Source organism: Sphingopyxis sp. SCN 67-31, from assembly GCF_001725095.1.
Genome location: NZ_MEFH01000070.1, coordinates 1 through 41,669 on the forward strand (window position 1 = coordinate 1; position 41,669 = coordinate 41,669).

At 67.8% G+C, this 41,669-nt stretch carries 45 protein-coding genes; 21 read left to right on the forward strand and 24 right to left on the reverse strand.

Annotated elements, in window-relative coordinates; genetic code table 11:
- Nucleotides 1-36: 36 nt before the first annotated feature.
- The 7 genes from rplD to rpsL form a co-directional block, all read right to left on the reverse strand.
- Nucleotides 37-663 carry a 50S ribosomal protein L4 gene (gene rplD, locus ABS88_RS14670; RefSeq protein ID WP_067108779.1) on the reverse strand — a complete coding sequence of 209 codons (627 nt, stop codon included), beginning with the start codon at nucleotides 661-663 and terminating at the stop codon, nucleotides 37-39.
- 2 nt (nucleotides 664-665) lie between these two features.
- A complete protein-coding gene (gene rplC / locus ABS88_RS14675) occupies nucleotides 666-1,424 on the reverse strand; it encodes a 50S ribosomal protein L3 (protein WP_067108780.1) in 759 nt (252 codons plus the stop codon).
- Between the two features lie 304 nt (nucleotides 1,425-1,728).
- Nucleotides 1,729-2,040: a 30S ribosomal protein S10 gene (gene rpsJ / locus ABS88_RS14680; RefSeq protein WP_011543089.1), complete on the reverse strand. Its 312-nt coding sequence runs from the start codon at nucleotides 2,038-2,040 to the stop codon at nucleotides 1,729-1,731.
- 167 nt (nucleotides 2,041-2,207) lie between these two features.
- Nucleotides 2,208-3,398 carry an elongation factor Tu gene (tuf, locus tag ABS88_RS14685; protein ID WP_067108781.1) on the reverse strand — a complete coding sequence of 397 codons (1,191 nt, stop codon included), beginning with the start codon at nucleotides 3,396-3,398 and terminating at the stop codon, nucleotides 2,208-2,210.
- 122 nt (nucleotides 3,399-3,520) lie between these two features.
- Complete coding sequence (fusA, locus tag ABS88_RS14690; protein WP_076073399.1) at nucleotides 3,521-5,593, reverse strand: elongation factor G; 2,073 nt, start codon at nucleotides 5,591-5,593, stop codon at nucleotides 3,521-3,523.
- Nucleotides 5,594-5,686: 93 nt separating this feature from the next.
- Nucleotides 5,687-6,157, reverse strand: a complete 471-nt coding sequence (rpsG, locus tag ABS88_RS14695) for a 30S ribosomal protein S7 (RefSeq protein ID WP_067108789.1) — start codon at nucleotides 6,155-6,157, stop codon at nucleotides 5,687-5,689.
- Between the two features lie 160 nt (nucleotides 6,158-6,317).
- Entirely contained in the window at nucleotides 6,318-6,689 is a 372-nt protein-coding gene (rpsL, locus tag ABS88_RS14700; RefSeq protein ID WP_067108793.1) for a 30S ribosomal protein S12, read from the reverse strand.
- Between the two features lie 328 nt (nucleotides 6,690-7,017).
- Between rpsL and ABS88_RS14705 the strand changes: the two genes are divergently transcribed.
- From ABS88_RS14705 to ABS88_RS14720, 4 genes are all read left to right on the forward strand, one after another.
- Complete coding sequence (locus ABS88_RS14705; RefSeq protein ID WP_286750044.1) at nucleotides 7,018-7,533, forward strand: DNA-deoxyinosine glycosylase; 516 nt, start codon at nucleotides 7,018-7,020, stop codon at nucleotides 7,531-7,533.
- Between the two features lie 10 nt (nucleotides 7,534-7,543).
- Entirely contained in the window at nucleotides 7,544-8,233 is a 690-nt protein-coding gene (locus tag ABS88_RS14710; RefSeq protein ID WP_076073397.1) for a pyrimidine 5'-nucleotidase, read from the forward strand.
- Nucleotides 8,230-9,072: a 2,3,4,5-tetrahydropyridine-2,6-dicarboxylate N-succinyltransferase gene (gene dapD, locus ABS88_RS14715; protein ID WP_076073396.1), complete on the forward strand. Its 843-nt coding sequence runs from the start codon at nucleotides 8,230-8,232 to the stop codon at nucleotides 9,070-9,072. The genes ABS88_RS14710 and dapD overlap by 4 nt, the downstream gene beginning before the upstream one ends.
- A 134-nt stretch (nucleotides 9,073-9,206) precedes the next feature.
- Entirely contained in the window at nucleotides 9,207-11,300 is a 2,094-nt protein-coding gene (locus ABS88_RS14720) for a TonB-dependent receptor (RefSeq protein WP_104960205.1), read from the forward strand.
- A gap of 28 nt (nucleotides 11,301-11,328) precedes the next feature.
- Here the strand turns inward: ABS88_RS14720 and gpmA are convergent, their stop codons facing one another.
- Complete coding sequence (gene gpmA, locus ABS88_RS14725; RefSeq protein WP_076073394.1) at nucleotides 11,329-12,015, reverse strand: 2,3-diphosphoglycerate-dependent phosphoglycerate mutase; 687 nt, start codon at nucleotides 12,013-12,015, stop codon at nucleotides 11,329-11,331.
- 191 nt (nucleotides 12,016-12,206) lie between these two features.
- Here gpmA and ABS88_RS14730 point away from each other — a divergent pair, with 191 nt between their 5' ends.
- Nucleotides 12,207-12,668, forward strand: a complete 462-nt coding sequence (locus ABS88_RS14730) for an Hsp20 family protein (protein ID WP_076073393.1) — start codon at nucleotides 12,207-12,209, stop codon at nucleotides 12,666-12,668.
- A gap of 81 nt (nucleotides 12,669-12,749) precedes the next feature.
- On the opposite strand, the gene ABS88_RS14735 is transcribed toward ABS88_RS14730, so the two are convergent.
- The 11 genes from ABS88_RS14735 to ABS88_RS14785 form a co-directional block, all read right to left on the reverse strand.
- The gene (locus ABS88_RS14735; RefSeq protein ID WP_104960204.1) at nucleotides 12,750-13,859 is read right to left on the reverse strand and encodes a M14 family metallopeptidase; all 1,110 of its coding nucleotides are present in this window, start codon (nucleotides 13,857-13,859) and stop codon (nucleotides 12,750-12,752) included.
- Nucleotides 13,856-14,482, reverse strand: a complete 627-nt coding sequence (locus ABS88_RS14740) for a DUF4136 domain-containing protein (protein WP_076073392.1) — start codon at nucleotides 14,480-14,482, stop codon at nucleotides 13,856-13,858. Before ABS88_RS14740 ends, ABS88_RS14735 begins: the two co-directional genes overlap by 4 nt.
- Before the next feature lie 266 nt (nucleotides 14,483-14,748).
- Nucleotides 14,749-15,396 carry a cell wall hydrolase gene (locus ABS88_RS14745; RefSeq protein ID WP_104960203.1) on the reverse strand — a complete coding sequence of 216 codons (648 nt, stop codon included), beginning with the start codon at nucleotides 15,394-15,396 and terminating at the stop codon, nucleotides 14,749-14,751.
- A gap of 195 nt (nucleotides 15,397-15,591) precedes the next feature.
- Entirely contained in the window at nucleotides 15,592-15,975 is a 384-nt protein-coding gene (locus ABS88_RS14750; RefSeq protein WP_324787689.1) for a DUF1491 family protein, read from the reverse strand.
- Nucleotides 15,976-16,098: 123 nt separating this feature from the next.
- Entirely contained in the window at nucleotides 16,099-16,563 is a 465-nt protein-coding gene (locus ABS88_RS14755; RefSeq protein WP_067108822.1) for a PTS sugar transporter subunit IIA, read from the reverse strand.
- 149 nt (nucleotides 16,564-16,712) lie between these two features.
- A complete protein-coding gene (gene hpf / locus ABS88_RS14760) occupies nucleotides 16,713-17,285 on the reverse strand; it encodes a ribosome hibernation-promoting factor, HPF/YfiA family (RefSeq protein WP_067108823.1) in 573 nt (190 codons plus the stop codon).
- Nucleotides 17,286-17,329: 44 nt separating this feature from the next.
- Nucleotides 17,330-18,022: a DNA polymerase III subunit epsilon gene (dnaQ, locus tag ABS88_RS14765; protein WP_076073390.1), complete on the reverse strand. Its 693-nt coding sequence runs from the start codon at nucleotides 18,020-18,022 to the stop codon at nucleotides 17,330-17,332.
- A 20-nt stretch (nucleotides 18,023-18,042) separates the two neighbouring features.
- Nucleotides 18,043-18,666, reverse strand: coding sequence for a dephospho-CoA kinase (coaE, locus tag ABS88_RS14770; protein ID WP_067108824.1), 624 nt, complete (start codon nucleotides 18,664-18,666; stop codon nucleotides 18,043-18,045).
- Entirely contained in the window at nucleotides 18,663-19,490 is an 828-nt protein-coding gene (gene aroE / locus ABS88_RS14775; protein WP_234002536.1) for a shikimate dehydrogenase, read from the reverse strand. Before aroE ends, coaE begins: the two co-directional genes overlap by 4 nt.
- Nucleotides 19,487-20,086: a Maf family protein gene (locus tag ABS88_RS14780; RefSeq protein WP_076073388.1), complete on the reverse strand. Its 600-nt coding sequence runs from the start codon at nucleotides 20,084-20,086 to the stop codon at nucleotides 19,487-19,489. The genes aroE and ABS88_RS14780 overlap by 4 nt, the downstream gene beginning before the upstream one ends.
- On the reverse strand, nucleotides 20,083-20,901 hold the full coding sequence (locus ABS88_RS14785; protein WP_067108827.1) for a pyruvate, water dikinase regulatory protein: 819 nt from the start codon (nucleotides 20,899-20,901) through the stop codon (nucleotides 20,083-20,085). The genes ABS88_RS14780 and ABS88_RS14785 overlap by 4 nt, the downstream gene beginning before the upstream one ends.
- Nucleotides 20,902-21,236: 335 nt before the next feature.
- On the opposite strand from ABS88_RS14785, the gene hemE reads away from it, so the two are divergent.
- The 7 genes from hemE to ABS88_RS14820 all read left to right on the forward strand — a co-directional run bounded on the left by hemE (nucleotide 21,237) and on the right by ABS88_RS14820 (nucleotide 26,699).
- Nucleotides 21,237-22,265, forward strand: a complete 1,029-nt coding sequence (gene hemE, locus ABS88_RS14790; RefSeq protein ID WP_076073387.1) for a uroporphyrinogen decarboxylase — start codon at nucleotides 21,237-21,239, stop codon at nucleotides 22,263-22,265.
- 4 nt (nucleotides 22,266-22,269) lie between these two features.
- A complete protein-coding gene (locus ABS88_RS14795) occupies nucleotides 22,270-22,719 on the forward strand; it encodes a CopD family protein (protein ID WP_067108832.1) in 450 nt (149 codons plus the stop codon).
- A gap of 377 nt (nucleotides 22,720-23,096) precedes the next feature.
- Nucleotides 23,097-24,353 (forward strand): transcription termination factor Rho, encoded by a 1,257-nt coding sequence (gene rho / locus ABS88_RS14800; protein WP_067108834.1) that lies wholly within the window; start codon nucleotides 23,097-23,099, stop codon nucleotides 24,351-24,353.
- Between the two features lie 9 nt (nucleotides 24,354-24,362).
- Nucleotides 24,363-24,656, forward strand: a complete 294-nt coding sequence (locus tag ABS88_RS14805) for an antibiotic biosynthesis monooxygenase family protein (protein WP_067108836.1) — start codon at nucleotides 24,363-24,365, stop codon at nucleotides 24,654-24,656.
- 2 nt (nucleotides 24,657-24,658) lie between these two features.
- Nucleotides 24,659-25,381: a TerC family protein gene (locus ABS88_RS14810; RefSeq protein ID WP_067108850.1), complete on the forward strand. Its 723-nt coding sequence runs from the start codon at nucleotides 24,659-24,661 to the stop codon at nucleotides 25,379-25,381.
- A gap of 487 nt (nucleotides 25,382-25,868) precedes the next feature.
- Nucleotides 25,869-26,252: a hypothetical protein gene (locus ABS88_RS14815; RefSeq protein WP_218000152.1), complete on the forward strand. Its 384-nt coding sequence runs from the start codon at nucleotides 25,869-25,871 to the stop codon at nucleotides 26,250-26,252.
- Nucleotides 26,253-26,312: 60 nt separating this feature from the next.
- Nucleotides 26,313-26,699 carry a DUF1489 domain-containing protein gene (locus ABS88_RS14820; RefSeq protein WP_234002535.1) on the forward strand — a complete coding sequence of 129 codons (387 nt, stop codon included), beginning with the start codon at nucleotides 26,313-26,315 and terminating at the stop codon, nucleotides 26,697-26,699.
- 296 nt (nucleotides 26,700-26,995) lie between these two features.
- Here the strand turns inward: ABS88_RS14820 and ABS88_RS14825 are convergent, their stop codons facing one another.
- From ABS88_RS14825 to ABS88_RS14835, 3 genes are read right to left on the reverse strand one after another with little or no spacing between them, the layout of a single operon-like run.
- Complete coding sequence (locus ABS88_RS14825; protein ID WP_076073385.1) at nucleotides 26,996-28,588, reverse strand: FMN-binding glutamate synthase family protein; 1,593 nt, start codon at nucleotides 28,586-28,588, stop codon at nucleotides 26,996-26,998.
- 15 nt (nucleotides 28,589-28,603) lie between these two features.
- On the reverse strand, nucleotides 28,604-29,002 hold the full coding sequence (locus ABS88_RS14830) for a nuclear transport factor 2 family protein (protein WP_076073384.1): 399 nt from the start codon (nucleotides 29,000-29,002) through the stop codon (nucleotides 28,604-28,606).
- Nucleotides 28,999-29,697 (reverse strand): dienelactone hydrolase family protein, encoded by a 699-nt coding sequence (locus ABS88_RS14835; RefSeq protein WP_067112600.1) that lies wholly within the window; start codon nucleotides 29,695-29,697, stop codon nucleotides 28,999-29,001. The genes ABS88_RS14830 and ABS88_RS14835 overlap by 4 nt, the downstream gene beginning before the upstream one ends.
- 117 nt (nucleotides 29,698-29,814) lie before the next feature.
- Here ABS88_RS14835 and ABS88_RS14840 point away from each other — a divergent pair, with 117 nt between their 5' ends.
- The 6 genes from ABS88_RS14840 to ABS88_RS14865 all read left to right on the forward strand — a co-directional run bounded on the left by ABS88_RS14840 (nucleotide 29,815) and on the right by ABS88_RS14865 (nucleotide 35,774).
- A complete protein-coding gene (locus ABS88_RS14840; protein ID WP_067112603.1) occupies nucleotides 29,815-30,111 on the forward strand; it encodes a DUF6489 family protein in 297 nt (98 codons plus the stop codon).
- A 23-nt stretch (nucleotides 30,112-30,134) separates the two neighbouring features.
- Entirely contained in the window at nucleotides 30,135-31,439 is a 1,305-nt protein-coding gene (gene mnmE / locus ABS88_RS14845) for a tRNA uridine-5-carboxymethylaminomethyl(34) synthesis GTPase MnmE (RefSeq protein WP_267894977.1), read from the forward strand.
- Nucleotides 31,440-31,516: 77 nt separating this feature from the next.
- On the forward strand, nucleotides 31,517-33,379 hold the full coding sequence (gene mnmG / locus ABS88_RS14850; RefSeq protein ID WP_286750045.1) for a tRNA uridine-5-carboxymethylaminomethyl(34) synthesis enzyme MnmG: 1,863 nt from the start codon (nucleotides 31,517-31,519) through the stop codon (nucleotides 33,377-33,379).
- On the forward strand, nucleotides 33,376-34,041 hold the full coding sequence (gene rsmG / locus ABS88_RS14855; RefSeq protein ID WP_083674925.1) for a 16S rRNA (guanine(527)-N(7))-methyltransferase RsmG: 666 nt from the start codon (nucleotides 33,376-33,378) through the stop codon (nucleotides 34,039-34,041). Before mnmG ends, rsmG begins: the two co-directional genes overlap by 4 nt.
- The gene (locus ABS88_RS14860; protein ID WP_067112612.1) at nucleotides 34,038-34,820 is read left to right on the forward strand and encodes a ParA family protein; all 783 of its coding nucleotides are present in this window, start codon (nucleotides 34,038-34,040) and stop codon (nucleotides 34,818-34,820) included. Before rsmG ends, ABS88_RS14860 begins: the two co-directional genes overlap by 4 nt.
- Nucleotides 34,821-35,774: a ParB/RepB/Spo0J family partition protein gene (locus tag ABS88_RS14865; protein WP_076073381.1), complete on the forward strand. Its 954-nt coding sequence runs from the start codon at nucleotides 34,821-34,823 to the stop codon at nucleotides 35,772-35,774.
- 21 nt (nucleotides 35,775-35,795) lie between these two features.
- On the opposite strand, the gene ABS88_RS14870 is transcribed toward ABS88_RS14865, so the two are convergent.
- Complete coding sequence (locus tag ABS88_RS14870; RefSeq protein ID WP_104960423.1) at nucleotides 35,796-36,125, reverse strand: hypothetical protein; 330 nt, start codon at nucleotides 36,123-36,125, stop codon at nucleotides 35,796-35,798.
- Nucleotides 36,126-36,366: 241 nt separating this feature from the next.
- Here ABS88_RS14870 and ABS88_RS14875 point away from each other — a divergent pair, with 241 nt between their 5' ends.
- The 3 genes from ABS88_RS14875 to ABS88_RS14885 all read left to right on the forward strand — a co-directional run bounded on the left by ABS88_RS14875 (nucleotide 36,367) and on the right by ABS88_RS14885 (nucleotide 40,682).
- Entirely contained in the window at nucleotides 36,367-36,864 is a 498-nt protein-coding gene (locus ABS88_RS14875; protein WP_076073380.1) for a DUF4402 domain-containing protein, read from the forward strand.
- 215 nt (nucleotides 36,865-37,079) lie between these two features.
- Nucleotides 37,080-37,901 carry a fimbrial biogenesis chaperone gene (locus tag ABS88_RS14880; RefSeq protein WP_076073379.1) on the forward strand — a complete coding sequence of 274 codons (822 nt, stop codon included), beginning with the start codon at nucleotides 37,080-37,082 and terminating at the stop codon, nucleotides 37,899-37,901.
- 33 nt (nucleotides 37,902-37,934) lie between these two features.
- Nucleotides 37,935-40,682, forward strand: a complete 2,748-nt coding sequence (locus tag ABS88_RS14885) for an MSCRAMM family protein (protein ID WP_286750046.1) — start codon at nucleotides 37,935-37,937, stop codon at nucleotides 40,680-40,682.
- A gap of 166 nt (nucleotides 40,683-40,848) precedes the next feature.
- Here the strand turns inward: ABS88_RS14885 and ABS88_RS14890 are convergent, their stop codons facing one another.
- A complete protein-coding gene (locus ABS88_RS14890) occupies nucleotides 40,849-41,217 on the reverse strand; it encodes a glycine zipper 2TM domain-containing protein (RefSeq protein ID WP_104960422.1) in 369 nt (122 codons plus the stop codon).
- Between the last annotated feature and the right edge of the window lie 452 nt (nucleotides 41,218-41,669).

A 41,669-nucleotide genomic window follows, 5' to 3' on the forward strand; every position in this document is an offset into this window, starting at 1 on the left:
ATCACGTCATAGTGACGCGCATCGATGGTCTTTGCCTTAGCCATTGCAGCGGGCCTCCAGCTTTTCGACCGCCGCGCGGGTCAGGACCAGCGTGTCGGCACGGATGATGTCATAGACATTGGCCCCGATCGCCGGCAGCGCATCGACGCCGACGATGTTGGCCGAAGCCTGAACGAAGCTCTCATGCACGGCGTCGCCGTCGATGAAGAGCGCGCGGCCGCCAAGCTCCAGCTTGCCGAGCTTGCCGGCGAGCGCCTTGGTCTTGGCATCCTTGAGCTCGAGCGTGTCGAGGACGACGAGCTTGCCGCCCTTCGCCTTGTCGCTGAGCGCCATCTTCAGGCCGAGGGTGCGGATCTTCTTGTTCAGCGAATGGCCGAAGGTGCGGGCCCGCGGGCCGTGCGCCTTGCCGCCGCCGATGAAGATCGGCGCCTTGCGATCGCCGTGACGCGCGGTGCCGCCGCCCTTCTGGCGACCGAACTTCTTGCCGGTGCGGGCGACTTCGCTGCGCTCGCGGGCGGCGCGGGCGGGGCCGCGGCGCTTCTCGAGCTGCCAGGCGACGACGCGGTGCAGGATGTCCGCACGCGCATCGACGCCGAAGACGTCGTCGTTGAGGTCGATGTCGGCGCCAGCCTTGCCATCGAGGGTCTGAACCTTGACCTTCATGATCAGGACTCCTGTGCGCCGTCGGCCGCGGGTGCTTCGACCGCTGCGTCCGCAGGGGTTTCAGCCGGGGCATTGTTGCTGTTCGCCGCGCTCTTGACGCCCGCCGGATAGGGGGCCTCGGGGTGGCGCGGCAGCTTCACCGCATCGCGGACGAGCAGCCAACCGCCCTTCGAGCCCGGGACCGAGCCCTTGACGAAGAGGAGGCCGCGCTCGGCGTCGGTGCGGACGATTTCCAGATTCTGCTGGGTGCGGTTGCGCGCGCCCATGTGGCCGGCCATCTTCTTGTTCTTGAAGACGCGGCCCGGATCCTGGCGGTTGCCGGTCGAACCATGGGCACGGTGGCTGATCGAGACGCCGTGGCTGGCGCGCATGCCGCCGAAGCCCCAGCGCTTCATCGCGCCGGCAAAGCCCTTGCCCTGCGTGACGCCCTGGATGTCGACGATCTGGCCGGCAACGAAATGATCGGCCGACAGCTCGGCGCCGACGTCGAGCGTCGCGTCGTCGGCGACGCGGAATTCGACGAGCTTCGCCTTGGGCTCGACCTCGGCCTTGCCATAGGCGCCGCGCTGCGGCTTGGCGACATTCTTCGCCTTCGCCGACCCGGCACCCAGTTGAACGGCCACATAGCCGTCGCGTTCCTTATCGCGCACGGAGACGACCTGGCAGCCTTCGAGGCTCAGGACGGTGACCGGCACGTGGCGGCCGTCGTCCTGAAACAGGCGGGTCATCCCCATTTTCTTCGCGATCACGCCAGTCCGCATGATCCATACTCCTAACAGAGGCCGGGCGGACCATTCCGCGCGGCTTGCGGGACCCCATCGGGACACGCCCCGACGGAAACCCTCCCAGCCCGAAATTTCGATGCGTCGCCCCGTCCGGGCTGAGGTGCCGCCTGCCCCGATGGGGTGGTGCGGCGAGACGGGGGACGCAGCCCGGTCTGGATGCTTCCGATGGAAGCGACCGGCGGTATCCACCCTATCGTCGGTCCGGATCGCTCCGGACGTGTGCCGGCGCCGTGGCGCCTGGCCGATAGAGACCCCGGATCGAGTCCGGGGCTGCGCTGGCTTAGGCCAGCTTGATTTCGACGTTCACGCCCGCGGCGAGGTCGAGCTTCATCAGCGCATCGACCGTCTGCGGGGTGGGCTGCACGATGTCGAGCAGCCGCTTGTGGGTGCGCACCTCGAACTGCTCGCGCGACTTCTTGTCGATGTGCGGGCCGCGGTTCACGGTGAACTTCTCGATACGCGTCGGCAGCGGGATGGGACCGCGAATGAGGGCGCCCGTCCGACGCGCCGTGTCGGCGATGTCGGTGGTGGCCTGATCGAGCACGCGGTGATCAAAGGCCTTCAAGCGAATGCGAATATTCTGCGTTTCCATGACTGTTCCAGTCGAATCCCGTCTGACGATGCGAAAGAGCAAAAACTTGGGCGAAAGAGCCGAAACGGCCTGTTCCGAGTCCCCGAGGGGAGACCGGAGAGGCCATCAAAAACCTGTAAGCTACGAGCCGCGCGACTCGTCCGAATCGCGCGGCTCGCGGCCCTATATTACTTTGTGATCGACGCCACAACCCCTGCGCCGACCGTGCGACCGCCTTCGCGGATCGCGAAGCGCAGGCCCTGGTCCATGGCGATCGGAGCGATGAGCTTGACCGACAGCTGGACGTTGTCGCCCGGCATCACCATCTCGGTGCCCTCGGGGAGGATGACCTCGCCGGTGACGTCGGTGGTGCGGAAGTAGAACTGCGGGCGATAATTGGCGAAGAACGGCGTGTGACGGCCGCCTTCGTCCTTCGACAGCACATAGACTTCCGAGGTGAACTCGGTGTGCGGGGTGATCGAGCCGGGCTTCGCGAGGACCTGGCCGCGCTCCACCTCGTCACGGCCGACGCCGCGGATCAGCGCACCGATGTTGTCGCCGGCTTCGCCCTGGTCGAGCAGCTTGCGGAACATCTCGACGCCGGTGACGGTCGTCTTCTTGGTGTCCTTGATGCCGACGATCTCGACTTCCTCGCCAACCTTGACGATGCCGGTCTCGACACGGCCGGTGACGACGGTGCCGCGGCCCGAGATCGAGAACACGTCCTCGATCGGCATCAGGAAGGGCTGGTCGACCGGACGTTCCGGCTGCGGGATCCAGCTGTCGACGGCTTCCATCAGCTTCAGGACGGCTTCCTTGCCGATGTTGTCGTCGCGGCCTTCGAGGGCGGCGAGCGCCGAACCCGCGATAATCGGAATATTGTCGCCGTCGAAGTCGCGCTTCGAAAGCTCTTCGCGGATTTCGAGCTCGACCAGCTCGAGCAGTTCGGGATCGTCGACCTGGTCGACCTTGTTCAGGAAGACGACCATGGTCGGAACGCCGACCTGCTTGGCGAGCAGGATGTGCTCCTTGGTCTGCGGCATCGGGCCGTCGGCGGCCGACACGACGAGGATCGCGCCATCCATCTGCGCGGCGCCGGTGATCATGTTCTTCACATAGTCGGCGTGGCCCGGGCAGTCGACGTGCGCATAGTGGCGCGCATCGGTCTCATACTCGATGTGCGAGGTCGAGATGGTGATGCCGCGCTCGCGCTCTTCGGGCGCCTTGTCGATGTTGGCGAAATCGACCGCAGCGCCGCCGCCACGTTCCGAAAGAACCTTCGAGATCGCCGCGGTCAGCGAGGTCTTGCCATGGTCGACGTGACCGATGGTGCCGATGTTGCAGTGCGGCTTCGTCCGCTCAAATTTAGCCTTGGCCATGTTTCTTGAACCTTCTTGTTCGCGTGTTGAGTTGATCAGTCCCGGACGAGCCTGCCTGAATCAGGCGCCGCCCTTAGTAGGTCTTGCCGTGCGAGGCAACCCCCGCACGGCCCGGCGGCCGGTCAGGCCATCTTCGCCTTCACTTCCTCGGCGACGTTCGTCGGCACTTCCTCATAGTGAGAGAATTGCATCGTGTACTGGGCACGACCCTGGGTGAAGCTGCGGAGCTGGTTGACGTAGCCGAACATGTTGGCGAGCGGCACCATCGCCTCGACCACCTGCGCGTTGCCGCGGGTGTCGGTGCCCTGGATCTGCCCGCGACGGCTGTTGAGGTCGCCGATCACGTCGCCCATGAATTCCTCGGGCGTCACCACCTCGACCTTCATCACCGGTTCGAGCAGCTTGATGCCGGCCTTCGCCGCCACCTCGCGCATCGCCGCGCGGCCGGCGATCTCGAACGCCAGCGCCGACGAGTCGACGTCGTGATAGGCGCCGTCGATCAGCTTGATGTCGAAATCGATGATCGGGAAGCCGATCATGTGGCCGTTCTCCGCCGATTCGCGGAAGCCCTTCTCGACCGCCGGGATATATTCGCGCGGAATGTTGCCGCCCTTGATCTCGTCGGTGAAGGTGACGCCGCTGCCGCGCTCGCCCGGGGTGACCTGCACCTTGACGCGGCCGAACTGGCCCGATCCGCCCGACTGCTTCTTGTGGGTGTAGTCGACCTCGACCGGCTTCGCGAGCGATTCGCGGTACGCCACCTGCGGCGCGCCGACATGCGCTTCGACCTTGAACTCGCGACGCATGCGATCGACGAGGATGTCGAGGTGAAGCTCGCCCATGCCCTTGATGATCGTCTGGCCCGATTCATGGTCGGTCGACACGCGGAAGCTCGGGTCCTCGGCGGCCAGGCGATTGAGCGCGACGCCCATCTTCTCCTGGTCGGCCTTGGTCTTGGGTTCGACCGACAGCTCGATCACCGGCTCGGGGAATTCCATGCGCTCGAGGATGATCGGCGCGTTCGAGGCGCAGATCGTGTCGCCCGTCGTGGTTTCCTTGAGGCCGGCGAGCGCGACGATGTCGCCCGCATAGGCTTCGTCGATGTCCTCGCGGCTGTTCGCATGCATCAGCAGCATGCGGCCGATCTTTTCCTTCTTGTCCTTGACCGAGTTCAGGTAGGTGCCCTTGCTCAGCGTGCCCGAATAGATGCGGGCGAAGGTCAGCGAGCCGACGAACGGATCGTTCATGATCTTGAACGCGAGCAGCGACAGCGGCGCCGAATCCGACGTCTCGCGCGTATCGGGTTCGTCGTTCGCCGGGTTGATGCCCTGGACGTCGGGAATGTCGAGCGGGCTCGGCAGATAGTCGACGACCGCGTCGAGCAGCGCCTGCACGCCCTTGTTCTTGAACGACGAGCCGCACAGCACGGGGACGAACGCCTGCGCCAGCGTGCCCTTGCGGATCAGCGCCTTCAGCGTGGCGACGTCGGGAAGCGTGCCCTCGAGATAGGCTTCCATCGCCGCATCGTCCTGTTCGACGGCCAGCTCGATCAGCTTTTCGCGATATTCGGCGGCCTTGTCCTTCAGCTCGTCGGGAATCTCGATATATTCGAACTCGGCGCCCAGGCTCTCGTCCTTCCAGACGATGCCGCGCTCTTCGACGAGGTCGACGAGGCCGATGAAGTCGCTCTCCGCGCCGATCGGCAGGTAGAGCGGCGCCGGAACCGCGCCGAGGCGGTCGATGATCGTCTGGACGCAATAATAGAAGTTCGCGCCGGTGCGGTCGAGCTTGTTGATGTAGCACATGCGCGGCACGCCGTATTTCTCGGCCTGGCGCCACACGGTTTCCGACTGCGGCTCGACGCCGGCAACGCCGTCGAACGCGGCGACCGCGCCGTCGAGGACGCGAAGCGAGCGCTCGACCTCGATGGTGAAGTCGACGTGGCCGGGGGTGTCGATGATGTTCAGCCGATGGTCGCGCCAGAAACAGGTGGTCGCGGCGGAGGTGATCGTGATGCCACGCTCCTGCTCCTGCTCCATCCAGTCCATCGTCGCGCTACCCTCGTGGGTTTCGCCGATCTTGTAGTTCTTGCCGGTGTAATAGAGGATGCGCTCGGTCGTCGTGGTCTTGCCGGCGTCGATGTGCGCCATGATACCGAAATTGCGATAGCGTTCGAGCGGATGGCTGCGGGCCATGGTCTTTTCCTTGGGTTTTGGGGGAGGCTTTCGGGCCGCCCCCGATATAGGAAGATGTGTTACGATTGCGAGACGCGCGATGCGTCCGCGTGCTTACCAGCGGTAGTGGCTGAAGGCGCGGTTGGCCTCGGCCATGCGGTGCGTGTCCTCGCGCTTCTTCACCGCGTTGCCGCGATTGTTCGACGCGTCGAGCAGCTCGCCCGACAGGCGCGCGGCCATCGTCGTCTCGCTGCGGTTGCGCGCCGCGGTGATCAGCCAGCGGATCGCCAGCGCCTGCGCGCGGTCGGGGCGGACCTCGACGGGGACCTGATAGGTCGCACCGCCGACGCGGCGGCTGCGGACCTCGATGCTCGGACGGATGTTGGCGAGCGCTTCGTGGAACACGCCGAGCGGTTCCTTCTTCGCGCGGGCCTCGACCGATTCGAGCGCGCCATAGACGATGCGTTCGGCGACGGACTTCTTGCCGTCGAGCATGACGCTGTTCATGAACTTGGACAGCACGACATCCCCGAAACGGGGATCGGGCAGGATTTCGCGACGTTCGGGACGGCGACGACGAGCCATGGGATATTCCTTTTACGATCTTTCGCTTCAAACTGTTTTCCGGCGAAAGCCGGAATCCAGGAGCGAGTTTAAACCAAACCTTGCGATCGGGGTCGGGGTCTGAATCCCGGATAAAATCGCTGATGGCGATTTTTCCAGGATGACCCGTCCCCCGGACGGGTCACTTCGGCCGCTTCGCGCCGTACTTCGAACGGCTCTGCTTGCGGTCCTTCACCCCCTGGGTGTCGAGCACGCCGCGCAGGACGTGATAGCGCACGCCGGGAAGGTCGCGCACACGGCCGCCGCGGATCAGCACGACGCTGTGTTCCTGCAGGTTGTGGCCTTCGCCGGGGATGTAGGAGATGACCTCCCGCTGGTTGGTCAGGCGAACCTTGGCCACCTTGCGGAGCGCCGAGTTCGGCTTCTTCGGGGTCGTCGTATAGACACGGGTGCAAACGCCGCGCTTCTGCGGGTTCGCTTCCATCGCCGGGACCTTGGACTTCGCCTTCTGCGGCGTCCGGCCCTTGCGGACCAGCTGGTTGATCGTGGGCATGAATGCTTCACCTTTTCGTGTCCGCATCCTTCCGTTTCAGGGGGGGGAGCGAACGGTTACTGTACCGCGGTGGATGAAGCTTCGTCCCGTCGTGAGAAAGGCCGACCTGATAACAGCAAAAGACCCCGGCGGATCGCTGCGATCTTCCGGAGGCTCCATCCGCGCCAGCAATGTTCAAGCGCTGTTGTGACTCGAAAGGACGGACATCCGCCGTTTTCGAACCGGGCGCCCCTAGCGGCGATTCCCCTGCCGGTCAAGAAGAACCGTCTTGCGCCGATCGCGTCGCTGACGGCTTGTCGGCGCGCCATTCCGCCGATAGCCCCGTCGCATGACCGCGACGCGCCACGCCAGCTTTGCCCGGCACGTCGCCGCCGACGCGCGGCTGCTGATCCTCGGCAGCCTGCCCGGCGCGCGCTCGCTGGCCGAGCGGCAATATTATGCGCATCCGACCAACCAGTTCTGGCGCCTGCTCGGCGCGGTGATCGACCGGCCGCTCGCGCTGCTGCCCTACGATCAGCGGCTCGCCGCGCTGCGCGCCGCGCACATCGGCCTGTGGGACGCGATCCACAGCGCCGAGCGGCGGACCAGCAGCGACGGCGACATCCGCGAGGCACGGCCGCACGATCTCGCCGCGCTGGTGGCAACGCTCCCCGATTTGCGCATGATCGGATTCAACGGCGGCAAGGCTGCGGCGATCGGACGGCGGCAATTGCCGCCGCTGCCCGGCGTGACGCTGATCGACCTGCCGTCGAGCAGCGCCGCCCACACCATCGGCTTCGACGCGAAGCTCGCGCGCTGGCAGGCGCTCCGCGCCGCGCTTGCCGCCGCCGCCCCGAAGCCCTAAGCGCCGCGCCATGGCCCCGCCCCCTCCTCCGCCCATCGACCATATCGACAGCTGGATCTTCGATCTCGACAACACGCTCTACCCGCCGTCGGCGAAGCTGTTCGACCTGATCGACGCGCGCATGGGCGCCTTCATCATGCGGCTGCTGGGCTGCGACGCCGCGGAGGCGCGGCGGGTGCAGAAGCTTTATTTCCACGATCACGGCACGACGATGGCGGGGCTGATGCGCCATCACGGTGTCGATCCCGAGAATTTCCTGACCGATGTCCACGCCATCGCGCTCGACCGCATCGGCCCCGACGCGCGGCTGCGCGCCGGGCTCGCGCGGCTGCCGGGGCGGCGGCTGGTGTTCACCAATGCCGATGCCGACTATGCCGCGCGCGTGCTCGACGCGCGCGGGATCGCCGACCTGTTCGACGGCATCTGCGACATCCGCGTCACCGGCTATGCGCCCAAGCCCGACACCGCCGCCTATACGGCGATGATCGGCCATCTCGGCGTCGACCCGGCGACCAGCCTGTTCGTCGAGGACATGACGCGCAACCTGACCCCGGCGAAGGCGCTGGGAATGACCACCGTGTGGCTGGACAACGGCAGCGAAAGCGGCCATCGCGACCACCGGCCGGAGCATGTCGATTTCCACGTCACCGACATCGCCGACTGGCTCGACAGCTTGCCGCAATCTTGGGGATTTTCATGACGACCGACCTGCAAAAGACGATCGAGGCCGCCTGGGATGCGCGCGACACGGTGGGTGTAACGACGCGGGGCCCGATGCGCGAAGCGGTCGAGGCGGCGCTCGGCGGGCTCGACGACGGCAGCCTGCGCGTCGCCGAGCGCGACGATGCCGGAACATGGCAGGTCAACCAGTGGCTGAAGAAGGCGGTGCTGCTCTCCTTTCGTCTCAATGACATGGCGCTGATCGAGGGCGGCCCCGGCGGTGCGACCTGGTGGGACAAGGTGCCGTCGAAATTCGCCGGCTGGGGCGACAACCGCTTCCGCGACGCGGGCTTCCGCGCGGTGCCGGGCGCGATCGTCCGCCACGGCGCGCATATCGGCAAGGGCGCGGTGCTGATGCCCAGCTTCGTCAACATCGGCGCGCGCGTCGGCGAAGGGACGATGGTCGACACCTGGGCGACGGTGGGAAGCTGCGCGCAGATCGGCGCGGGCGTCCACCTGTCGGGCGGCGCCGGGATCGGCGGCGTGCTCGAACCGCTGCAGGCCGGCCCGGTGGTGATCGAGGACGGCGCCTTCATCGGCGCCCGCGCCGAGGTTGCCGAAGGGGTGATCGTGCGCGAGGGCGCGGTGCTGTCGATGGGCGTCTACCTCGGCGCATCGACCAAGATCGTCGACCGCGCGACGGGCGAGGTTTTCGTCGGCGAGGTGCCCGCCTATGCGGTGGTCGTCCCCGGCTCGCTGCCCGGCAAGCCGCTTCCCGACGGCAGCCCGGGTCCGTCGCTCTATTGCGCGGTGATCGTCAAGCGTGTCGATGCGCAGACGCGCGCCAAGACCGCCATCAACGAGCTGCTGCGCGACTGACGCCGTACCGCTCCGCCCGCCGCCCGTCGACGCCCGATGGGCGTTGGTAGACAAGCGCGTGCACCCTCCCTATTGCGAACTATTCGCATGAAGCGCGCGACCTCCTCGTCGAGGGCTGCGACGGGGGAGGAAAAGTGCCAGCCTGGATTCGCATCTCTTCGATCGCCGTGACGGCGTCGTTGTCCGCCCTGCCCGCCGCCGCGCAGGAGGTGACGGGCGACGACCCGCCGCCGATCGCCACGCCCGTCGCGGGCGCGCAGCGCTACACGCCCGGCGATCTCGCCCGGTTCGCACCGCGCACCGCGCTCGACATGGTCGAGAAGGTTCCCGGCTTCCTGATCGTCACCGGCACCAACGGTGGCGAGCGCGGGCTGGGGCAGGCGACCGAGAATGTGCTGATCGACGGCGAGCGGATCGCCAGCAAGGCGACCGACGCGCGCACCGCGCTGGCGCGCATCGCCGCCAGCGATGTCGCGCATATCGACATCGTCGACGGCGCCAGCCTGAACGTGCCGGGGCTGACCGGACAGGTCGCCAATGTCGTCCTCGTCGCCGGCCGCCAAGGCGGCGGCGGCTTCAAGACGACGCTGCGCTGGCAACCCGAATGGCGGTCGCGGCTCGCGAACAACTGGCTGAACGGCGAGATTTCGACCACCGGGCGGATCGGCGGCACCGGCGTGACGCTGAGCCTGAAGAACGAGGCGACGCGGCAGGGGCATTGGGGGCCGGAGCGCGTGTTCGACGGCGCCGGCGCCCTGCGCTTCGTGCGCGACGAGCATGCCAGCTATTATAACGATCCGCCGCGCCTGTCGGCGGCGCTGACGCGCACGACGGCGAACGGCAACAAGTGGAACGCCAGCGTCGGCGGGCAATTGCAGCGGATCGACAACCGCACCCGCGGCGAATCGGTCCAGCCGGGCATCGGCCGGGTCGACGAGCTGTTCACCGTGACCGAGGACGAATATAACTACGACATCGGCGGCGATTACGAACTCGGTCTCGCCGGCGGGCGGCTCAAGCTGATCGCCCTCTACCGGTTCGAGCACAGCCCCTTCGTCGATACCTTCATCGTCGATCGCGCGGTGGGCGGGCGCAGCGGCGAACGCTTCAGCCAGACCGCCGACGAAGGCGAATCGATCCTGCGCGGCGAATATGGCTGGCGCACCGCCGGCGGCACCGACTGGCAGGTCGCGCTCGAAGGCGCCTACAACACGCTCGACGTCGATGCCGAATATGCGCTGCTCCAGGCCGACGGCAGCTTCCTTCCCGTCGCCTTCGGCGGCGAGCGGACCGAGGTCGAGGAAAGACGCGCCGAAGCGTCGCTGACCTGGGGCCGGGCGCTGGCGCCCAACCTGACCGCGCAGCTCAACCTCGCCGCCGAATATAGCGAACTGACCTCGTCGGGGCCGGGCGGGCTGACGCGGCGCTTCGTCCGGCCGAAGGGCAAATTCGCGCTCGCGTGGAAGGTCGGGCCGGCGACGACGATCAACTGGCTGCTCCAGCGCCGCGTCGACCAGCTCGACTTCTTCGATTTCGCCAGCTCGGTCGACGTCGCGAACAATCAGGGGAACACGGGCAACGGCGAACTCGTCCCGCCGATCGTCAACCGCACCGAGCTGGAAGTGGTGCAGGACATGGGTCGCTGGGGCCATGCGTCGATCGCTCTCGCCTATGCCTATGCGCAGGATCTGGTCGACCAGATCCCGCTGTCGCCGACCGAGGAGGGGCGCGGCAACCTGCCGCCCGCGCATCTCTATCGCATCACGACCAAGGGGACGCTGCTGCTCGATCCGCTGGGGTGGCGCGGCGCGCGGATCAACGCCGACGTCACCTGGCGGCGCAACCGCGTGCGCGACCCGCTGACCGGCGCGTGGCGAGAGCAGAGCTTCGGGCAGGATTATATCGCCGACCTCAGCCTGCGCCACGATGTGCCGGGAACCGATTTCGCCTGGGGCGGCGGCTATTCGGACGAGCGCCTCAGCCCCGGATTCCGGCTCGATACGATCCGGCGCGAATATACCGCCGGCCCGTTCGTCACCGCCTTCGTCGAGCACAAGAATGTCGCGGGCTTCACCGTCAAGCTGTCCTACCGCAATCTCGCGGAGCAGAAGGACGGCTACGACCGCACCGTCTTCGTCGGCCGGCGCGACGGCCCCGTCGCCTTCGGCGAAAGCCGGCGCCGCGCCTATGGCCGCTATTTCCAGCTCACCGTGACGGGCCAGATATGATCCGTCCCGTTCGCGGCGCGGGGCCGGCTCAGCGCTCGCTCAGATAATAGCGTTCGCCCGGCGTCAGGTCGGCCGCCAGATCATAGACGATCGGCTGGCCGGTCGGGATTTCGAGGCCGGTGATGTCGGCGTCCGAAATGCCCGACAGATGCTTGACCAGCGCGCGCAGGCTGTTGCCGTGCGCCGAGACCAGCACCGTCTTTCCGGCCTTGAGTTCGGGCACGATCGCGCTTTCGTGATAGGGCAGGACGCGCGCGATCGTATCCTTCAGGCTTTCGGTCGCGGGCACCGCGATCCCGGCATAGCGCGGATCGTGCGACAGGTCCCACGGCGAGCCCGGGTCGAGCGGCGGCGGCGGGACATCGAAGCTGCGGCGCCAGATCTTCACCTGATCGTCGCCGTGCTTCGCCGCGGTCTCGGCCTTGTCGAGCCCGGTCAGCCCGCCATAGTGGCGCTCGTTGAGGTGCCAGTCCTTGGTGACCGGCAGCCACAGCCGCCCCATCGCCTCGAGCGCGAGGTTCATCGTCTTGATCGCGCGCGTCTGGACCGAGGTGAAGCCGACGTCGGGCGCGATGCCCTTCGCCTTCATCAGCTCGCCCGCCGCCCACGCCTCGGCCGCGCCCTTTTCGGTCACATCGACATCCCACCAGCCGGTGAAGCGGTTTTCGAGGTTCCACTGCGACTGGCCGTGACGGATGAGGATGAGCTGCGGCATGGTCTGTCCTTCGGCTGGAGGGGATTCGCGGCCCCCTTAGCGCGGCTTTTCGCGGAACGCCAATGCCCCCTTGAAATGGTTTCGGCCGTTACCAGATTGATCGCATCCGGTCGCCGGAACGGGACCGGACGGTGGCCGCGGCGGGTTTTGCCGCAGCCCCATGACTTCGCTTGGAAAGGAAGGAATGACCCATGCGCAACAGCTTTGACTGGACCCCCTATCGCCGCTCGACCGTCGGTTTCGACCGGCTGTTCGATTTCCTCGAGAACAGCGGCTCGGCGGAGAATTATCCGCCCTTCGACATCGAGAAGGTCGCCGACGATCATTTCCGCATCACCATCGCGGTCGCCGGCTTCAAGGAAGACGAGATCGACATCACCGCGCAGCAGAACATGCTGGCGATCACCGGCCGCAAGGCGCCGACCAGGGAAGGCGAGGAGCGCAGGCTGCTCTACAGCGGCATCGCGACACGCGCCTTCGAGCGCCGCTTCCAGCTCGCCGACTTCGTGCGGGTGGACCGTGCCGACCTCGCCGACGGGCTGCTGACCATCGACCTGGTGCGCGAGGTGCCCGAGGCGATGAAGCCGCACAAGATCGCGATCGGCGACAGCAAGCCGACGCTGGTCGAGGACGGCAGCAAGCAGGCGGCCTGACCCGCCCGCTCATACCCTTGTGCCCCCTCCCTCTCGGGGCATGACGAACGGGGCCCGGAAGACCGGGCCCCGTTTTCACATCTACAGCATCCGGTCGAGCGTCTCGAGGCAGGCGCGCGCCAGCAGCTTGGACCGGTCGGGCGACCAGCCCTGCACCGGGTCGGGCAGGTCGCGGTTGTCCTTGAACGGCATCTCGATCGTCATCGACACCGCGCCATGGCGTTCGGCGAGCTGGGTCGTCGACATCGACAGATTCGCCTGCCCCGGCGCCGAACTCTCATACCCCAGTTCGGTCTGGAAATCGGGCGTCGCGGCGGCGAGCGCGGCCTGGAAGGCGAGGAATTTTTCCTGCTGTTCGGGCTTCAGCGACGGAATGCCCTCGAACCCCGCGAGGAAGACCGCGGGAATCGCCTCGTCGCCATGGACGTCCATCGCCCAGTCGACCCCCGATTCGTCCATCGCATTGCGGACGCACAGCACCTCGGGGCTGCGTTCGGCGGACGGCGCGTGCCATTCGCGGTTGAGGTTCACCCCGGCATGGTTGGTGCGCAGGTGGCCGCGGCGCGAGCCGTCGGGATTCATGTTGGGCACGATGTGGAAACGGCACTTGCGCCGCAGCGAGCGGCCGTGCGGGTCGGCGGGATCGGTGAGCATGTCGAGCGCGCCCTCCATCCACCATTCGGCCATGCTCTCGCCCGGATGCTGGCGCGCATAGAGCCAGACCTGCACCGGCCCCTCGCCCATTTCGAGGCAGTCGATCGGCTGCCCCTCCAGGCTGGTGCCGAGGCAGCGATAGGCGACGCCTTCGCATTCGGCGGCCGAGGCGATCAGGTCGTGGTGCCGCTCCATCGAATAGGGCGCGAAATAGGCGATCCACAGCAAGGGCCCCTCGGCCGTGTGGCGGATCGTCAGCGTCCCCGCATCATAGCCGGTATCGAGCCGGAACCAATGCTCGCGGTCATAGCTCGCGCAGGCGGCATAGCCCGGCCAGCCGTCGGGATAGGCCGAATCGGCCAGGCCGGTGATCGCCAGGTCGAGCGCATCGCCCGCGGCGCAGGCGACGCGGAAATGGAACCACTGGAAAAAGTCGGACTCGCGATCCTTGCGAATCGAGAGGCGGGCGGACGTGCCGGCGAGCGACTCCACGACGATATTGCCGCTGTCGAAAGCGGCGTTGATGCTGATGGTCATGGCACCGTGATAGTGCGTCCCGATTCGCCGGGGAACCCCCTGAATAGGGCCTCCGCCAGTTTGGCCGCGGCAAGCGACGGCTGCGCCGCGGGCGCCTTCACCGGCACCGCGGTCAGCGCGCGCCCTTCCCACAAGGCCTGCCCGCTCGCCCCGTCGTCGATGCGCACGCTGAGCTGCAGATCCTGCATCTGCCGCGCGCCCCCGCCGAGGTTCAGGCCGATGCCCAGCCCGACGCCCGAGCCGTAGCTGCCCGTCGAGCCGCCGACGCCGACCGACACCGGCGACCGCTTGCCCGCGGTCTGCCGGTCGCTGCGGTCGAAGCCGATGCGGACCTTCAGCGGCGCGGCCGCACCCGAATCGGCCGCGACCAGCCCCAGAAGCTCCAATTGCCGCTCGACCGCGGTGCGATAGCTCGCCCATTCGAGCGACGGCTGCGCCGAACCGATCGTCGCCGCCGGATCGCCGAGCGGCGCGGGATCGACGGCATAGCGCGTCCCCGGCGCCCAGCCGGCGGCGGCATTGGCGTGAAAGCGGGTGACCTCGACCGGCGGCACCGCCGTTGCGCAGCCACCGAGAGCAAGCGCCGCTGCGGTCAGCAGGGCGACGGAAGAAAGACGCGTCATCGCCGCACCATGCGCGATGAAACATGGCTTGGCAATGAACGGCGCGCAGCGGTGGACGGCCGGATCGAATATGGCCGCAAAGACCCCTCTCCCCTCCCGCAAGCGGGAAGGGCAGCGAGGCTTGCGAACTCGTTCGCTAGCCGCAGCGGGGTGGGCCTTGGTCTCGCCGCCGGCCACCCCCGACCCCTCCCGCAAGCGGGAGGGGAGAAGACGGCCGCATCGAACCCGAACGGACCCGCTGCCCATGCAGCGGCGCCCGGTCCGTCTCAGCGATAGAAGATGTGATTGTCGATCGCGGCGATGCGCGTCTTGCGCCAGCCAGGTGAAACGTGGCGCGCGTGGAAGAAGAGCGCGCCCGGCGCGCGGTTCGACCAGCTGCCGTCGCGGGCGATCTGCGCGATCGCGACCGCGTTCGCCCATTGCGCGCCTTCGCGGATCTTCGGCATCCGGCCGCCGCGGACGAAGCTGAACTGGCTCTTCTGATGGACGACGCCGCACAGGCTGGTCGGGAAACGGCCCGACTTGGCGCGGTTGATCACGACATGCGCGACCGCGAGCTGGCCGGCGAGCGATTCGCCGCGCGATTCGAAATAGACCGCCCCGGCAAGGCAGCGCAGTTCGGGATCGAGCTCGGCCGGGCGCGGCGTCGCCGCGACCAGCGCGGCGAGCGAATCGGCCTGCGGCGCCGGCTCGTCCTGTTCGTCGATCGTCTCGGGGGCTTCGACCGGAGAAACCGGATCGGTCGAAGCTGTCGCCATCTCCGCTTCCGGCGCATCGGCGGCGGGCAGGGTGATGGCGGGCGGGCTCGCGTCGGCGATCAGGTCGCTCGCGAAACCCGGTTCGGCCAGAACCAGCATGGCAAGGGCGGTCATGCCCACGGCGGCCGTGCTGGCGGCGTTCAGAATGCGACTCATAAGGTCCGTCAAAAGGGCGGCTGAGGAACCGAACCATGACAAACAGGTGGGGGGTCATCGACCCGATACCGCCTGCGGTCCTCATCCGACTGCGTGTCCGAACCGTTCGACCGGGCGCGCCGGACAAACCGATGCAACCCGCGGGACGACCTACGCGTTAAACGTGCGGGCGACCTATTGTGCGGTGCAACAGAGTCAAGTTAACGCGCCCCACTCCGCGACGAGTCGTGGCGCATCCGCGATATCCAGTTCGACGATCCACAGGTCGGGATCGGCCTTTCGCCGCCGCTCGCAATAGTTTTCGCGGTCTTCACCATCGGCCGGTCCGACCGCTTCCCAGCGATAGCCGCCATCGAGCGCGAAGCGCCGTTCGAGCAGCGGGCCCGGCCGGCCGCGATCGCTGCACTGGACCAGGATCGCCCCCGCATCGGCATCGCCGCGCGCGAGGACGGCCGCGAAACCGCCCGCCGCCTGCGCCTCGCGCAGCAGCAGGTCGACGAGGAAGCGGCTTTTCAGCCGCGGCATCGGATCGGCCGGGAACGATAGCGGGCGCCGCCGGATGCCGCCGGTTTCTGGCAAGGAAACGTTCCCAGGCGAAAGCCGGGGTCCACGTATCGCAGCACGACATCGACCGGATTCCGGCCTTCGCCGGGAAGCACGCGCTTGCGGGCCCGCAAGCCGTATGGGCCGGCGCCGACGGCGTCAGGCCGCGTCGCGCGTTTCGGTGTCGGCGAGCAGCGCATAGAGCGCTTCGTCATTCTTGGCGCCGCGCAGCCGTTCGGCGACCTTTTCGTCGCGCAGCATCCGCGACACGCCCGCCAGCGCCTTCAGATGATCGGCGCCGGCGTCGAGCGGCGACAGCAGCACGAACAGCAGGTCGACGGGCAGGCCGTCGACCGACTGGAAATCGATCGGCCGCGCGAGTTGCAGGAACAGGCCGCGCACCCCCGACAGGTCGGCCAGCTTGGCGTGCGGCAGCGCGATGCCGCGCCCGAAGCCGGTCGAGCCGAGCCGTTCGCGTTCGAGCAGCGCTTCGCTCACCTCGCCGGCGTCGAGCCCGAGCGCGCGGCTCGCAAGATCGCCGATGTAGGGAAAAAGCGCCTTCTTCGAATCGAGCTGGACGTGCGCGCGCACCGTCGCGGGATAAAGAAGGGAAGAAAGGTTCATCGGTCTTGTCAAATCTGCATGGTCGCGGGGCAACGCCGTCCCGCCGTCCTGATGGCAACGATCACGGATCGGTCGTAAGGCCCCGCCATCCGGGTTCAGGGCTTCGTTGGGCGCGGCCCTTAGGCCGGATGGCGGAGAAAATCCAGCCCCTATTGCGGTTCGACCCATCCGATCGTGCCGTCGGAGCGGCGATAGACCATGTTGTAGGTGTCGGTCCGGCTGTTGAGGAACAGCAGCGCATTGGTGTTGCGAAGGTCGAGCATCATCACCGCGTCCGACACGCTGCTGGTCGGCACGTCGACGCGCGTTTCGGCGATGATCGCCGGGGCGTCGCCCGCTTCCTCCTCCTCGCTGCCGGCCTCGAACACGGTGTAGCCGGCATTGCCCCGGATCTCGTCGAGGGTCGGCGACGGCTGCGTCGGCGTGCCGCGATCCTTGAGCCGTCGCATATAGCGCCTCAACTGCTTCTCGATGCGCTCGGCCGCATTCTCGAACGCGACATGCGCATCCTGCGCCTGTCCATGACCTTTCAGGACCAGCCCCTGCATCACATGCGCGACGATGTCGCACTGGAAGCTGTCGTGCGGCCCCTTGCCGAAAATCGCATGCGCGCCGATCGCTCGAGAGAAATATTTGTCGGCAATCGCGTTCATCCGGTCCGAAACACGCGCTTGCAGCGCTTCACCGGTTTCGATCTGGTGGCCAGAGACGCGGATTTCCATCTTTCTTCTCCTTCCAGTGTCGGTGACGGCGCTGGGAGCCGCCGTCACGGGCTATCGTGCCACAAAGGTTGATTGAGTGCGGCAACGAATTCGGCATGGCGCGCCAGCTCGGCCGCGGTGGCGGCGTGCGCGCGCGGCTCGCGAAACGGGCGGGACGGCGCGGCGGGTCGCATCGACAGGCCCGCCGCCATCGCGGCGGACTCGGCGCCCAGACCAAGCCCGATCTGCCGGCCGCCGGTCATCTCGATATAAAGATGGGCGAGCAGCTCGGCGTCGAGCAGCGCGCCGTGCTTGATGCGGTGGCTGCGGTCGATGCCGTAGCGGGTGCAGAGCGCGTCGAGGCTGTGCTTGGCGCCCGGATGCAGCTTGCGCGCCATCTGCACCGTGCAGCACATGCGGGCGAGGTCGAGCGCCGGGCGCCCGGCGCGTTCGAGTTCGGCGTTGATGAAGCCGAAGTCGAAGACGGCGTTGTGCGCGATCATCGGCGCGTCGCCCAGGAATTCGAGCAGCTCGTCGGCGCGAGCGGCGAACAGCGGCTTGTCGGAAAGGAACTGGATCGACAGGCCGTGCACCGCCTCGGCCTCGGGCGGCATGTCGCGTTCGGGATGGAAATAGGCGTGGAAGGTTCGGCCCGACTCGCGGCGATCGACCAGCTCGATGCATCCGATCTCGACCAGCCGATGTCCCGATCTGGGGTCGAGCCCCGTGGTTTCCGTATCGAAGATTATCTCGCGCATCTGATGATCCAATCTGGACCCTATCGGGCGCGGAAACAAGAGGTGATGGCCCGAATCTGGCGATGCGTCTCGCTTTTCGGACGGCCGGTTTCGATGACGAAGTCGGCGCGCGCGCGCTTGACCCGGTCGGGCACCTGCAGATGGCGGATCGCCTTGAATTTGGCGTTGGTCATGCCGGGCCGGCGCAGCACGCGCTTGCGCTGCATCCACAGCGGCGCGGAAACGACCGCGATCGCCCCGACGCGGTGCCAGCCGCCCTTTTCGAACAGCAGCGGGATGTCGAGCACGACGACGGGACGCGCGCGATGCCGCGCCAGGAAGCGCTTCTGCGCGCGGCCGACCGCGGGGTGGACGATCGCCTCGAGCGCCGCGAGTTCGTGCGGGTGGCCGAGGACGCGCGCGCCCAGCTTCTGCCGGTCGACCCCGCCCGGCCCGGTGGTGCCGGGAAAGCGCGCCTCGATCGCCTCCACCAGCGCGCCGCCCGGACCCTGCAGCCGGTGCACCTCGGCGTCGGCGTCGAACACCGGCACGCCCTCGCGCTCGAACATCGTCGCCGCGGTCGACTTGCCCATGCCGATCGACCCGGTGAGGCCGAGGATGAAGGGACGGCGCAGCCGCGAGCCGGGGCGCTTGTAATGCGTCATGCGGTCAGCAGCGCGCGCAGTTCGTCGTCGCGGCCCTCGGGCGGCGGGCGGCCGAAGAACAGCTCGAAGGCGAGCGCCGCCTGCCCGATCAGCATGTCGAGCCCGTCGACCGTGTCGAGCCCGCGCGCCTCGGCGGCCGCAAGCAGCCCGGTCCGCAGCGGCGCATAGACGAGATCGTAGACGATCGCTCCCTCGGGCAGCGGCGCCAGGTCGAGGTCGAGCGGCGGCTGGCCGATCATGCCGAGGCTGCTCGCATTGACGAGCAGCGCCGCCGGCGGCAGCGGCGCGTCGAGCGCGACGACGTCGCCCTTGAGCCCGAAGGCCGCGAGCAGGCCCATCGCCTTGAGCGGCGAGCGGTTGAGGATGGTGACCGGCCCGACCTTCGCCCGTGCCAGCGCGAACAGCACCGCATGCGCCGCTCCGCCGGCGCCGACGACCGCGACCGGCGCGCCCTCGAGGTCGAGTTCGGCAAGCGGCGCATAGAAGCCGGCGGCGTCGGTGTTGGTGCCGATCAGCGCGCCGTCGGGCTGGCGCACCACCGTGTTCATCGCGCCGATGGTGCCGCGGATATTGCCGGGGTCGTCGACCAGATCCATCACCGCGACCTTGTGCGGAATGGTGACGTTGCAACCGCGCCAGTCGGGATCGGCGCGGCGCTCGGCGATATAGGCGGCAAGGCCGTCGGGGCGGACGTGCGCGCGCCGGTAATCGCCCGCGATGCCCAGCGCCTCCAGCCAGAAGGTGTGGATCAGCGGCGACTTCGAATGCGCGATCGGATCGCCAATCACCTCCGCATAAGGGGGGGCAGGGGGGATTCCGCTCATGCCGGCGCCAGCCCGGCCGCGCGCAGCCATGCCATCAGCGGCAGCATCGGCATGCCGACGATGGTCCAGGGGTCGCCTTCGACCCGGTCGAACAATTGCACGCCCGCTCCCTCTATCTCGTAACAGCCGACGGTCCAGCGGATGCTGTCCCAGTGGCGCGCCACATAGGCGGCGATGAAGCCCTCCGACAAGGGGCGCATCCACAGCTTCGCCTCGCCGACCGCGCGCCACACCGGCGCGCCGTCGCGCGCGGCGACCGCGGCGCTGAACAGCCGGTGCCGCGTTCCCGCCATGCGGCGCAGGTGCGCGGCCGCCTCCTCCGGGCTTTCGGGCTTGGTCAGCATCGTCCCGTCGTCGAGCGCGAGGGTCGAATCGGCGCCGATCACCGTGACGCCGGGCAGCCGCGCCGACACCTTGATCGCCTTTGCCTCGGCCAGCGCGTCGGCGATGTTGCGCGGCGTCTGCCCGGCCGCGCGCAGCGACGCGGTCAGCGCCTCCTCGTCGACATGCGCGGGGGTGGCCTCGAACGCCAGCCCGGCGGAGCGCAGCATCGCGGCGCGCCCGCTGCTCTGCGAGGCGAGGACCAGTTCCGTCATGCGGCGCGCCCCGCGCGATCCTCGGCGAGCTGGATCACCGCCGCGGCGGTCTCCTCGATCGACCGGCGCGTCACGTCGATCACCGGCCAGTCGTTGTCGGCGAAGATGCGGCGGGCATAGGCGATCTCGGCCTTCACCCGTTCCTCGTCGACATAGGCGGTCTCGGGCACCTGATTCAGCGACAGCAGCCGGTTGCGCCGCACCTGCACCAGCCGGTCGAAGCTGGTCGTCAGCCCGACGACCAGCGGGCGCTTCAGCGTGAACAGCGCCTCGGGCGGCGGCGATTCGGGGACGATCGGGATGTTCGCGGTCTTGTAGCCGCGATTGGCGAGATAGATGCTCGTCGGCGTCTTCGACGTGCGCGACACGCCGGCGAGCAGGATGTCGGCTTCCTCCCAATTGTCCCAGCCGATGCCGTCGTCGTGCGCGACGGTGAACTGGATTGCCTCGACCCGCGCGAAATAGGCCGCGTCGAGCACATGCTGCCGTCCGGGGCGCGCCTTCGCTTCCTGTCCCAGCATCCGCGACAGCGCATCGGTGACCGCGTCGAGCGCCGGGACGAGCGGCAGCCCCTGCGCGCCGGCGCGCCGCTCGAGGCTCGCGCGCAGGTCGCCGTTGACCAGCGTGAACAGGATCATCCCCGGGCTCGCCTGCACCTCCGCCATGATGCGGTCGAGATGCGATTCGGATCGGACCATCGGCCAGAAATGGCGCACCACCTCGACATCGTCGAACTGGGCGATCGCCGCCTTGGCGATATTTTCGAGCGTCTCGCCGGTGGAATCGGATATGAGGTGCAGGTGGAGCCGGTCCATCGCCCTTCTTGTCCCCGCGCCGCCGGAAAAGGCAAGCGGCGAAGCATCGCGGGCCGGCTGTGGACAAGTCCGGCACAAGCCGGGGGGCGAAGCGGGACAGCGATTCCATCCCCGGCCGCGCCGATTCCGTCCCGCCGTTTATCCACAGGGGACGAATCTTGTCCACAGGCTGTGAAGAACGGGGACGACCGCCACCGACTCCGCGGCGGGCGGCGGCGGCCGGGGAGTCAAGATGTTGGCAAAAGGGGCGCTGGCGCCTAAAGCGCACTTATCCGCCCGCCAACAATCCACCACAATCCATTTATACTTGTTTTGATAGAAGAAAGAGGGGCCGCGTGAAGGCGACACCGAAGAGCTTGCTGGCGACGCTGCGCGGGGTGCGGCAGGAACGGCCGCCGCTGTGGCTGATGCGCCAGGCGGGCCGCTATCTCCCCGAATATCGCGCCCTTCGCGAGACCAAGGGCGGCTTCCTCGAACTCTGCTACGATCCCGAGGCGGCGGCCGAAGTGACGCTGCAGCCGATCCGGCGCTTCGGCTTCGACGGCGCGATCCTCTTTTCCGACATCCTCGTCGTTCCGCACGCGCTCGGGCAGAATCTGTGGTTCGAGGCGGGCGAGGGGCCGCGGCTCGCGCCGGCGCTCGTCGACACGGCGCTCGCCGCGCTCGAAGCGGCGCCGCAGCGGCTCGACCCCGTCTATGCGACCGTCGCACGCGTCGCCGCGGCGCTGCCGCCGGAGACGAGCTTCCTCGGTTTCGCGGGCAGTCCGTGGACCGTCGCCACCTATATGGTCGCGGGGCAGGGGTCGAAGGACCAGGCCGCGGCGCGGCGCATGGCGTTCGGCGATCCCGCGGCCTTCCAGGCGATCGTCGACGCGATCGTCGAGCTCAGCGTCGCCTATCTGTCGGGACAGATCGAGCAGGGGGTCGAGGCGGTGCAGCTTTTCGACAGCTGGGCCGGCAGCCTGTCCCCCGCGCAGTTCGAACGCTGGGTGATCGCCCCCAATGCCGAGATCGTCCGCCGGTTGAAGGCGCTGCATCCCGATACGCCGGTCATCGGCTTTCCGAAGGGCGCGGGCGGCAAGCTCGCATCCTATGCGGACGAGACCGGCGTCGATGCGATCGGGCTCGACGAGACGGTCGATCCCGCCTGGGCCGATGCGGCGCTGCCCGCGCATCTGCCGGTGCAGGGCAATCTCGACCCGCTCGCGCTCGTCGCCGGCGGCGCGGCGCTCGACGCGGCGGTCGACCGCATCCTTGCGGCTTTCCCTTCGCGCCCCCATATCTTCAATCTGGGCCATGGCATCGTGCCCGACACGCCGATTGCCCATGTCGAACATCTGATCAGGCGCGTGCGAGGCGGGTAGGGCAATGACGGACTGGGTCGGATTTCTGGGGGCGACGATGCTGTGGATGAAGGCGGCGCATGTGATCTTCGTCATCTTCCTGATGGCGGGGCTGTTCATGATGCCGCGCTTCTTCATCTATCATCACCAGTGCGCGGTGGGGTCCGAAGAGGACCGCAAATGGATCGAGCGCGAGGACCGGCTGCGCCGGATCATCCTCAACCCCTCGATCATCCTCGTCTGGGTGTTCGGCCTGCTGCTCGCCTTCAACGGCGGCTATTGGAGCGAGGGCTGGTTCCACGGCAAGCTGCTGCTCGTGCTGCTGCTCTCCGGCTATCACGGCTGGCTGGTCGGCTATTTCAAGAAGCTGCGCAAGGGCGAGCGCCCGCTCAGCGAAAAGCGGCTCCGCCTGCTCAACGAGGTGCCCGGCGTCGCCGCGGCGATCATCGTCGTCCTCGTCATCGTCCGGCCCTGATCGGCAAGAGCAGGGAATCGCCGGCTACGATCGAGGGCTGGCCCCGCATTTATCGCACCCTGACCGTGTAGCGACGGTTCCCCGGCGAAAGCCGGGGTCCAGATGGCATGGCGTTGCAAGCGACGGCGACGCGGCCGAAGCCGTCGCCTCGCCTCGTCCGACGCGACCGCCATGCCGCCGCCCGATTGCCCCCGATCGACTTGGCCCGATTGACTTGGGCAAAAGCCGGATATAGGGGCCGATCAACCCCGTCCCGCGCGGGCGGCGCGTCGTGCGCCGATGCTATCGTGAACGGTCGTCCCCCGACCGGATAGGCGCATCCGGTGCGCTGAATTGCCATATCCCTGTCCCGAATTTCATTTCTGGAAAATCCATCCATGCATCTCAAAGAACTCAAGACCAAATCGCCCGCCCAACTCGTCGAAATGGCCGAGGAACTGGGCGTCGAGGGCGCATCGACGCTGCGCAAGCAGGACCTGATGTTCTCGATCCTCAAGGAACTCGCCGAAGAGGGCGAGGAAATCATCGGGTCGGGCACGATCGAGGTCCTGCCCGACAGCTTCGGCTTCCTGCGCAGTCCCGAGGCCAATTATCTCGCCGGCCCCGACGACATCTACGTCTCGCCGAACCAGGTCCGCAAACACGGTCTGCGCACCGGCGACACGGTCGAGGGCGAGATCCGCGCGCCGAAGGACGGCGAACGCTATTTCGCGCTCACCAAGCTGACCGCGGTCAATTTCGACAATCCCGAAGCGGTGCGCCACCGCGTCAATTTCGACAATCTGACGCCGCTCTATCCGAACCAGAAGCTGTCGCTCGACGCGCTCGACCCGACCGTCAAGGACAAGTCGGCGCGCGTGATCGACCTCGTCAGCCCGCAGGGCAAGGGCCAGCGCGCGCTGATCGTCGCGCCGCCGCGCACCGGCAAGACGGTGCTGCTGCAGAACATCGCCAAGGCGATCACCGACAATCATCCCGAGGTCTATCTGATCGTCCTGCTGATCGACGAGCGGCCCGAGGAAGTCACCGACATGCAGCGCAGCGTCAACGGCGAGGTCGTCTCCTCGACCTTCGACGAGCCCGCGACGCGTCACGTCCAGGTCGCCGAAATGGTGATCGAAAAGGCGAAGCGCCTCGTCGAGCACAAGAAGGACGTCGTCATCCTGCTCGATTCGATCACCCGCCTCGGCCGCGCCTACAACACCGTGGTTCCCAGCTCGGGCAAGGTGCTCACCGGCGGCGTCGATGCCAATGCGCTCCAGCGGCCGAAGCGCTTCTTCGGCGCCGCGCGCAACATCGAGGAGGGCGGCTCGCTGTCGATCATCGCGACCGCGCTGATCGACACCGGCAGCCGCATGGACGAGGTGATCTTCGAGGAGTTCAAGGGCACCGGCAACAGCGAGATCGTGCTCGACCGCAAGGTCGCCGACAAGCGCATCTTCCCCGCGCTCGACGTCGGCAAGTCGGGCACCCGCAAGGAAGAGCTGCTGGTCGAAAAGGACAAGCTGTCGAAGATGTGGGTGCTGCGGCGCATCCTCATGCAGATGGGCACCGTCGATGCGATGGAATTCCTGCTCGACAAGATCAAGGATTCGAAGACCAACGAGGATTTCTTCGAGTCGATGAACCAATAGGCCGCGCGGATGGCCGTCGTCGAACATGCGCTGCTTCCCGTTCGCACCGGAAGCGAGGCCGCGTTCGAGGCGGCCGTCGCGCAGGCGCGGCCGTTGATCGAGGCGTCGCCGGGCTTTATCTCGCTCGAGATCCGCCGTCCGGCGGGAACCGGACAGCCCTATCTGCTGTTGGCATTGTGGGAGTCGGTCGCCGATCATCGCGATGGCTTCCGCCAGTCCGACCGCTACCGGCAATGGCGTGCATTGCTGCATCCTTTCTATGACCCCGTTCCCGAGGTCAGCTATTTCGGAGACCCGCTGTGATCCTGGAAATCCTGGCCCAAGCAGGTGCCGTCGCCGCCACGGGCTTCGGCGGACCGGGCGGCATCTGGGCGCATATCGTCAACGATTTTTCGAACATCACCGAACCCGCGGCGCTGTCGGCCTTCCTGCAGGTGCTGATGATCGACATCGTGCTGGCGGGCGACAATGCGATCGTCGTCGGTGCGCTCGCGGCCGGCCTGCCGGCGGACCAGCGGCGCAAGGTGATCTTCATCGGCGTCATCGCGGCGCTGGTGCTGCGCATCGCCTTCGCGCTGATCGTCACGCAACTGATGCAGATCGTCGGGCTGATCTTCGTCGGCGGCCTGCTGCTGATCTGGGTGGCGTGGAAGATGTGGCGCGAACTGCGCGCCGGCGCCCATTCCGTGGGCTCGCCCGAGATCGAGGGCGACGAGCATTCGGGGCTGAAACCCGCGAAGAGCTTCCTCGGCGCCGCCTGGGCGGTCGCGATCGCCGACGTCAGCATGAGCCTCGACAATGTCCTCGCGGTCGCCGGCGCGGCGCGCGAGCATCCCGGCATCCTGATCGTCGGGCTGATCGTCGCCGTCGCGCTGATGGGCATCGCCGCCAACATCATCGCCAAATATATCGAGCGCTATCGCTGGATCGCCTATGTCGGGCTGGCGGTGATCCTCTATGTCGCGGTCAAGATGATCCACGAAGGCTGGGTCGACCCGAGCGTCGGCGTCGGCACGCTGTTCGGCTAGAGTGTTTTCAAGTCAGGTGGAATCACCTGACGACTCGGAAAACACGCTGCTCCATGGCCTGCGGGGATTCGGGTTTCGGCACGGTTTCTCTTTCTCGTCACCCTGAACTTGTTTCAGGGTCCATGGTCTGCCCTTCCCTTTTGCGCCGCCTTTCATTCAAGGACAGACGATGGGCCCGGATCGGGTCCGGGCAGGCTCTGAAACGAGTTGGCATATATGTTCTTCAGGCAGGTCAGGCGCTGTTCCCCGGCGAAAGCCGGGGTCCAGATGGCACAGCGCCGCCCCGCATGGACCCCGGCTTTCGCCGGGGAACAGTGACGTGTCGAAAAGGGGTCATTGCCAGACGAGTTTCGGGTGACGAGAAAGAGAAACCGTGCCGAACCCCGCATCCCCATAGGCCATGGAGCAGGCCGCCGCGCCGTTTCATCCTCTGCCGATGGCGGGCGATGCGATGGTGCCGATTGCGTGGATATTGGGACGCGGCGAGATGCTGGCCGTCGCCGCCATGCTCGATGCGGCAGGGATTATCGTCCATGTCGGCGGCGAGCATTATGCGAGCGTGTCGCCCGCGGTGCTGGCGATCGGCGGCTTTCGACTGACCGTTCCCGCCTGGCAGCATGAGGATGCCTCGGCGGTGCTGTCGGAGATGCTCGCGGCGCCCGCGCCCGAGCCCAACACTCATGCGGCGCGCGCTCTCGGGCGGTTCGCCTTGGCAGCGGCCGGGGCGCTGGCTCTGTTCTCGCTGCCGTCCCTGTTGGTCTTTGGCCTGAAACCCTTGCTCGCGATCCTTTCCGCGCCGCTGCTCCTGTTGCAGGTGCCGGTCAATGTGGAGGGACGGAGCGAATATCATTTGCGTGCGGGCCCTGCTTGAACCGGGTACCTTGAACCAGCCGCGATCGCGCCCATTTTGGTTTTCATGCCCCAACTCCACATGACCCGCGTCGCCGTCGGATGCCCCGATTATCCGGCACTCGCCGCGCGGATCGCGGCATGGGACGAGGGGGGCGAGGTGCGTTTCACGACGCGGATGCGGCCGAAGCGCGCCGACGAACTGATCGGCGGCAAGCTGCATTTCATCATCCGGCACACGCTCGTCGGCCGGGTCGAGATATTGCGCTTCGAGGATCGCACCGACGGGCGGCTCGATATCGTCTGCGTGGCGAAGCTCGAGCGCGTGCATCCGCAGCCGAAACGCGCGCATCAGGGCTGGCGCTACCTGGCCGACGCCGATGCGCCGGCGAGCGCCGAGGACGGCAGCGGCGTCGCCGACCTGCCGCCGCACCTCTACCGCGAACTGGCCCAGCTCAGCCTGATCTAGGGCGTCGAGCGTTAAATCCGGCGGTGACGCAGTTTGGATTAGGGAGGCGCAATTCCCTGTCTCGTCACCCCGGACTTGATCGGCACTTATCCCTTTTCGACAAGTCACTGTTCCCCCGCGAAAGCCGGGGTCCAGATGGCACGGCGCTACCACGCATGGACCCCGGCTTTCGCCGGGGAACAGCTCCCTACTTGTCTGAAGGATATATATCCCGACTTGATCCGGGTGACGATGAAAGCAAAATCACGCTCCTGCTTTCTCGTTACCGCCGGATTTAGCGCTCGATACTCCAGCCCTTATCCCGGCGTTCCCTCCATCGCCGCCTGAAAGCTGTCCGCGCGCGCCATCGCCCAATAGCGCGCACTTGCGACTGACCCCGGATCGTCGAGCAGGATGCCGCGCGGGTAGAAATTATAGATGCGGTCGATCGAATCCGAGCGCGCCGAATTGAGCCGTTCGTGCAGATGGTGCGGGCGGATCCGCCACGGGCTGTCGAGCCCCATCGCGCAACTGATGTCCCATAGCGCGGAAACGGTCGCGGCCTGGAAGCGGTGGACGCGGGCCGCCTTGTCCTCGACCACCAGCCCGCGCTGGCGGCCCGGGTCCTGCGTCGCGACCCCGGTCGGGCACAGATCGGTATGGCAGCGCAGCGACTGGACGCAGCCGAGGCTGAACATGAAGGCGCGCGCGGCATTCGACCAGTCGGCGCCGAGCGCGCAATGGACCGCGAGCCCGGCGCCCGAGTGGACCTTGCCCGACGCGGCGAGGCGGATCTCCTCCTTCAATCCGCAACCGACGAGCGCGTTGCGCACGAAGATCAGCCCTTCGCGCAGCGGCATGCCGACGCGGTTCGAGAATTCGACCGGCGCCGCGCCGGTGCCGCCTTCGGCGCCGTCGACGACGATGAAATCGAGCCGGATTCCGGTTTCGAGCATCGCCTTCATGACGGCATAGATTTCGTGCGGCTGGCCGACGCACAGCTTGATGCCGACGGGCTTGCCGCCCGACAGTTCGCGCAGCCTCGCGGCCCATTCGACCATCCCGATCGGGGTGGTGAAGGCCGAATGCGCGGCGGGGGAAATGCAGTCCTCGCCCTCCGGCACGCCGCGCGTCGCGGCGATCTCGGCGCTGACCTTGGCGCCGGGCAGCACGCCGCCATGGCCGGGCTTGGCGCCCTGGCTCAGCTTGATCTCGATCATCCTGACCTGATCGTCCTGCGCGCGGTCGCGGAACCGGCCGGGGTCGAAGCGGCCGGTCGCGTCGCGGCAGCCGAAATAGCCGCTGCCCAGTTCCCAGACGATGTCGCCGCCATGGATGCGGTGATAGGGGCTGAAGCCGCCCTCGCCCGTGTCGTGATAGAAGCCGCCCCGGCGGGCACCGAGGTTGAGCGCCTCGATCGCCTTCGCGCCGAGCGAGCCGAAGCTCATCGCCGAGATGTTGAGCAGCGCGGCGTCATAGGGCCGCGAACATTGCGCGGTGCCGACGCGCACCCGCTGCGTCCGGTCGGCGGCGACCACGGGCGCGATGCTGTGGCTCATCCATTCATATTCGTCCGAATAGACGTCGAGCTCGGTGCCGAAGGGATGCGCGTCGAGATCGCCCTTGGCGCGCGCATAGACGATGTCGCGCTCGCTGCGGGTGAAGGGGCGCCCGTCGAACGGGCTTTCGACGACATAGGCATAGAGGAAGGGACGCAGCGCCTCGAACAGCCAGCGGATATGCGCGATCAGCGGATAGTTGCGGCGCAGCGTATGGCGCCGCTGCCCGGCGTCGTACAAGGCGACGACGAGCAGCGGCACCCACAGGATCAACGTCCAGCGCGCCGGCCCCCACCACGCGGCAAGCGCGATCGCGGCGCAAAGGACGGGAAAGGCGATCCAGCGAAGCATCGGACGGCCGCGCGATCAGCCCGCCTGCGCGGCGAGCATCGCGGCCATTTTCTCCCATACCTTGTTGATGGCCTTGAGCGGGCGGACCATCACCTTGAAATCCTGTATCTTTCCTTCGTCGTTCCAGCGGATGATGTCGACGCCGTTGATATGGATGCCGTCGAGCTCGCTCGCGAACTCGAGGCAGGCCTGATCGCCGTCGACGATTTCGCGCAGATAGCGGAAATGCTCGCCGCCGAGCACATGGCTGGCGGCGTGCAGATAGGCGAAGACCGTGTCGCGGCCCTGCTGCGGCGTGTGGACGACCGGCGAATGGAACACCGCATCCTCGGCGAGCAGGTCGCGCAGCGCCTGCGGGTCGCCGCCGCCCGCCATATAGGCGTGCCAGGCGGCGAGCCCCGTAGGACCGCTCATGCCAGCGCCTCGGCGAAAAAGGCGCGGGTGCGCGCGTCGGCCTGCCCGGCGCCCTCGGCGTCGCGGCGATTGCCGCTGGTGGCGGCGAAACCATGGTCAAGACCGGGATAGTCGTGGAGCGTCACCTTGGGATGCGGGTCGAGCGCTTCGTGAATCTTCTGCTGCGCCTCGGGGCCGACGAAATGATCCGCGGTCGGAATATGCAGCATCAGCGGGTTCGAGATCGCGTGGCTTTCGTTCAGCATCGTATCGATCATCACGCCATAATAGCCGACCGACGCGTCGATATCGGTGCGCGCGGCCGCCATATAGGCGAGCCGGCCGCCCAGGCAGAAGCCGACGCAGCCGACCTTGTCGACGCCCTGATCGCGCAGCCAGCGGATCGTCGCCTCGATGTCCTTGACCCCGTCGTCGGCGTCATACTGGCCGAAATAGCCGAGCGCCTGCTGAAATTCGGGCTCGACGTCGGGATCGAGTTCGACCCCGGGGGCAAAGCGCCAGAAGATGTCGGGCGCGATGGCGAGATAGCCGAGCGCGGCCCAGTCGTCGACCTTCTGCCGGATGCCGCCATTGACGCCGAAAATCTCCGGAATCACGATGATGGCGCGCGAGCTTTCGGCGTCGGGGCGCGCGATATAGGCGGGAATCCGGCCCTCGCCGTCGAGTGCGGGGATTTCGGTGTTGGTTGCGGACATGGGAGGCCTCCTGACTCTTGCTTCTTGCCGGTGAAGAGGCGAAGCTAGCGGTCGCGGCAGCGCGGCTCAAGCCAAAGCGGCTTTCGGGCGGGAGACACTTTCGGTGGGAGACGGGCGATGAAGTTCAATATCGAGGTGGATTGCACGCCCGAAGAGGCGCGACGCCTGTTCGGGCTCCCCGATCTCGAACCGCTGCACGATATTTATCTGAGCCGCGTCAAAGAGTTGATGGCCAAGGGCATCACCCCCGAAATGGTGCAGGCGATGGTCAAGAGCTGGGTGCCGATGGGCGAATCAGGCCTGGGACTCGTCCAGTCGCTGCTCGGCCAGTTCGGCGGCGGGTTGATGGGGACCGGCGCGAAGCCCGCGCCCAAGGCCGATCCGGACAAGACGGGCGGGGGACGCAAGAGCTGATCGACCCCGAAGCGAACGACACGATCTTTGCGCTGTCGAGCGGGATGCCGCCGGCAGCGATCGGCGTCGTGCGCCTCAGCGGGCCGCGGGCGGGCGCGGCTCTCGAGACTCTGGCGGGGCGATTGCCCGCGCCGCGCCGCGCGTCGCTGGTGCTGCTTCGCGACCGCGCGGGCGGCCCGCTCGATCGGGCGCTGATCCTGTGGTTTCCGGGGCCCGCCACCGCGACGGGCGAGGATCTGGTCGAACTGCACCTGCACGGCGGGCGCGCGGTGGTCGCCGCGGTCGAGGCGGCACTGGCCGCGCTGCCCGGCCTGCGCCGCGCCGAACCGGGCGAATTCACCCGTCGCGCCTTCCTCAACGGCCGGATCGATCTGGCCGAGGCCGAGGGGCTCGCCGATCTGCTCGCCGCCGAGACCGAAAGCCAGCGCGTCCAGGCGCTGGAGATGGCGAGCGGGCACGTGTCGCGCGCGGTCGAGGACTGGCAGGCGCGGCTGCTCGCCCTGATGGCGGGCGCCGAGGCCGAGCTCGACTTCTCGGATGAAGACGATGTCGACGATGGCGATGCGCCCGCGCATCGCCTGACCGAAGCGATGGCGACGCTGGCGGCGGACCTCAATGCATGGCTGGCCCGTCCGGCGGCGGAGGTGATCGCCGAGGGGCTGTCGGTGGTGATCGCCGGACCGCCCAATGCCGGGAAATCGACGCTTATCAATGCTTTGGCTCAAAGGGAGCTGGCGATCGTGTCGCCGGTGGCGGGCACGACGCGCGACGTGATCGAAACGCCGCTCGCGCTCGACGGCATCGCGATGCGCTTTTCCGATACGGCCGGGCTGCGCGGCGCAGGGGCCGATGCGATCGAGACGATCGGCATCGACCGTGCGCGCGCTGCGGTCGATGCGGCGGACATTCTGCTATGGCTCGGGCCGCCGAAGGATGCGCCCGATCATCCGCGCTGCATCCTGATTGCGGCGCAGGCGGATCGCTGGCGCGGCGATGCGGCCGCCGAAGCCGATGCGGCGCGCTGCGACCTGGTCCTGTCGGCCGCAACGGGCGAGGGGATGGAGGCGCTCCACCGGCATATCGTCGAAATGGCGCGCACCCTGCTTCCGCGCGAAGGCGAAGCGGCGCTGCGCCAGCGCCAGCGCGCGGCACTTGCCGAAGCGAGGAACTGGCTGACCATCGATACGGCCTCGCGCGAGGCGGGCGACCTCATCCTGCTGGCGGAACGGCTGCGCCTCGCGGCGGCGGCGCTCGACCGCATCACCGGGCGCGCTGGCGTCGAGGAGATGCTCGACACGCTGTTCGGCCGTTTCTGCATCGGCAAATGATGTTCCACGTGGAACAAAAGCAGAGATGAGACGCCGATGGATTTGAACTTCGCTTTCCGCTAAGAGCCGCGACGATCATGGACAGCAGCAGCAATTTCGATGTCATCGTCGTTGGCGGTGGGCATGCCGGGACCGAGGCCGCCGCCGCCGCGGCGCGGCTCGGTGCGCGGGTGGCGCTGGTCAGCTTCGATCCGGCGCTGATCGGCACCATGTCGTGCAACCCGGCGATCGGCGGTCTCGGCAAGGGCCATCTGATGCGCGAGGTCGATGCGCTCGATGGCTGGATGGCGCGCGCCGCCGATGCGGCGGCCATCCATTATCGCATGCTCAACGCCTCGAAGGGCGCGGCGGTGCAGGGGCCGCGCATCCAGGCGGACCGCGCGCGCTATCGCGCTGCGATCCAGAGCTTCCTCGTGGCCGAGGCCGGCATCACCGTCGTTTCGGGCGAAGCGGCGGCGCTGGTTCGGTCGAGCGACGGATCGCGGGTCACAGGGCTTGAACTCGGCGACGGATCGGTGCTCGCAGCGCGGGCCGTCGTTCTGGCGACGGGCACTTTTCTAGGCGGGCGCCTGTTTCGCGGCGAGGAGCAGAGCGAAGGCGGCCGTGTCGGCGAAGCGGGCGCGCATCGGCTCGCCGAACAGCTCCGGGCCGCCAGCCTGCCGATGGCGCGACTCAAGACCGGGACGCCGCCGCGACTCGATGGACGGACGATCGATTGGGCGCGGCTCGAGGAACAGCCTTCCGACGATGGGGACTGGACCTGTTCCACGTGGAACAGGGGCCGGACGGTTCCGCAGATATTCTGCGCGATCACCCGGACCAATGCGGCGACGCATCGGATCATCGCCGAGAATCTGCATCGCTCGCCGCTGTTCACCGGCGCGATCGGCGCCAAGGGTCCGCGCTATTGTCCGTCGATTGAGGACAAGATTCATCGCTTTGCCGATCGCGACGGGCATCAGGTGTTTCTGGAGCCCGAGGGGCTCGATACACCCCTCGTCTATCCCAACGGGGTGTCGACATCGCTTCCCGCCGAGATCCAGCTCGCGCTGTTGCGGACGATGGAAGGGCTCGATCGGGTCGAGATGACCGTGCCGGGCTATGCGGTCGAATATGATCATATCGATCCGCGCGCCCTCGACCGGACGTTGCAGGTCCGCGGCATCGACGGCCTCTATTGCGCCGGCCAGATCAACGGCACGACCGGCTATGAGGAAGCCGCGGCGCAGGGATTGGTTGCCGGCGCCAACGCCGCGCTGGCTGTGCAGGACCGCGAACCGCTGATCCTCGACCGTGCCGAATCCTACATCGGGGTGATGGTCGACGATCTGGTGCTTCAGGGCGTGACCGAACCCTATCGGATGCTGACCGCGCGCGCCGAATACCGGCTCCGACTGCGCGCCGACAACGCCGCGACGCGCCTGACGCCGAAGGGAATCGGTCTGGGGCTGGTGCGCGCGGAAACCGCGCAACTGTTCGAAGCGCGCATGGCGGAGCGTCGGCGCGCCGAACACCTGCTCGATCAGCCAGTGGCGACGGCGGATTATCACGCGCTCGGAATCGCCATTCCGGGCGACGGCATCGGCCGCAAGCGGATCGACCTGCTGCGCTTCCCCGGCGTCACGATGGCCACGCTTGGTGGCCCGGCGTCCCAGCTGGCGGGGATCGATCCGGCCATTCTCGCGGAACTCGCCGAGGACGCGCATTATGCGCCCTATATCGCGCGGCAGGAAAGCGAGTTGCGCGCGCTGGCCGCGAACGAAGCGATCCTGCTCGATCCGGCGCTCGATTATGCGGCGATCGGCGGCCTCTCGCGCGAGATGGTCGAGCGGCTGTCGCTGGCACGGCCCGAGACGCTGGGACAGGCGGCGCGCATCGACGGCGTGACGCCGGCGGCGCTCACCGCCATTCTGGTGCACAGCCGCCGCCAGGCCGCGTGAGGAACGAAACGCCATCGCTGCTCGTCGACGGCGAGCAGGCGCGTGCCTGGCTCGACGCGGTTTTTTCTCCATCGGCGCGGCAATGGGAGCGGCTGGAGCGCTTCGCCACGATGCTGGTTGTGGAGAATGACCGGCAGAATCTGATCGCTGCTTCGACGATTTCGTCGCTGTGGGTCCGGCATATCGCCGATAGCGCGCAACTGCTTGTCCTCGATCGCGAGGGAGAGGGGCAATGGATCGACCTTGGCAGCGGGCCGGGCCTGCCCGGCCTCGTCATCGCGATTCTCAGCGAGCGGCCGATGCTGCTGGTCGAGTCGCGCAAGCGGCGCTGCGCCTTTCTGCGCGATGTGGCCGAAGCGCTCGATCTGGCGCATGTCGAGGTGGCCGAAGCGCGTCTCGAAGCGGTCGCGACGCGCCCGGCGGCGACGATCAGCGCTCGCGCGTTCGCACCGCTCGACCGATTGATCGCGCTGTCCACGCGTTTTTCCACCGCAAACACGCGCTGGCTGCTGCCAAAGGGGCGAAATGCGGTTAAGGAACTGGCGTTGCTCCCGTCGGCGTGGCAGAGAATGTTCCACGTGGAACAGAGCCTGACCGATGCCGACAGCCGAATATTGGTCGGCACCGGAGCAATCGGCGCAAGACAGCGAGGGAAGCGATGATCCGGATCGCCGTGGCGAACCAGAAGGGTGGGGTCGGCAAGACGACGACCGCGATCAACCTCGCGACCGCGTTGGCGGCGACCGGCTGGCGCACGCTCATCATCGACCTCGATCCGCAGGGCAATGCGTCGACGGGGCTGGGGATCAGCCAGGCGCAACGCGAATGCTCGAGCTACGAGCTGCTGCGCGGCGACGCGGCGCTGGCCGAATGCGCGGTGCGCACCGCGGTGCCGCGGCTCGACATCGTTCCCGCGACGGTCGATCTGTCGGGGGCCGAGATCGAGCTGATCGAATATGGCGACCGGCTGCATCGTTTGCAGCAGGCACTGTCGAGCGCCGAGGCCGGGCAATGGGATATCTGTCTGATCGACTGTCCGCCGTCGCTCGGCATGCTGACGCTCAACGCGCTGATCGCCGCCGAGTCGCTGATCGTGCCGCTGCAATGCGAATTCTTCGCGCTCGAGGGACTGAGCCAGTTGCTCACCACGGTTGAGCGCGTGCGCGGGCGGTTCAATCCGCAACTCTCGATCATCGGCGTCGCGCTGACCATGTTCGACCGGCGCAACCGGCTGACCGATCAGGTGTCGGACGATGTCCGCGAATGTCTGGGCCCCGTGGTGTTCGAAACCGTCATCCCCCGCAACGTGCGTCTGTCCGAGGCGCCGAGCCACGGGCTCCCGGCGCTGATCTACGATCATCGCTGCGCGGGTTCGGCCGCCTATATCGCGCTGGCGCGCGAGCTGATCGACCGCCTTCCCAACATTCGCAAGGCCGCTTAAATGACGGAAAAGAAAGAGGAAACTGGACAGGCCCCGGCGCGCAAGCGGCCCTCGGGGCTGGGGCGCGGGCTGAATGCGCTGTTCGGCGACGCTGCGGTCGAGGCGCCGGTGCTCGCGGCGCCCGGCGCGGCGGCGCGGGCGGCGCCGATGTCGGGCGACGCGGTCCAGCAGATCCCGGTGGGCTCGATTCGCCCGCTTCCGGGCCAGCCGCGGCGGCATTTCGACGAGGCGGCGATCGTCGAGCTTGCCGAATCGATCGCCGCGCGCGGCCTGCTCCAGCCGATCATCGTGCGACGGGCGCCCGATGGGCAGGGATATCAGCTCGTCGCGGGCGAACGGCGCTGGCGCGCGGCCCAGCGCGCCGGCCTGCATCAGATACCGGCGCTGGTGCGCGACCTCGACGACGCCGCGACCTACGAGATCGCGCTCGTCGAGAATATCCAGCGGCAGGACCTCAACGCGATCGAAGAAGCGAGCGCCTATCGCAAGCTGATCGAGGATTTCGGGCACAGCCAGGACGCGCTCGCGAAGCTGGTCGGCAAGTCGCGCAGCCATGTCGCGAATCTGATGCGCCTGCTCGACCTGCCGGCGGCGGTGCAGGATCTGGTCGGCGGCGGCGCGCTGTCGATGGGGCATGCGCGCGCGCTGATCGGCGCGGACAATGCCGAGGGCATCGCGCGCAAGGTGGTGAAGGACGGCCTGTCGGTACGCGCGGTCGAGGCGCTGGTGCGCGAGGCGAAGGGCGGCGGGCGCAAGGCGCCGCTCGAATATAAGAGCATGGACGGCGCGCGCGATCCGGACATCGTCGCGGTCGAACGGCATTTGTCCGAACTGCTCGGCATCGGCGTGGCGATTCACTATGCGGGGGGTGGCAAGGGCGCACTGACGCTGAAATTCGCGTCGCTCGACCAGCTCGACATGATCTGCCAGCGCCTGTCGGGCGAGGCGATCTGACTTCCGTCCGGCGTTTGCGCATCACCCGCCGGGCGGATCGATCCAGCGTTCGTCCCATTTGCGCCCGATCTCGTTGGGAACGGGCTTCATGCCGGTCGGATAGGCTTCGATCGGGTCCTGATCGGGCGCGACCGGCGGTTTCGGGGTGCGCAGGATTCCGGCCCTGATCAGATGATAGACATAGGCCTTTTCATGATCGGTGACGGGTGTCTCCTTGCCCCAGGCGACATCCTGAAACTGGCGCTGCGCCGCGCTTTTCGGGCGCCTTTCGCGCTTTCGCAGCGCGTCGTAGAAGCGCAGATACCGGCTCAGCAGCCGTTCGTAGAGAGCGATTTCCTCCTGCGAAGGCACGGCCGGAACTCCCGCATCGCGCGGCCCCCGCGGTTCGAGCCGCGGCAACCGTCATGGATCGACACGGCCGCAAATTACCATATTCGGACGGCTCGGTGAACCGTCCGGCGGTGCGGGCCAATCCCTTCCGCGCCGTTAACCATGGTCGTTGAGCAAAGCCTGAACGGGTGATCCGCTAAAGGGGTCGGCGAATGGGGTGGGATTTCCATTCGACTATCGACTGTTCAAGGGACCAAATCATATGCGCACCATTGGAATGAAGCGCGCCCTCGCCGGCGTCGCTATTGCTGCCTTCGCGATGAACGCCCAGGCGGCGCAGGCCGCTTCGGCCACGGGACAGGCCAAGGCCAAGATCCTTCGCCAGATCCAGCTCACCGCCGGCAGCCCGCTCGACTTCGGGACGATCATCAGCGGTTCGACCGCCTCGACCGTCGCGATGACGACCGCGGGGACGCGCACCTGCGGTTCGGGGCTGTCCTGTCCGGGCACCGGCGCCGCCGGCAGCTTCGACATCCAGGGCACGAACGGCGCCGTCGTGACGGTATCGGGCGATTCGAGCGTGACGCTCAACGGCTCGATCAGCGGCACGATGACCGCGGCGCTCACCTATTCGGCGAACACGGTCACGCTCGGCGCGAGCGGCGGCGCCTTCCAGGTCGGCGGCACGCTGAGCGTCGGCGCCAACCAGGCGTCGGGCGACTATGCCGGCACCTATAATGTGACCGTCAACTACCAGTAACGGCGTCTGCAAGGGAGCGGGCGGCCCCAGTAGCCGCCGATCCGAAGGGCCGCGTGGGGCGTCAGCCTCGCGCGGCCCTTTCCGCATGCGCCGAACCCCGTGCCCGCGCCCGGCCGTCATGGTTAGCGAAATATCAACCATCGTGGCGCAAAGCCGGATGCGACCAGACGGTGCGGTGGGGACTGCGCCGGACAACGATTGTGGGGATCGTATCCATGCTGCGCCTTTTCGGGCCATTCCTGTGCCTTTTCATGGCGGCCTTCGCGCTGCCCGCGACGCCCGCTCTTGCGGCGGGCGACCTGCTCGTCGCACCGACGCGGCTCATCCTCGACGGTTCGCGCGGGGCCGAGGTCGTGCTCAACAATATCGGCAGCGAGCCCGCGACCTATCGCATCAGCCTCGAGGTCAAGCGAATGGCCGCCGACGGCGGACTCGACGAGATCGCCGAGGCGGAAGCGACGCCGGCGGAAAAGGCCGCGCTCGCGATGATCGCCTTCAGCCCGCGCCGCGTCGTCCTGCCGCCGAACCAGCCGCAGGTCATCCGCGTCGGCGTCCGCGTGCCCGAGGGCACGCCGCCCGGCGAATATCGCGCGCACATGCTGTTCCGCGCCGTGCCCGACAGCGTCGCCGCGACCGCGCCGCAGGCGGCGGGCGAGGGCGTGTCGATCGCGATCACGCCGATCTACGGCATCACCATTCCGGTGATCGTCCGCATCGGCGATCTGCAGGCGTCGGCGACCATCGGCGATGCCCGGATCGGCGAGACCCGCGACGGTCCCGCGTTCGAATTCGATCTGACGCGCTCGGGCACGCGATCCGTCTATGGCGACATCGAGGTGACCCGGCGAGGCGAACCGCAGCCGCTGCTCGTCGCGCGCGGAATCGCCGTCTATCCCGAGGTCGATGCGCGCACCGTGTCGCTGCGCATTCCGCCCGACCTCGCGGCGCAGCTTCGGGGCCCGGTGCATATCCGCTACACCGAGGATCGCGAGGTCGGCGGCGCGACGATCGACGCGGCCGACCGGGTGGTGCGATAGGGCGGACCGGCCGCCGGTCCGGCGGATCGAGCCATGTTCACGCGCGCCCTGACGCGATGGCGGCCGGCGATCCTCGCGCTGCTCGCGCTGGTCGGATGCACGCCGGCCGCGGCGCGTGCCGCCGAAGACGGCGGCGTCGCGGCCGCGTCCGACGGCTGGGTGCCGAACGAGGACGACAGCTGGCTGTTCGACCTGCGCTCGGGCGCCTATCGGCTCGGCGGCGGCGTGCGCGGCTATCAGACACCGCAGGGGATCTGCGTCGATCTCGGCGACATGGTGCTCGCGCTCGACCTGTCGCTGCGTATCGATCGCAAGTTGCGCCGCGCAACCGGATGGGTGTTCGACGAACGGCGCACGCTGACCATCGACCGCGAGGCGGGGGAGGTGCGCGCGGGCAGCCAGCGCCTGCGGATCGCTCCGGGCGCGATCCGCGACACCGCGGCGGGGTGGTGCGTCGATCTGGAGAGCCTCGACACCTGGCTCGGCCTGCCGATCGCCGCCGACCTGTCGAACGCGGTGTTGCGCATCGACGCCGCCGAAAAGCTGCCGTTCCAGCTCGCCGCCGAGCGGCGCGCGCGCGCGGCCGCGCTCCGGCCGCAAGTGTCGTTCGATCTCGCGAGCCTGCCGCAGGCGCGCCGTCCGTACCGCGCATGGACCCCGCCGTCGGTCGATGTCGTCGCCTCGGCCGGCGCCGTCGCCGACCGGCGGAGCGGTTCGCACGTCCAGGCGCGCTACGAGCTTTTCGCCGCTGGCGAGGCGCTCGGGCACAGCGTCGATGCGCGCCTGTCGTCGGACAATCGCGGCGTTCCCGACAGCCTCCGCCTGCGCCTCTATCGCACCGATCCGGAGGGGCGGTTGCTCGGTCCGCTCCGGGCGACCCATTATGCGGTTGGCGACGTCGGGCTCCTGTCCACCGGACTCGTCGCGCAGTCGGCGCCGGGGCGCGGCGCGGTGATCACCAATCGTCCGGTCGAGCGTCCCGACAGCTTCGACCGGACCGATTTTCGCGGCGATCTGCCGGCCGGATGGGATGCGGAGCTCTACCGCAACGGCCAGCTGCTCGCCTTTGCGACCCCCGGTGCGGACGGCCGCTACGAATTCCTCGACATACCGCTGCAATATGGCTCGAATCGCTTCGAGATCATATTGTACGGTCCGCAGGGCCAGATTCGGCGTGAGATCAAGCAGTTGCAGGTCGGCATCGACTCGATTCCGCCGCGGCAGACCTGGTATTGGGCGGGGATTGCGCAGGAAAACGCCGACCTCGTCGAATTCGGCGGACATCATGCGACCTTCCGCCGCGGCTGGCGTGGCACGCTGGGGCTCGAGCGCGGCCTCGACGCGCGCACCTCGGTCGCTGCCTATGCACACAGCCTGATGATCGAGAATGTCCGGCGGACCTACGGCGAGGTCGCGCTGCGCCGCGCGATCGGCCCGACGCTGGTCGAGGTCGCGGGCGCCTATGCCGGGGATGGCGGATCGGCGGCGCGCGCCAGCTGGCTCGCCGCCTTCGGCGAAACCTATGTGCGCGCGGATGCGATGCGCGGGTGGGGCGGTTTCGTCTCGGATCGGTTCGCCGGGTCCGTCAGGGGCCTGTACCAGCTCTCGCTCGATCAGGCGGTGACGCTGGGACGGACGGTGCTGCCCCTCCACGTCGATGCGCGGCGGGTCGGCCGCTGGACGGGCATCTCGAGTCTCGAGGCGACCGCTCGCGTCTCGGCCAATCTGCGCGCGATCAGCCTGACCGGCCAGCTCGACTGGGTCCGCAGCCATAACCCCTTCGGCATCGATCCGCCCGACAATCTCGGCGCGACCCTGCTCGCCAACGCCCGGATCGGGCGCATCCGCCTGCGCGGCGAGGCGCGCGTGGCGCTGGCGGGCGGCCACGACGCCACGCGCATGGCGCTGATCGGCGAGTGGGCGGGCAAGGGCGATGCCGAGTGGCGGGGCGAGGTCGGCTATGATCGCGGCTACGACCGGGCGCGGGCCGGGATCGGTTACACGCGGCGCTTCCGGCGTCTCCAGCTTTCGGGGTTCGGCGAGGTGGCGAGCGACGGGTCGGTGGCGGCGTCGCTGTCGCTCGCTTTCAGCTTCGGTCCGAAACCGGGCGGCGGCTGGCGGCTGTCGAGCGAAAAGCTGGCGAGCCGCGGGCAGGTGCTCGCCGATATCTTCCTCGACGACAATGGCGACGGGGTGCGCCAGCCGGGCGAGAGCGCGATGGCCGGCGTGCCGCTGACCGCGGGCCGGGTCCACGCCGATGCCGCGACCGACGCGGCGGGGCAGGCAATGATCGACGGGCTCGAACCCTTCCGTCCGGTGATGATCGGGATCGATGCCGGCAGCCTGCCCGACCCCTATGTCCAGTCGGCGCTGCCCGGCATCGTCGTGACGCCGCGTCCCGGCGTTGCCACGCGCGTCACGCTGCCGATGGTCGCGGCGGGGGAGATCGAAGGCATGGCGCTGCGCGACGGCGGCCAGGCGATTGAGGGGCTGGGACTCGAACTGATCGATGCCGAAGGGCGCGTGCGCAAGGCGACGCTCAGCGAGTTCGACGGCTATTTCCTGTTCGAAGGGGTTCCCTATGGCCGCTACACGGTACGGCTCGATCGGACATCGGCCGCCGCGCTGCGTCTCGACCCCGGTTTCGCGATCGCCGCTTCCCCGGGCAAGGCGGCGCCGCGCGTGCGGCTCGGCCCATTGGCGCTGAAGCCGCTGCCTCGCGCATTGGCAGGGCCCGGCGCGGCCGCGCCGGACGGCGAGGCCAGCGACGGATCGCCCTGATCACCTGAATTTGAAGTTCGCCACATCGATCTCGTCATCGCGGGCTTGACCCGGGATCCCGCTTTTCTTCCGTCCGTACACGAAAGGAAGCGGGGGTCTCGGGGCAGGCCCGGGATGACGATGACGCCATCGGTGGGCTCTCCACCGCCCGCCCGCCTGGCCCGGATCAGCAGCGGCTGTTGCGATCGATCTCGCGACCGAGAAGCGCACCGCCGGCCGCGCCGATGATCGTACCGGGCGTGCGGTCGCCATAGCGGTCGATCTCGCGTCCCAGCAGCGCGCCGGCGGCGCCCCCGATGATCAGCCCCGTCGTTCCTCCGCTGCGGCAGTGATGGCGGGAACGGTAATATCGGCGGTCGCGATAATGATCGCGCCTGTAATCGCGGCGATAGTCGCGCCTGTAATCGCGGTAGCGATCATTGTCGCGATGTCCGTAATAGCCGCTCCGGTGGTGGCGGTCGCGCGCGTCGGCGTCGGTCGGCACGGCGGCCGCGGCGCTCGCGCCGATCAGCGCAGCCAGGGCGAATTTCTTCATCCAGAACATGGTCGTCCTTTCCTGTCGGTCCCCGCGGGACAGATTGGAACCGCGATGCTGGCGCCTGGCTGAACCCGCGGGCGCCATGCGGCCGATCGTATCTCGCTTCGTCGTCCGGCGGGCGCATTTCGTCGCGTTTGACCGCCGAGGAGGCTCTTTGTCGATGGGGCAGACCATGCCTATCGAATGTGGATATCGGCGTGGTTCCTCTTTTGCGTCACCCTGAACCTGTTTGGCGATTGTTTCCGGCAAGGAACCGTTCCCCGGCGAAAGCCGGGGTCCAGATGGCATGGCGCTGCCCCATATGGACCCCGGCTTTCGCCGGGGAACAGGCCTCAACTGCTTGAGGGGCATAGGACGGATCGACATTCAGCTCTGGCGGCCTGCAAATGGCGGCTTTTCGCGCTTCCGGTGCTCACGTGCCATCAGCACGCTGCGCTCCGGGTCCCGAA

Excerpts from the sequence above, each read along its gene's own strand:
- ABS88_RS14860 (WP_067112612.1), top strand. The coding sequence starts at position 34,038 with ATGATCCGGATCGCCGTGGCGAACCAGAAGGGTGGGGTCGGCAAGACG.
- ABS88_RS14885 (WP_286750046.1), top strand. The coding sequence starts at position 37,935 with ATGTTCACGCGCGCCCTGACGCGATGGCGGCCGGCGATCCTCGCGCTG.
- ABS88_RS14815 (WP_218000152.1), top strand. The coding sequence starts at position 25,869 with ATGCTGGCCGTCGCCGCCATGCTCGATGCGGCAGGGATTATCGTCCAT.
- ABS88_RS14730 (WP_076073393.1), top strand. The coding sequence starts at position 12,207 with ATGCGCAACAGCTTTGACTGGACCCCCTATCGCCGCTCGACCGTCGGT.
- rplD (WP_067108779.1), bottom strand. The coding sequence starts at position 663 with ATGAAGGTCAAGGTTCAGACCCTCGATGGCAAGGCTGGCGCCGACATC.
- dnaQ (WP_076073390.1), bottom strand. The coding sequence starts at position 18,022 with ATGCGCGAGATAATCTTCGATACGGAAACCACGGGGCTCGACCCCAGA.
- ABS88_RS14840 (WP_067112603.1), top strand. The coding sequence starts at position 29,815 with ATGAAGTTCAATATCGAGGTGGATTGCACGCCCGAAGAGGCGCGACGC.
- coaE (WP_067108824.1), bottom strand. The coding sequence starts at position 18,666 with ATGACGCATTACAAGCGCCCCGGCTCGCGGCTGCGCCGTCCCTTCATC.
- ABS88_RS14785 (WP_067108827.1), bottom strand. The coding sequence starts at position 20,901 with ATGGACCGGCTCCACCTGCACCTCATATCCGATTCCACCGGCGAGACG.
- ABS88_RS14865 (WP_076073381.1), top strand. The coding sequence starts at position 34,821 with ATGACGGAAAAGAAAGAGGAAACTGGACAGGCCCCGGCGCGCAAGCGG.
- ABS88_RS14830 (WP_076073384.1), bottom strand. The coding sequence starts at position 29,002 with ATGAGCGGTCCTACGGGGCTCGCCGCCTGGCACGCCTATATGGCGGGC.
- ABS88_RS14820 (WP_234002535.1), top strand. The coding sequence starts at position 26,313 with ATGACCCGCGTCGCCGTCGGATGCCCCGATTATCCGGCACTCGCCGCG.
- ABS88_RS14740 (WP_076073392.1), bottom strand. The coding sequence starts at position 14,482 with ATGACGCGTCTTTCTTCCGTCGCCCTGCTGACCGCAGCGGCGCTTGCT.
- ABS88_RS14755 (WP_067108822.1), bottom strand. The coding sequence starts at position 16,563 with ATGAACCTTTCTTCCCTTCTTTATCCCGCGACGGTGCGCGCGCACGTC.
- rho (WP_067108834.1), top strand. The coding sequence starts at position 23,097 with ATGCATCTCAAAGAACTCAAGACCAAATCGCCCGCCCAACTCGTCGAA.
- ABS88_RS14795 (WP_067108832.1), top strand. The coding sequence starts at position 22,270 with ATGACGGACTGGGTCGGATTTCTGGGGGCGACGATGCTGTGGATGAAG.
- aroE (WP_234002536.1), bottom strand. The coding sequence starts at position 19,490 with ATGAGCGGAATCCCCCCTGCCCCCCCTTATGCGGAGGTGATTGGCGAT.
- dapD (WP_076073396.1), top strand. The coding sequence starts at position 8,230 with ATGACGACCGACCTGCAAAAGACGATCGAGGCCGCCTGGGATGCGCGC.
- rpsG (WP_067108789.1), bottom strand. The coding sequence starts at position 6,157 with ATGGCTCGTCGTCGCCGTCCCGAACGTCGCGAAATCCTGCCCGATCCC.
- ABS88_RS14875 (WP_076073380.1), top strand. The coding sequence starts at position 36,367 with ATGCGCACCATTGGAATGAAGCGCGCCCTCGCCGGCGTCGCTATTGCT.
- ABS88_RS14735 (WP_104960204.1), bottom strand. The coding sequence starts at position 13,859 with ATGACCATCAGCATCAACGCCGCTTTCGACAGCGGCAATATCGTCGTG.
- ABS88_RS14835 (WP_067112600.1), bottom strand. The coding sequence starts at position 29,697 with ATGTCCGCAACCAACACCGAAATCCCCGCACTCGACGGCGAGGGCCGG.
- ABS88_RS14825 (WP_076073385.1), bottom strand. The coding sequence starts at position 28,588 with ATGCTTCGCTGGATCGCCTTTCCCGTCCTTTGCGCCGCGATCGCGCTT.
- fusA (WP_076073399.1), bottom strand. The coding sequence starts at position 5,593 with ATGGCCCGCAGCCATCCGCTCGAACGCTATCGCAATTTCGGTATCATG.
- mnmG (WP_286750045.1), top strand. The coding sequence starts at position 31,517 with ATGGACAGCAGCAGCAATTTCGATGTCATCGTCGTTGGCGGTGGGCAT.
- ABS88_RS14805 (WP_067108836.1), top strand. The coding sequence starts at position 24,363 with ATGGCCGTCGTCGAACATGCGCTGCTTCCCGTTCGCACCGGAAGCGAG.
- ABS88_RS14890 (WP_104960422.1), bottom strand. The coding sequence starts at position 41,217 with ATGAAGAAATTCGCCCTGGCTGCGCTGATCGGCGCGAGCGCCGCGGCC.
- ABS88_RS14710 (WP_076073397.1), top strand. The coding sequence starts at position 7,544 with ATGGCCCCGCCCCCTCCTCCGCCCATCGACCATATCGACAGCTGGATC.
- tuf (WP_067108781.1), bottom strand. The coding sequence starts at position 3,398 with ATGGCCAAGGCTAAATTTGAGCGGACGAAGCCGCACTGCAACATCGGC.
- gpmA (WP_076073394.1), bottom strand. The coding sequence starts at position 12,015 with ATGCCGCAGCTCATCCTCATCCGTCACGGCCAGTCGCAGTGGAACCTC.
- hpf (WP_067108823.1), bottom strand. The coding sequence starts at position 17,285 with ATGGAAATCCGCGTCTCTGGCCACCAGATCGAAACCGGTGAAGCGCTG.
- rpsL (WP_067108793.1), bottom strand. The coding sequence starts at position 6,689 with ATGCCCACGATCAACCAGCTGGTCCGCAAGGGCCGGACGCCGCAGAAG.
- ABS88_RS14705 (WP_286750044.1), top strand. The coding sequence starts at position 7,018 with ATGACCGCGACGCGCCACGCCAGCTTTGCCCGGCACGTCGCCGCCGAC.
- ABS88_RS14745 (WP_104960203.1), bottom strand. The coding sequence starts at position 15,396 with ATGAGTCGCATTCTGAACGCCGCCAGCACGGCCGCCGTGGGCATGACC.
- rplC (WP_067108780.1), bottom strand. The coding sequence starts at position 1,424 with ATGCGGACTGGCGTGATCGCGAAGAAAATGGGGATGACCCGCCTGTTT.
- ABS88_RS14780 (WP_076073388.1), bottom strand. The coding sequence starts at position 20,086 with ATGACGGAACTGGTCCTCGCCTCGCAGAGCAGCGGGCGCGCCGCGATG.
- rpsJ (WP_011543089.1), bottom strand. The coding sequence starts at position 2,040 with ATGGAAACGCAGAATATTCGCATTCGCTTGAAGGCCTTTGATCACCGC.
- ABS88_RS14880 (WP_076073379.1), top strand. The coding sequence starts at position 37,080 with ATGCTGCGCCTTTTCGGGCCATTCCTGTGCCTTTTCATGGCGGCCTTC.